We start from the raw sequence: 57,178 nt of genomic DNA on the forward strand, positions 1-57,178 counted from the left end.
GCAGTGCGAGCAGCGTCTCGGTCTCGGCGCGCGGCCCGAGCAGCCGCTCGATCTCGGCCGGTTCGCTCCACAGCCGTGCAGCCTCCACGACGAGCGAAGGATCCGCCGCGGTGTGCAGTTGCAGGGCAGCCCGGAACTGTCGACGCCGTCCCTCGGGTACGTCGACGCGCAGCGAGACACCGACCTCGGCGGTGAACGCGGCGGTGGTCTCCTCGGCCCATTCACGCAGCGCGGGCACCGCACGCGTCTCGTGCCAGGCGTACGGCAGTGCTCCCATGGCGAGCGGCGCGGCCGGAGTACGGACCAGGTCGTCGGCGACCGCGTCGCAGAACTGGCGTACCAGCGCGGCCGGTTCGGCGATCCGCAGCGGTACCGGGCCGGGCTCGGGCAGGCAGTGGGCGTGGGGCGGGAAGGCGGCGGCGAGGGCGTCCAGCGTCTGACGCTGGGCGGCAGTGAACGGGCCGGCCTGCCAGGTGTCGTAACCGGCCGGGGTGAGGGCCGGGTGGAGGCGGCCGTCGGCGAGCAGCCGCAGCGCGAAGCGGGCGGCGGCCTGCCAGGCGGCAGCCGACGGGTGCAGTGGCGGTGCCCCGGCCAGGGCGGACACCGCGAGGGCGACGGGCAGGGCGTAACCCTCGACCCTGCGCCGCCGGACCGAGCGGCCGTGCGGCAGCACCAGCTCCACCGCATCGGTCTCGATGCCTGCGGGTGCCACGCCGATCCCGGCAGCCGCGTCGGCGGGCTGCCACAGCAGCAGCCGGCCCAGGCGGGCGGGCTCACCGGGCAGGAACACCGCCGCCCAGCCGCCATCGAGCAGCTCCCTCGCGAAGGCACCCGCCTCCGGCGCGGCCAGCGGCGGTGCGCTCCGCGCGCCCGTACTCGGCACCCGTACGACGACCTGTGCCACTCTCGACCGCCTCATTGTTTTCGGGGGGCTTCCTCCGTGGCCCACCCACCACCGAACTTCATCAAGCGCTGTCACCCACTGGCAAGTTCGGGCCTGGCCTTCACTACCGGAAGCGGACCTTGAGCTCAGGAGCTTCTGCCCCTGCGACACGGCGCTACGGTGAGGCCATGAGCACCTTTGACCCAGCCACGCTGGAGGCGTTGATCGCAGAGGCCACCGTGGACGCCTACGGCGAGGATGAGCAGCTCACCGGCCTCTTCACGATGATCGAGGAGAACCTCGCCGTACCGTTCACCACCACTGTGCTCGGTGTCGAGGTGAACGTGATCGGCGTTGATCTGACCGAGGACGGACGCGTGGTCGTCCGCTGTGCTCGGGGAGCGGTTCGGCAGAACATCGGAGTTCTGGACCTGCCGCTGCCCGACCCTGCCCCGGAGGGCTCGCACTGGATCGAGGCATACCGCTACTGGGCCCGCTGAACTGGCGCATCGTGCAGTCGCCCAGCAATAGCCTGCACTCGAAGGCGCATACCGCAGTATGCTTGCTGTCATGGCTGACACCACGCGCATCACGGTGACGCTCCCCACGGAGCAGGTAGCGGAGCTGAGGAAACTCACGGACAACGTCTCCGGCTATGTGGCCGAGGCAGTGGCCCGACAGATCCGGCACCAGCTTCTCGGGGCCGACCTGCGCAGCCACACAGACGAGCACGGGGCCTTCACCGAGGAGGAGCTGAACGAGGCCCGAACACGGATCTTCGGCGCGACGCAGGCCGCACACGACACAAGTGCCGCGTGAGCGGGCACATCGAGACCGTGGTCCTGGACCGTGAGGGGCTGTCGGCCTGGGTTGCCCGGGACCGGAAGATTCTGGCGATGTTCCAGGTGTTCCACGACATGGGCGCAGACCTCGTCGTCAGTGCCAACACCATCGTGGAGGTGAGCCACGCCCGGGTGAACATGCCCCGGCTGCGATGGGCGCTCTCCCGGGTCAAGGTGGAGCCGGTCACGGAGGCAGCGGCCAAGGCGGCTGCACAACTGCTCAAAGCCACCGGTCTGCACGGGCACAAGTACGCGATCGACGCCACAGTCGCGGAAGCGGCCCTGCGCCAGCCCGGCCCGGTAGCGATCCTCACGTCTGACGTCGATGACATGACCCGACTGTGCGGCAACAAGGTCCGGGTCGTCGGGCTTTGACCGCAACACCGTCCCGCTGGCGAGCGCAGACCCATGCGCGCAACCGCCGAGAACCAGAAGCGCCGCAGGTCAGGCCGCGATAGGCGAAAAAGGCTTGACTGAGGTGACGAGGGTGCCCAGGCGAAGACGGGAGGTCGCGGCCGCGGCCGCGGTCAGCGTGGGGACGGCGCCGAACCAGGTCGTGTCGCGAAAGGTCCGCCAGGAGAGGTGGTCGTAGGTGTACGCGGCGTGGAACCCCAGCTCCTCGGCACGCTGCCAGACCTCCCGTCCGCCTTCGGACCAACGACGGACGGGAAGGATCAAGGTACTCAGTCGCATGCCCCCGAGCGTACGGGGCTCATGGCATCCCCTCCGGGCCCAGCCCCACACCATCCAGGCCCTCCCGGAGCCCTGGCACGTCCAGGTCCCGCCCAGCCAGGCACGTCCAGGCCCGGCCCCACCAGGCCACGTTCAGGTCCCGCCGGCCCCTATTCCATCCGGACCCCGTCCCGGCACCGTTCAGATCCCACCCGTCCCGGCACCGTCCGGATGCCACTTAAGCCAACCCACCACCTAAGCCAACCCAGATAGAACGTATATATCGAATAAAACTTATATATCGGACTAAGCCTCCCGCAATGGAGCGCACCCGCCCCGACTCATACGCGCAACCCAGCGCACGTCTGTGCACTGCGGTGCGCGAAGATGGCCCTGTGACTGATGCCCCCGCCACTCCACCCCAGGCACCCGAGCCGGACGTTGCGCCCCGGCTGATCGCCACCGATCTCGACGGCACCCTGCTGCACGACGACAAAACGGTCTCCGACCGGACGATCGCCGCACTCGCCGCCGCGGAGGAGGCCGGCATCGTGGTGTTCTTCGTCACCGGGCGCCCGGCCCGCTGGATGGACGTGGTCAGCGACCATGTGCACGGCCACGGCCTGGCCATCTGCGCGAACGGTGCGGCCGTCGTAGACCTGCACCGCGGCGGGCGCATCGTCGAGGTCAGCCCCCTGGAGAGCGCGGTCGCGCTCACCGTCGTGGACATGCTGCGCAGCGCCGCGCCCGGCACCTCGTTCGCGGTCGAGCGGACCGGCGGCTTCCACTACGAGCCCGAATACCCGCCCTTCCAAGCCGACCCGACGGCGATCGTCGCCCCGGCGGAGAAGCTGCTCGCCGAAGACTTCGCGCCGCCGGTGGCGGCCGGTCCGGACGCGGCCGCGGGTGCGAGGGCCGACACCGCCGCAGATCCCGTCAGCACCATCAGCCCCATCAGTCCCGGCAGCAGTCCCATCAGTCCCGGCAGCCCTGTCGGTCCGATCGGTTCTTCCATCAGTCCTGGCAGTCGCGTCGGCCCCACCAACGTCCCCACTGACGTCGACGGACCTGTGCTCAAGCTGCTCGCGCACCACCCCGACCTGGACCCGGACGCCTTCCTCGCCCTGGCCCGTAGCGCCGCGGGCGGCCTCGCGTCCTTCACCCGGTCCAGTCCCACCGCCCTCCTGGAGATCAGCGGGCTCGGCGTCAGCAAGGCGGGCACCCTCGCCCGCTGCTGCGCGGAGCGCGGTATCGCACCGGAGGAGGTCGTGGCCTTCGGGGACATGCCCAACGACATAGAAATGCTCAGCTGGGCCGGCACCTCGTACGCCATGGCCAACGCCCACCCGGAGGTGCTTGCCGCGACCACACGCCACAGCGCATCCAACAACGACGACGGCGTCGCGGCAGTTATCGAGGAGATCCTTCAGCGGCGTTAGCGCTACCCCACCTTTCAGGAACGTGAGCGGTGTGCCGCGCGGGACATCGCGGGATGCTCCGCAATCTTGCGGGCCTTGCGCCTCCTTGTCCTTGCCTTGCCCAGCCTGCGCCTCCTTGTCCCTGCCGCCTAGCCTCCTCGCCTTGTCTCTAGCCGCCTTGCCTCCTTGGCCGCGCCCTGCCTCCTTAGCCTTGCCTCGCCGCCTTGCCTCCTTCCTCTTCCGGCAACGCTCACGGAGCGTGATTCGTTCCTCACTTCGTTACATTCTGTGACGGGAGACGTCGTCCACGTGCCCCGTCACAACCGCACGCCCCTGTTCACACCCTCACGCCCCGTTTCCGCAGCCATGCCACGGGGTCGACGCTCGACCCCCGTGAGGGCTTTCGCCGCACCTCGAAGTGGAGATGCGGACCGGTGGAGTTGCCGGTGTCGCCCGAGAGCGCGATCCGTTCGCCGGCGCCCACCCGCTCTCCGGGGACCGCCAGCGCCGCGGACAGATGCGCGTACTGCGAGTACCAACCGCGCCGATGCCGTACGACCATGCTGATCCCGAAGCCGTCGCCGCAGGTCAGGCTGACGATGCGGCCCGAGCCGATGGAGCGTACGGGCGTGCCGACCGGCACCGCGAAGTCCTGGCCCGTGTGACCGTCGGCCCAGTGGCCGCCCGCGCCCCCGAAGGGTGCGGTGAGTCGATAGTGCTCCACCGGGCGGGTCCATTTCCCGCGCGGGACGGGTGCCGGGGCGGCCTCCACGGCCGCCCTGGACGCCGCGCGGGGCAGCCCACCGCAGGAACCGCTCCGGGCCGCCGTGGCCGCCAGTTTCCGCAGTTCGCCGCGGGCCGCTCTCAGCCCGCGCTTGACCCGTGTCCGTGCCGTCTTGAGATGGTCGCGGCGTTCGGCGAGTACCGCCGCGCGGGCAGCCGCCGTCGCGCTCGCGCCTGCCAGCGCGCGGCTCGCCTGGCCTGCCGAATGCGCCCGCGCGGCCAGCGCGCGCTCCCTCCGATCCGCCTCCTCATGCGCTCTGGCCAGCGACTTTCCCGAGCCGGGCCCCGCCGTGCGCAGTGTGTACGCCACGATGCTGCCGGTGCGGTACTGCGCGCTGGCGATGGAACCTGCCGCACGGCGCAGCGCGGCGGCCATGCGGCGCTCGCGGTGCAGGGCCGTACGCAGCCGGTCGCGCTCGATGCGCTGCGCCCGCGCCTCGCGGCGCTCCTGGGCGTACGACCGGCTCATGCGGTGCGCCGCCTCACCCAGCCTGATCACCGCCAAGCTCACATCGGCGAGTTGTTGAGCGGCACTGCGCGGGCCACGGAGCGGAGCCTCAACCTGCCGGTTCTGGGAGCCCGCGGCCCGCCGGAGCGCGGCATCGTACACAGCAGGCCGACCAGAGACGAGCCGCTCAGAGACGAGCCGGCCAGCGGCGGACTGTCCCACCCTCCCGGCGAGCGACGAACCCACCCCCGCGAATGGCGACCCGATAGCGAATGGCGCCCCCGTCCCCAGCGCAAGCGAAACAATCAGGCCAATCACACACACCCCGGAAACCACAGAGGGCATGCCCACCCCATGCGCACCTGTCTGCCTCGCCCACCCCCTTCGCCACCCCCGTCTCCGTCGGCACACAGATGGACATGGACACATGGGCTGATAATCGCCCCGGAGGGGTCGAAATCGCCGGAACTCAAGCCTCTTCGGCCATTCAACGCCCCGAACGGCCCAGCTCGGCTCCCGCCCTGAGGCCGGCCCGGGTGCCCCTGGACCGCCTTACAACGGCGCCTCCCAGGTCACCACCGTCCCGGTGCCGTCCTCGCCCAGTCCGGGGCCGTAGGTGCTCGAACCGCCGAGGGACTCCGCCCGCTTCGCGAGGTTCTTCAGGCCGCTGCGGCGGCCGCCCTCGGGGATGCCGGTGCCGTCGTCCGCGACGGTCAGCCGTACGCCCTCGGTTCCGTCCGGCAAGGTGATGGTCGAGTCGACGACGACCTCGATCCGGGATGCCCGGGCGTGCCGGAAGGCGTTCGACAGCGCCTCCCGCAGCGCGGCGATCAGGTTCTTGCCGGTCAGCTCGCCGACGCGGGAGTCGACCGGGCCGATGAAGTTCGCCGAGGGCTGGAAGCCGAGCGGTACGGCGGCCGTACCGATCTCCCGCAGCACCCGGGTCCGCAGCCCGGACGGCACCTCGGACGGCCCCTGTTGGAGCGCGAAGATCGCGGTCCGGATCTCCTGGATGGTGATGTCCAGTTCGTCGACGGCCTTGCCGACGCCCTGATTCACCTCCGGTACGACGGCCCTGCGCTGCGCGCTCTCCAGCATCATTCCGGTGGCGAACAGCCGCTGGATGACGAGATCGTGCAGGTCACGGGCGATCCGGTCGCGGTCCTCCAGCACCGCGAGCCGCTCCCGGTCGCGCTGGGCGTCGGCCAGTACCAGGGCCAGCGCGGCCTGTGCCGCGAACTGGGTGGCCAGTGTCCGCTCGGCGCCGGTGAACGGGCGCGCGCCGCGGACGCGTGGCGTGGCGAGCGTGCCCAGCACTCGGCCGCCGCTCTTGAGCGGCAGCATCATGCTCGGGCCGAAGCGCGGCGCGATGGCCGTGACCATGCGCGGGTCGGTGGCGGAATCGTCGACGAACACCGGCTCCCCGGCGAGGAGTTGCTCCGCCACCGGGCTGTCGGGCGGGATGCGGGTGCCCATGATCCCGGTGGGGTCGTCCGCCGAGACCGCGACGATCTCCAGGCCGCCTTCGTCATCGGGCCGCAGCACGATGCCGGCCGCCGACTCCGCCAGCTTCCGTGCCTGCTCGGCGACGACCGCGAGCGCTTCGTCGACGTCGCTGCCCGCGAGGAGTTCGGTGGTCACCGCGACCGAGCCGTCGATCCAGCGTTCCCGCTGCCGGGTGGCCGCGTACAGACGGGCGTTGCCGATCGCGATTCCGGCCTCGGTGGCGAGCACCCGCACCATCTGCAGGTCCTCCTCGCTGAACTCCCCGCCGCTGCGTTTCTCCGTCAGGTAGAGATTGCCGAAGATCTGGCCCTGGACTTGGATCGGCACCCCGAGGAACGTCCGCATCGGCGGGTGGCCCGGGGGGAATCCGGCCGAGCGCGGATCCTGGGAGAGGTCGGCGAGCCGCAGCGCCTTCGGGTCCGCGATGAGCGCGCCGAGCAGGCCCTTGTGACCGTCGGGGAGCGCACCGATCCGTTCGTGGTCCTGCCCGGTGACGCCGTACGTCACGAAGTCCGCCAGCCCCTCGCGGGCGTCGTCGATGATCCCTATCGCGGCATAGCGGGCGTCGGCGAGTTCGGCGGCCGTCTGCACGATCCGGTCCAGGGTGATGTGCAGATCCAGCCCGGCGCCGACCGTGCGCATCGCCTCCAGCAGCTGCGGTACCCGTGCGGTCAGCTCGGCGGAGAGGCCCTGGAGGCTGCGAGTGGCTTCGGTGGCGGCGGCCATGGGGTCGCGGCGGGTGCCGTCGCCCTCATGGCCGGCGCCCGCGCCGGAGCTTTCCGCGTCCATGGGGTACGAGGGTCCTGCCGTGGCTGCCATGCCATGAGCCTAATACGGCCCATTTCCGAAGAAAGTCCGGTTAAGCGGGGAGGGCCGGAACGCGGTCGGGGGCCTGCACCGGCAGGCCGGGGTGTACGTCCGGACCGCCGTACGCCGCGTCCACCGCGCGCTCGCGCTCCAGCATCCGCCGGAACGGGCCGTCGGCCGCCGCCAGCTCCGCGTATCCGCCGTGCTGTACGGTCCGGCCACGGTCCAGGACCAGGACCTCGTCGACCGCGTCGAGACCGGTGAGCCGGTGGGTGATCAGGACCGTCGTACGGCCCTCGGTCGCGGCCAGCAGATCGGTGGTCAGCGCGTCGGCGGTGGCCAGATCGAGGTGTTCGGCGGGCTCGTCCAGGACGAGCACCGGGAAGTCCGCGAGCAGCGCCCGTGCCAGGGCCAGCCGCTGCCGCTGGCCGCCGGACAGCCGCGCGCCGTGCTCCCCGACCATGGTGTCCAGCCCGTCGGGGAGCCCACGCACCCAGTCCGCCAGCCGCGCCCGCCCGAGCGCGTCCCACAGATCGTGATCGTCGGTTCCCGCCGGGGCCGGGGCGTCGCCGTCCGCCGCGTCCCGGCGGTCCCGACGCGCGAGTCTGAGATTCTCCCGCAGCGAGCTGTCGAAGATGTGCGCGTCCTGCGCGCACAGCCCCACCAGTCGCCGGACCGCGTCACCGTCCAGCGCCCGGGCGTCCGTCCCGTCCAGCGTGTACGTCCCCGCCTCCTGGTCCAGGAAGCGCAGCAGTACCTGGCCGAGCGTGGTCTTGCCGGAACCGGACGGGCCGACGACGGCGAGCCGCCGGCCCGCCGTCAGAGTGAGGCCGACGCCGTCCAGCGCCGGCTCGGACTGTCCGGCGTGGCGTGCCGTCAGGTCCCTTACGACCAGCGGGAACGGCGCGGCCGGCGGGGTGGTCGGCGCGGCCGGTTCGGCTACCGGCGCCGGGGAGTCCAGCACGTCGAAGACCCGCTCGGCGGCGCGCCGGGTGCGCTGGCGGTACTGCACGGCGAGCGGCAGGCCCGTGACGGCCTCGAACGCGGCGAGCGGTGTGAGGACGACGACGGCCAGCGTCACGCCGTCCAGCCGTCCGTCGTGCACCGCCTGCACGCCGGCCACCGCCGCCGCGGCGACGGTCAGCCCGCACAGCAGTGCCGAGAGTCCGGCGCCGGCCCCGGCCGCGGCGGCCGAGCGGGACGCGATCCGGGTCAGCTCACGGTCCGCGCGCCGTGCGGCGTCGGTACGGGCCGTGAGGGCACCGGCGACCGTCAACTCGGCCGTACCGGTGAGCAGATCGACGATCCGGGTGGAGAGCACCCCGCGGGCCGGGGCCAGCTGCCGCTCCGCCCGCCGGGCCAGCGCGCCCGAGAGCATCGGCACCCCCACTCCCGCCAGTAGCAGCCCGGCCGCGAGGATCGCGCCGGCCTCCGGCAGCAGCCATCCGGTGAAACCGACGGCGCCCGCGCCGACGAGCACCGCGGCCCCGACGGGCAGCAGCCAGCGCAGGAAGTAGTCCTGCACCGCATCGACATCCGCCACCAGCCGCGACAGCAGATCGCCGCGGCTGCGTTCCTTCAGCCCGGCCGGTGCGAGCCGCTCCAGCCGCCGGAAGACGGCGACGCGTATGTCGGCGAGCATCCGGAACACCGCATCGTGCGCGACCAGCCGCTCGGCGTACCGGAAGACGGCGCGCCCGATGCCGAACGCCCTGGTCGCGGTGACCGCCACCATCAGATACAGCACCGGTGGCTGCTGTGCCGCCCGCGAGATCAGCCAGCCGGAGGTCGCCATCAGGCCCACCGCGCTGCCCAGCGCGAGGCTCCCGAGCAGCAGTGCCAGCGCGAAGCGGGCACGGCGGGCACGGGCCGTGCGGCGCAGCCGGGTGAGGGCCGAAGCAGGGGTGGGAACGACGGTCTCGCCCTCACCGGACGCCGGACGTACATCGCTGGAGGCTGCGCGGGGGCCCTCATCAGCCGCGACGTTCCCGGCATGCCCCTGACCCGGCACGAACGGCGCGGACGGTCCCGCGGTGGTTTCACGTGAAACCGGCGAGGACGGCCCTGTGACGGTTTCACGTGAAACCACCAGCGGCTCCGGCAGCCGCACCACCCGGTCCGCCACCGCCAGCAGCGCCGGCCGGTGGACGACCAGCAGAACCGTACGGCCCACCGCGAGCCGCCGTACGGCCGCCACGATCGCCTCCTCGGTCTCCCCGTCCAGATTCGCGGTCGGCTCGTCCAGGAGCAGGACCGGGCGGTCGGCGAGGAACGCGCGGGCGAGCGCGATGCGCTGGCGCTGGCCGGCGGAGAGTCCGGCGCCCGCTTCGCCGAGGCGGGTCGCCATGCCGTCGGGGAGCGCGTCGACGAAGTCCCGGGTCCCGGCGTCCTCCAGGGCCCTGCGCACGGCGGCGTCATCCGCGTCCGGTCGCGCCAGTCGTACGTTCTCGGCGATGGTGCCGGCGAAGAGGCAGGGATGCTGCGGTACCCAGGCGATCCGCTGCCGCCAGCTCTCGGGGGAGAGGGATGCGAGGTCCTGGCCGTCGACGACGACACGCCCCTCGGACGGTTCGGTGAAGCCGAGCAGCACGCTCAGCAGCGTGGACTTGCCGGCGCCGGACGGGCCGGTCAAGGCGACCGTCTCACCGGGCCCGACCTCGAAAGACGTCGTGGGAAGGGAGTCGGCGGCACGTCCGGGGTGGCGCACCGCCAGCCCTTCGACGGCCAGCGCGGTGCCCGCCGGCGCGGGTGCCGTGCCCGGCGTCCGCAACGGCGTCTCCAGCACCGCGAAGATCTCCTCAGCGGCCGAGAGCCCCTCGGCGGCGGCGTGGTACTGGGCGCCCACCTGCCGCAGCGGCAGATACGCCTCGGGCGCCAGGACCAGCACCATCAGGCCGGTGTAGAGGTCGAGTTCGCCGTGCACCAGGCGCATGCCGATGCCGACCGCGACCAGCGCGACGGAGATCGTGGCGAGAAGTTCGAGTGCGAAGGAGGAGAGGAAGGCGATCCGCAGGGTGCGCAGTGTCGCCCGGCGGTACTCGCCGGTGATGGCACGGATGGACGCGGCCTGGGCCTTGGCCCGGCCGAAGACCTTCAATGTGGGCAGCCCGGCGACCACATCCAGGAAATGCCCGGACAGACGCGCCAGCAGCTTCCACTGACGGTCCATCCGGGACTGGGTGGCCCAGCCGATCAGGACCATGAACAGGGGGATGAGCGGCAGTGTGACGACGATCGTCGCGGCCGAGATCCAGTCACCGGTGACGATCCGGGCCAGGACGGCGACGGGTACGACGACCGCCAGGCCCAGTTGCGGCAGATAGCGTGCGAAGTAGTCGTCCAGGGCGTCGATACCGCGGGTGGCGAGGGTGGCGAGCTCACCGGTGCGCTGCGTACCGAGCCAGGAGGGTCCCAGTGCGGTGGCCCGATCCAACAGCCTGGTACGGAGTTCGGACTTGACCGCCGCACTCGCCCGGTGTGCGGCCAGTTCCGTGAGCCAGGAGATCAGACCGCGGCCGACGGAGACCAGTGCGAGCAGCAGCACCGGTGTGCTCAGGTCGCCCAGGCCGCGTTGGTGCTGGAAGGCGCCGACCACGACCTCGGCGATCAGCATCGCCTGACCGATGACCAGCCCCGCTCCGGCCAGCCCGAGCACCACCACCGCGGCGAGGAAGACGCGGGTGGCGCGGGCGTACCGGAGCAGGCGCGGGTCGACCGGTTTCACGTGAAACATTCCTCCTGGCGAGTGCGACGGAGCGGCCTCGGTCAGTGCGCATCGGCGATGTGCTGGGTGCCGATCCGCTTGCGGAACACCCAGTACGTCCACCCCTGGTAGAGCAGCACGATCGGGGTGGCGATACCGGCACACCAGGTCATGATCTTCAGGGTGTACGGGCTGGAGGAGGCATTGGTGACCGTGAGGTTCCAGTTCTCGTTCAGCGAGGACGGCATGACGTTCGGGAACAGCGTCAGGAACAGCATCGCGACCGCGGCGGCGACGGTGATCCCGGAGAACGCGAACGCCCACCCCTCGCGCCCGAGCTGATTGGCCCCGAGCGCCGCGAGCAGCGCGACCACCGCGACGATCATGGCGACCAGGCTGCTGCCGTCCCCCTTGTCGGCCTGGGTCCAGCCCAGGAAGCCGAGCGTGAGCACGGCCGTGATCAGCCCGAGGACGGTCGCCGTCCGGCGCGCCCGTTCCCGGATGTCACCCAGCGTCTTGAGCGAGGCGAACACCGCGCCGTGGAAGGTGAACAGCGTCAGGGTGACCAGGCCGCCGAGGATCGCGTACGGGTTCAGCAGGTCGAGGAGGCCGCCGACGTACTCCTTGTGCGCGTCGATCTTCACGCCGCGCACGATGTTGCCGAATGCGACGCCCCACAGCACCGCGGGGATCAGCGAGGTCCAGAAGATCGCCGTTTCCCAGTTCCGTTGCCAGCTCTCCTCGCTCCGCTTGGCGCGGTATTCGAAGGCGACCCCGCGCACGATGAGGCAGACGAGGATGAGCAGCAGGGGCAGATAGAAACCGGAGAAGAGGGTGGCGTACCACTCGGGGAAGGCGGCGAAGGTCGCTCCGCCCGCGCTGAGCAGCCAGACCTCGTTGCCGTCCCAGACCGGGCCGATGGTGTTGATCAGTACGCGCTTCTCGCGCCGGTCCCGGGCGAGGAGCTTGGTGAGCACGCCGATGCCGAAGTCGAAGCCTTCGAGGAAGAAGTACCCGACCCAGAGGACGGCGATAAGGACGAACCAGATGTCGTGGAGTTGCACGGTCGCCTCCTAGTACGAGAAGGCCATCGGCCGGTCGGCGTCCTTGGGGTCGCCGCCGATCTTGGTGGGCGGGTTGAGGTCGGACTCGGAGAGCTCCGGGGGCCCGGCCTTGACGTACTTCACCAGCAGCCTGACCTCGACCACGGCGAGCAGTGCGTAGAGGGTGGTGAAGACGATCATCGAGGTGAGCACCTCGCCCTGCGAGACACCCGGCGACACCGCGTCGGAGGTGCGCAGCACGCCGTAGACGACCCAGGGCTGGCGGCCCATCTCGGTGAATATCCAGCCCCAGGAGTTCGCGATGAGCGGGAATCCGAGGGTGACGAAGGCCAGCGACCAGTACCACTTGGTCAGGCGGGCACCGAGTTGCTTGTTCTTGGTGAGCGCGAGACGGGGTGGTTCCTCGTCCCCCGTCCGCAGTTCCGGCGCGAGCCAGAATTTCCGGCGGGTGAGCCAGAGCCCGGCCAGGCCGACGGCGAACGACGTCATACCGAAGCCGATCATCCAGCGGAATCCCCAGTAGGCGACGGGAATGTTGGGCCGGTAGTCACCAGGCCCGAACTGCTCCTGCTCGGCCTTGTTGACGTCGTTGATCCCGGGGACCGGCGAGCTGAAGTCGTTGTGGGCGAGGAAGGAGAGCAGTCCGGGTATCTCGATGGCGACCTTGTTGTGGCCCTTGTCGACATCGCCGTACGCGAAGACCGAGAACGGCGCCGGCTGTTCCGTCTCCCACAGCGCCTCGGCGGCGGCCATCTTCATCGGCTGCTGCTTGAACATCACCTTGCCGAGCGCGTCACCGCTGACCGCGGTCAGGATGCCGGCGATGACCAGGGTGACCAGCCCGAGCCGGAGCGAGGTCCGCATGACCGTGACGTGCTTCTTGCGTATCAGGTGGTACGCGGATATGCCGACCATGAACGCGGCGCCGGTCAGGAAGGCGGCGGTCAGCGTGTGGAAGACGACGACCAGGGTGGTGTCCTGGGTGAGTACCTGCCAGAAGTCCGTGAGTTCGGCGCGGCCGTTGGCGGCGTTGTACCGGTAGCCGACCGGGTGCTGCATCCAGGAGTTGGCCGCGAGGATGAAGTAGGCGGACAGGATCGTGCCGATCGAGACCATCCACATGCAGAAGCAGTGGAGCTTCTTGGGCAGCTTGTCCCAACCGAAGATCCACAGGCCGATGAAGGTGGACTCGAAGAAGAACGCGATGAGCGCCTCGAAGGCGAGCGGGGCACCGAAGACGTCACCGACGAATCGCGAGTAGTCGGACCAGTTCATGCCGAACTGGAACTCCTGGACGATGCCGGTGACGACACCCATCGCGATGTTGATCAGAAACAGCTTGCCCCAGAACTTGGTGGCCTTGAGGTACTTCTGCTTGCCCGTGCGCACCCATGCGGTCTCAAGTCCGGCCACCAGGGCGGCGAGGGAGATCGTCAGGGGGACGAACAGGTAGTGGTAGACGGTCGTGATGCCGAATTGCCATCGCGCCAGAGTCTCTGGCGCCAACGCCAGTTCCACGTCGTGCTCTCCTTACGTCGCCGTTGGACTACGGCAGGTGTCCCGTTCGCACCCCACAGAGCGGTATGCGCGGCACAAACGGAACGGCGCTTGTGAACGCGTTCACATTCACAAGCAATTATCTCCCATGCCTCTTCGATCATTTCTGCGGGGGTACGTGATCGCGGTCACGCCGGTTCCGTGGCGCGCGCCCCCTTCCCCACGGCTTCAACATATTGTTGAATTCGGCGCCATGAAGATACGGCTCTCATGGCCCGCAGGGCAGCTGACCGCCACCCTCGACGACACCCCGACCGCCGCGGCGCTCACCGCCGCGCTCCCGCTCGGCAGCACCGCCCACACCTGGGGCGAGGAGATCTACTTCGACACCGGGCTGACGCCCGCGCTGGAGGCCGACGCCCGTCAGGTCGTCGACCCCGGCACGGTCGCCTTCTGGACCGAGGGCAACGCGCTCGCGCTCCCCTACGGCCCCACCCCGATCTCCCGGGAGGACGAGTCGCGGCTCGTCTCCCCCTGCAATGTGCTGGGCCGCGTCGACGGCGACCCGCGCCTGCTCGCCACCGTCCGCAGCGGCGACCCGATCCGCGTCGAAAAAGCCTGAGGCCGCAGGTCAACGACCCGCGGCCGCAGGAAGAACGCCGCCTCAGAGCGCCTTACGGAACGCCTCCGCGGCCTCCAGGAACAGATCCATCGCCGCACGCTCCCCGATCGTCACCCGCACCCCCTCGCCGGGGAACGGCCGCACCACCACCCCGGCCCGTTCGCACGCCGCCGCGAAGTCCGACGTACGGTCCCCCAGCCGCAGCCACACAAAGTTGGCCTGCGACTCGGGGACCGTCCACCCCTGGCCGACCAGCGCCTCATACACCCGGGCCCGCTCGGCGACCAGCGCGTCGACCCGCTCCAGCAGCGCCGCCTCGCTGCGCAGCGACGCCACCGCCGCCTCCTGCGCCAGCTGACTCACCCCGAACGGCACCGCCGTCTTGCGCAGCGCCGCGGCCACCGGCTCGCGCGCCACCGCGAAGCCGACCCGCAGCCCCGCCAGGCCGTACGCCTTGGAGAAGGTCCGCAGCACGCACACATTGGGGCGGTCGCGGTAGATCTCGATCCCGTCGGGGACGTCGGCATCACGGATGAACTCGCGATACGCCTCATCGAGCACGACGAGCACATCCCTCGGCACCCGGTCCAGGAAAGCCTCCAGCTCGGCACGGCGTACGACGGTGCCGGTGGGGTTGTTGGGGTTGCAGACAAAGATCAGCCGCGTCCGGTCGGTGACCGCGGCGAGCATCGCGTCCAGGTCGTGCACCTCGCCGGAGGTCAGCGGCACCCTGACGGAGGCGGCCCCGGAGATCTGGGTGATGATCGGGTACGCCTCGAACGACCGCCAGGCGTAGATCACTTCATCTCCGGGCCCGGCCGTCGACTGGATCAGCTGCTGGGCCACCCCCACCGATCCGGTGCCCGTCGCCAGGTGCGCCAGCGGCACCGAGAAGTGCTCGGACAGCTCCGCCATCAGGCCCGTACAGGCCATGTCGGGGTAGCGGTTGAAGGATCCGGCAGCGGTCACCACGCTGTCCAGGACGCCCGGCAGCGGCGGGTAGGGGTTCTCGTTGGAGGACAGCTTGTACGTGGCGGGGCCGTCGGCCGCGGGCCGGCCCGGCTTATAGGTGGGGATACCATCCAGCGCAGCACGCAGCTTCGGGGTCTTCTCGCTCACCGCAGGTCCTCCTCGACCGTCCCGCTCGACTCGAATACTGCACACCTTATGAGGATTGCCCCGTCCGGCGTCAGCCCCTGCCCGGCAACCGGTCCCCGACGCACCGGGCCACGGCGCACACGGACCCCGACCGCTCCCCGAACCCCGCGCGGACTACCGGGGGAGCGCCCTTCGTCATGGCACGCGCCGGTGGCGGGCGCCGTGGCGCGCATCCCTCGTGAAGGTGACTTGAGACCTCTTCGAGACCTGGCCGCATCGCCAGGCGAAGGCAATCGGCCTCCCACCGAACGATCAGATCGAACCATAACTTCCTTCAATTCCACGGGAACTGATGGCAGATCACCATGCAGAAACGTGCCTTTTGACAGGTCCCGAAGGGCCCCCGCGAATGGCCCCGCCGAGCCCTACTATCGGCTCGCCATGACAGCAGCAGGGAAGCACCAGGTGAGCCGGTCGACGGGTCGCCGGCTGGGGCGGGCGGGCATCCGGGACGTGGCCGCCGCAGCCGGTGTATCGATCACGACTGTCTCCGACGCGCTCAACGGCAAGGGCCGGCTTCCGGACGCCACCCGTAGCCATGTCCGCGAGGTGGCCGACCGGCTGGGCTACCGCCCGTCCGCAGCCGCCCGCACGCTCCGTACCGGCAAGTCAGGACTCATCGGTCTGACCGTGACCACGTACGGGGATGAACCTTTCACCTTCACCGAATTCGCGTACTTCGCCGAGATGGCCAGAGCCGCCACCTCCGCGGCACTGGCCCGCGGGTATGCGCTGGTCATCCTGCCCGCGACCTCCCGCCACGACGTGTGGTCCAACGTCGCGCTGGACGGCACCGTCGTCATCGACCCCGCCGACGGCGATCCCGTGGTGACCGAACTGGTCCGGCACGGCATCCCCGTCGTCTCCGACGGCCGGCCGGGCGGCACCCTCCCGGTCACCGGCTGGGTCGACAACGACCACGAAGCGGCCGTCCTCGGTCTGCTCGACCACCTCGCCGACGCCGGCGCCCGCCGTATCGGGCTGCTCACCGGCACCACCACCGACACCTACACCCGGCTGTCGACCACCGCCTATCTGCGGTGGTGCGACCGGGTCGGCCAGGATCCGGTGTACGAGTCCTACCCGGCACACGACCCGTGCGCGGGCGCCATCGCCGCCGACCGGCTGCTGGCCCGGCCCGACCGGCCGGACGCCGTCTACGGACTCTTCGACCCCAACGGCACCGATCTGCTCGCCGCCGCCCGGCGCTACGGCCTGCGCGTTCCCGAGGATCTGCTGCTGGTCTGCTGCAGCGAGTCGACCGGCTACGCCACCACCGAGCCGCCCATCACCACCCTGTCCCTCAAACCGCGCCGCATCGGCACCGCCGTCGTGCAGATCCTCATCGACGCCATCGAGGGACTCGACAACGGCCGGCCCATCGAACAGGTGATACCGACCGATCTGATCGTCCGGACCTCGTCCCAGCGACGTTCCCCACGGACGACGATCAGCCCGCCGCGGAGACCCGCGGGCGACTGAACGTGCCCCACGGGCACGGGACCGGCCGCACCAACTGCGGCCTGGCGGTCCCCTGACGCCGGGAAAATACAGGGTGATCCCGGGAGAAATCAGCCGCGAACGCCGGGCTCCGTGTGATTGACCACCCCCGGGTGCGTCACAACCCGCGAGCGGCATTCCTATGATGGGCGCACGACACCGCGGACCGCCGTCGACCAGGCAAAGGTCCGAGAGGTGCACGGCGGCGCGACGGTGGAGGGGTCGATGACTCAGGGGGCCAGTCAGGGATCCATGGTGTGGACCATGGCGGGACCAACTCCGGCGTCTCCTCCTCCGTCCGGACCGCACGCGGGCACGCCCGCCGGTCCGCCCCCGATGCCGCCCGCCGGCCCACCGGTCCACCTGCCCGCGGGCCCCCCGGCCGCGCCGCCCGCCGCGCCCCCTGTGGTGCCGCCGCCCGCCCCGCCGGTCGAACTGCCCGAGGAGTACACGCCGACCGCACGCGACCTCCCGGTCATCGGCGCGGGCCATACGGACACCCTCATCGACCGTCCGGCCGCCGACTTCGCGCCGGCGCCCGAGACCGACTCCGACGCGCCCGAAGGCATGGGCCCGTTGTACGTCGTCGGCGATGTGCACGGCTATTACGACGAGCTGCGCGAAGCACTCGCGGCCGAAGGGCTGATCGACGCCGACGGCAACTGGGCGGCCGGCAACACCCGGCTGTGGTTCCTCGGCGACTTCACCGACCGCGGCCCCGACGGCATCGGCGTCATCGATCTCGTCATGCAGCTCTCCGCACAGGCCGCGGCGGCCGGCGGCTACTGCAAGGCCCTGATGGGCAACCACGAACTGCTGCTGCTGGGCGCCAAGCGGTTCGGCGACACCCCCGTCCAGTCCGGCGCCGGCACCGCCTCGTTCCAGGCGGCGTGGCTGCTCAACGGCGGCCAGAAGTCCGATATGGACCGCCTGGAGGACCACCACCTGCAGTGGATGGCCCGCCTTGACGCCGTGATGGAGGAGGACGGGCATCTGCTCCTGCACTCCGACACCACCGCCTACCTCGACTACGGCAACTCCATCGAGGCCGTCAACGACACCGTCCACGACGTCCTCACCCGCAGCGACGCCGATGAAGTCTGGGATCTTTTCCGCAAGTTCACCAAACGCTTCGCCTTCCGTGACGAGTCCGGCTCGCAGGCCGTGCGCGGACTCCTGGCCGCTTACGGCGGAGAGCGCATCGTGCACGGCCACAGCCCGATCCCGTATCTGCTGGGCGAGGTCGGCACGGAGGACGGCGAGGGCGACGGTATCGCCGTCGACGGTCCGCATGTCTACGCCGACGGTCTCGCCATCGCGATGGACGGCGGGATCACCATGGCCGGAAAGCTGCTGGTCGTTCAACTTCCGCTGAGTGGCTGAGCATTCCGAGGGCAGGGGTACGCCAGACCGGCGGGCGGGCGGGCGGTGGGCCGTCGGCCGGGACGGTTTCCGGTCACGGCAGGACTCAAATTCCGTAAACTCCCTGTCACCCCCGACCGGAGGCGCTCTACCATCAGGCTATCCGTAGCAGGCTCTCCTCCGTTTCCGCCCACCGCCCGGCCACTGCCGGCCGTACGGCCCTACGGAGCATCGGGGGATGCACATGAACAGCGCTCCGCACCTGCTGAACGAGGACCGTGAGGAATTCACGCGGATCCTTGATGAGGCACTGCGAACCGCCGCACACCGTCCGGACGGACTCGGTTCCGGCGCGGGGAAGCACCTGAGCACCGAGCAACTGCGCACCATGGCCCTCAGCGCCACCACCGCGATCGCCGCGTGCGCGACGGCCGAATACGAACGCTATGTGCGGCTCCGTACCGAACTGCGTGCGCCGGCGTCCGCGTCGTACGGCGCCGGCGCGGGCGGCGCGGAGCAGGACCCGGCATCCGGCGATAGCCCGGGACCGGCCACGGCCGTGGGGGAGGTGACGGAGGCGACCGGTGCCGGACTGGCCGCCATGATCACCGTCCTGGCCCCGGTCCTGGCCGGCATCGCCGCCGTCCTCTTCCTCCTCATCGGCTACGTCCTGCGCGCCATCAGCCCCGAACAGACCGTCGCCCGGCCGCTGATCAGCGTCGGCTGGCTGTTCGCCGTCCTGATGGCCGCGGGTGCCCTCGTGGCCATGGCCGGCCTGGTCATCACCGCGCTGCGCAACGGCTCGTCCGCCCGGTCCGCCAGAGCGGACGAACTGGCCGAGGCCCTCGACCGCGCCCACGACGCCTGGCGGAACGCCCTGCTGGAGCGCGGTCTGCTCCCGTTCCTCCGCGAGGCCCTCGCCGACGACGCGTCCCCGGCGGACGACGATCCGGTCCGCTATGTCCCTCGACGAGGCGCCCCCGCTCCAGCCCCCGAAAACCGCATCCCCACCCTCGGCTACACCCGCCCCGAGTTCACCAGCCCCGACACCGGCCCCTCGGCCGCCCGGCCGCGCTACTCCAGCCCGGACTTCACCAGCCCGGATTACGGTGGGCCGGATCACGGGGCGGAGTAGCGGGGTTGAGCGCTTCCGCGGGGGTGCCGGGGTGGCGGACCGGACTACAGGCCGGCCAGGTCGTCGGCCAGGTCGTCAAGGCCGAAGGACCCTTGGGCGAGTGCCTTCATATGCCAGGTCTTGAGGTCGAACGCGGCACCGTACCGGCGCCGGGCCGCCGCGCGGCCCTGTAGCCAGGCGCGTTCGCCGAGTTTGTAGCCGATGGCCTGGCCGGGCCAGCCGAGGTAGCGGCACCCTGGCGGGCACGGAGCCGGGGCGTGCGCGGTGCAGCGCTCACCCGCGGCGGGCGCGGCTGCCCCGGAACGACCCGTCCCGGGACAGCGCCGTGCGGGCCCGGATCAGTCGGCCAGCGGCAGATACACCCGGTTCCCGCTCGCCGCGAACTCCTTGGACTTCTCCAGCATTCCGGCCTCGATCTCCTCGTCGCTGACCGGGCCGGCCAGGTCGGGGGCGAACTGTTCGGTGATGCTCCGGCTGATCTTCATCGAACAGAACTTCGGGCCGCACATGGAGCAGAAGTGTGCCGTCTTCGCCGGTTCTGCCGGCAGCGTCTCGTCGTGGAAGGCGCGGGCGGTGTCCGGGTCGAGGGCCAGATTGAACTGGTCCTCCCAGCGGAACTCGAAACGGGCGTCGGAGAGTGCGTCGTCCCACTCCTGTGCGCCCGGGTGCCCCTTGGCCACGTCCGCCGCATGGGCCGCGATCTTGTAGGTGATGACGCCGGTCTTGACGTCGTCGCGGTCCGGCAGGCCCAGATGCTCCTTGGGCGTGACGTAGCAGAGCATCGCGGTGCCCCACCAGGCGATCATCGCGGCGCCGATGCCGGAGGTGATGTGGTCGTAGGCGGGCGCGATGTCGGTGGTGAGCGGGCCGAGGGTGTAGAACGGGGCCTCTTCGCAGATCTCCTGCTGGAGGTCGATGTTCTCCTTGATCTTGTGCATCGGGACGTGTCCCGGGCCCTCGATCATCGTCTGGACGCCATGCCGCTTGGCGATGGTGTTCAGCTCGCCGAGTGTGCGCAGCTCCGCGAACTGCGCCTCGTCGTTGGCGTCCGCGATGGAGCCGGGGCGCAGGCCGTCGCCGAGGGAGTAGGTGACGTCGTACGCGGCGAGGATCTCGCAGAGCTCCTCGAAGTGCGTGTAGAGGAACGACTCCTTGTGGTGGGCGAGGCACCAGGCGGCCATGATCGAGCCACCGCGCGAGACGATGCCGGTCTTGCGGCGGGCCGTGAGCGGGACATAGCGGAGCAGCACGCCGGCGTGCACCGTCATGTAGTCGACGCCCTGTTCGGCCTGCTCGATGACCGTGTCCTTGTAGATCTCCCAGGTCAGTTCCTCGGCCTTGCCGTCGACCTTCTCCAGCGCCTGGTAGAGGGGGACGGTGCCGATGGGGACGGGGGAGTTGCGCAGCACCCACTCGCGGGTGGTGTGGATGTTGCGGCCGGTCGAGAGGTCCATGACCGTGTCGGCGCCCCAGCGGGTCGCCCAGGTCATCTTCTCCACCTCTTCCTCGATGGAGGAAGTGACCGCCGAATTACCGATGTTGGCGTTCACCTTCACCAGGAAGTTCTTGCCGATGATCATCGGCTCGATCTCCGGGTGGTTGACGTTGGCGGGCAGCACTGCGCGCCCGGCCGCGATCTCGTCGCGGACGAACTCGGGCGTGACGTTCTCGCGGATGGCCACGTACTCCATCTCCGCGGTGATCTCGCCGCGCCGGGCGTAGGCGAGCTGGGTGACCGCGGCGCCGTTCCGGCCGCGGCGCGGCTGTCGGGGGCGGCCGGGGAAGACCGCGTCGAGGTTCTTGAGGCCGCCGCGCGGCGCGGTGTGCTTGATGCCGTCGTCCTCAGGACGCATCGGGCGGCCCGCGTACTCCTCGGTGTCCCCCCGGGCGATGATCCAGTTCTCACGCAGCGGGGCGAGACCGCGGCGGACGTCGGTTTCGATCTGGGGGTCGGTGTACGGCCCTGACGTGTCGTAGAGCGTGACGTCGTTGCCATTGGTGAGGTGCACCCTCCGGACGGGGACCCGGAGATCGGGGCGCGATCCGGAGACATAGCCCTTGTGCCAGCCGATCCGCGGCTCGGTGCCGTCGGCGGCCTTGTTTTCGGGCGTGCGTGCATCCTGCAGAGTCATAGGACCCAACTCCCTACGCCGGCATTACCCGGTAACAGGTTCGGCGGTCGACGCAGCGGCTTCCATCCTCGGTGTTTCACGTGAAACACCCCCAAGATGGAGGTCAGCGCCCTCTCAGCCCGGTGCTCCGAGCTCCCGCGATTGCAAAGGTGCCACCACGGTAGCGGCCGTCCTGGCGCGGTGAACAGGGGGCCCCACGACTTCTTGCGATGATCGGGCGGTGAGCAGTTCCGAGCCCCAGAAGCATCCGCATCCGCACTCTCACGCGCACGGCCATGGGCCCGCCGCGCCGGTATCCCGGCATCTGCGCAAGGTCATCGCGGCGGTGCTGATTCCCTTCGCCGCCGCGGTGGTGGTCGGTCTGGCCGTGCTGTGGCCAGGCGGCGCGCCCACGCACAAGCCGTCGGGCGTCGGCTTCGACCAGCCCACCGAACGCGCCACCGTGACCAAGGTGGAGCAGGTCAACTGCGCCGATGTGCATGCCGGACAACCGCCACAACAGCAGACGCCGCCTCAGGGACAGCCGCCGGCCGGGGGATCGGCACAGGGCGAGGACTGCCAACGGGCGACGGTCAAAGTCACCACCGGCAAGGACGCCGGACGGACCTTCCAGACCGTGGTGACCCCCGACGCCACGCGGCACTACACGAGCGGGCAGGACGTGGTGGTCGCGTACTCCCCCAAGGCCCCGAAAGAGCTCCAGTACTCGGTCATCGATGTGGACCGGACCGTCCCGATGTGGGTGCTGGCCGCGCTCTTCGCCTTCGCGGTGGTGATCGTGGGGCGGCTGCGCGGGGTGCTCGCGCTGGTGTCGCTGGCGGCGAGCTTCGTGGTACTGACGCTGTTCATCCTCCCGGCGATCCTGCAGGGCGCCAATCCGCTGGTCGTGGCGGTGGTCGGAGGCAGCGCGATCATGCTGATCGCGCTCTATCTGTGCCACGGTCTGACGGCCCGGACCTCGGTGGCGGTGCTCGGCACACTCGCATCGCTGCTGCTGATCGGCCTGCTCGGCTCGGTGTTCATCGGCTGGGCGCTGCTGACCGGCAATATCGACGACACGACGGCGCTGGTGCACGGCCTGTATCCGGACATCGAGATCCGCGGCCTGCTGCTGGCGAGCATCATCATCGGTTCGCTCGGCGTGCTCGACGATGTGACGGTGACTCAGGCCGCCGCCGTGTGGGAGCTGAAGGAGGCGGATCCGTCGGCGAGTTGGCGCAAGTTGTACGGCGCGGCGATGCGCATCGGACGGGACCACATCGCTTCGGTGGTGAACACCCTCGTACTGGCCTACGCGGGCGCGGCGTTGCCCTTGCTGTTGCTCTTCACGATTGCACAGAGCAGCGTCGGCACGGTCGCCTCCAGCGAGGTGGTCGCGACGGAGATCGTGCGCACGCTGGTGGGCAGCATCGGGCTGGTCGCCTCGGTGCCGCTGACGACGCTGCTCGCGGCGCTGGTCGTCTCGGCGGACCATAAGGGGCAGGGCGCGGCCGCCGGGCCGGGGTCGCCCGAGGGCGCCCGGCCGGCCGGCGGGTCAGGGCGGCGCGGGTCTCGCGGCAAACGCCGTAAGCGGTGAGTAACCAAAAGGGGTCATGGTCAGCCGGCCGGCGCCTCCGTCAGGATCCGGTCCAGCACGGCCTCCAGGGTGTCGCAGACCTCTTCCTCGCCGAGCGGAACGAGGCGGTCCGTACGGTCCAGGAAGGCGACCAGGGGCGGCGCGCTGACCCGGAACAGGGCCCGCTCGGCGCCCACTTGGAGACTGATGAAGACATCACTGAGATGCTCGGGGAAGGACGGCGCGATGCGCACATCGCCCTCACCCGAGGGCCGGCTCAGCCCGTCGAGGAGCAATTCACGGCTGAATGCCCAGGTCACGGGCGTATCGCCGGGGAGATTGAAGGTAAGGCGGACGGCGTACGGATCGGCGCTGTCGAAGTCCAGCTGCACCGGGATCCGGAACGCGAGCTCCTCCGAGACGAGGAAGCTCATGATCACTTCTGCCTGAACTGTGTCGGTCATCAACCACTACCCCGCGCTTGATCGGAGATGGCCGGGAATCGTCCCCCGCAGCCTTATCGCGCCATCGTCTGTCATGTGCAAACAGATCACAAGGAGTGAGTTTTCAGATACTGATAGAGAAGGCGAGTGTCGTTAACGCCGCCTCCGCCATTGTGCGTAGTCGATCCGTAACGGCGTGCAATCGGTACAGCTCCTCGGAGGGGAAGCGATACCGCCAGCGTCGCCGCCGCCGAGCTTACGTGGACAGGAAACGCGGAACACACCGTGCCCAAGGCATATTCCTGTTGCTCATACGCGACGTGACCGCGACGCACCGTATCCAGGCGGCGCAGCAGATCGCCCTCCGACCGCACGGAGAACGGGGTGATGGACTGCACGGGATAGCGCGCCAGATGCTCCTTGCGCGACGCCTCGTCCAGCTGCGCCAGCAGACACTGCCCGATCGCGTGAGCATGTGCGGAGCTACGGAAGTCCACCCACTCCTCAACCGGTGGCCGGTCCGGATCGTCCGTCACCGCGAGCACATCAACCTCACCCTCACGGTAGACGGCGAAGTAGACGGCAGCCCCCAACTCCCGTCCCGCCAGGGCCAGCACCGCGTCGAGGTGAGCGCGCTGCCGTCTTCGCGCGCCGGCCCGGCCGAGGAGCTCGGCGGCCTCTCCGAAGACGAAGACGCCGTTCTCCCGGCGCAGATAGCCCTCGTGCGTCAAGGTCCGCAGCAGGTGGTAGGTCGTGGCGAGCGGCAGTCCGGTCTCTCTTGCGAGTTGTTTGGCGGGTGCGCCGTCGGTGTGCGCCGCCACCGCCTCCAGCAGACGGAGTGCGCGCTGCACCGATCCGATCAGGGTGGGATGAGAAACGGATTCGCCGTTCGCCACTGCCAACGCCTTCCCCCAGCTCCGACGCCATGGGACACAAGGCCCCGGTCGCGGGATCCGTTCCCGCGCCGCGCACATCTCCCAGGGCCCCTCGACGACGTCCACCCTGACGCCGCCGGACGTGATGCTGCCCGGAACGTCAGCATCCGGAAGACGCCTGCGGTGCGCACTCTAGACCCGCCGACAGGGGCGGCAGGCCGAATGATCTGAGTTAACTCACTCGGCACACACCCTGACCGGACATGACCGTACGGAGTGCCTCGTACGCACTAGGTGAACGCCCCACACCCCCCGCAGGGAACGCCGAACGCCCACTGTAGAGAACACCCGATCGCCGCCCCTCCGAACCCCCACTCCCACCAGCGTGAACACCGAACGCCCCGCTCCAGGCGTGCGAAGCGGGGCGTCGTCGGATACCGGTCGGACCTGCGTGCTGTGCGGCCTACCACTCGCCCTTCGACGAGCCCGACGAGGATCCGGTGAACCTGCGCACGAGATAGATGACCCCGGCGATCAGCGCTGCCGCGATGAGGACCTTGAACAGCAAGCCGACCAGGAAGCCGACCGCGCTGGCGATCAGTCCGCCGAAGACCACGATCAGGATGACGGGCACCACGACCCAGGTGACCCACCACGGAAGTCCTGCGAGTATCCCCTTACCAGCCACTGCTCCGCCCTGCTTTCTCTCGTCTCGCTGTCGCGTCGATGGCATTGTCCACGTCTGCGCGTCTGCCGCGTCACGTCTCCGGTTCCCCTTTCACCGTCGATGCTAGGGCGCCGGAGGCCGCTGTGGGGGCCTGGCAGCCCTGGTCCGACCCTGATCCTTACCCCTAAGGGTCTCAGGGTTCGGCCTCCGCCTTCGGGCGGAGGCAACCGGCTCGGGCACCTCACCCCTCAGGGGGAGAGAAGACCACCATCACCCGCAGGTCCTCGCTGATGTGGTGGAACTTGTGGGGCACTCCGGCGGGCACATAGACCACGCTCCCGCGCGCCACCGGCTGCGTCTCCGTCCCCACCGTCATCGACGCCCGGCCGCTGACCACGAAGTACACCTCGTCCTGGCCGTGCGGCCGCTGCGGATCGATACTGCCGGCGTCCAGCGCGTACAGGCCGACCGACATATTGCGCTCCCGGAGGAACTGCAGATACGCGCCGTCGTTCGCGGCCCGTTCCGCTTCCAGTTCGTCCAGCCTGAAGGCTTTCACGCCGTCCGCACCTCTCGCTCATTCAGCGTCTTCTGCGACGATCTCACCATGAAGCATTTTGTGGTCAAGACGATCGCCAATGCCGCGGCGCTTGCCGTGGCCATCTGGCTGCTGAAGGACATCACTCTCACCGGCGACAGCACCGGCCGCCAGATTCTGACCCTGGTGCTGGTCGCGCTGATCTTCGGGCTGGTCAACTCTGTCGTCAAGCCCGTGGTGAAGCTGCTGTCGTTTCCCCTGTTCGTGCTGACGCTCGGACTGATCACGCTGGTCGTCAACGCGCTGATGCTGCTGCTGACGTCCTTCCTCGCCGGCAAGCTCAACCTGGCCTTCCATGTCGAGGGCTTCTGGACGGCGGTGCTCGGCGGCGTGATCATCTCGGTCGTCTCCTGGGCGATGAACATGCTCCTGCCCGACAAGGACTGATCCCGAGAACCGACCCCAGGACCGATCCGGGGACCGGCCTGAGGACGACCCGGGAACCAACCGAGGACCGACCACGTGAAAGCGCCTTTCCGCGTCTGCTTCGTCTGCACCGGCAATATCTGCCGGTCGCCGATGGCCGCCTCCGTCTTCCGCGCCCGTATCGCGGAAGCGGGGCTCGGCGGCCTGGTCGAGGTCGACAGTGCGGGCATCGGCGGCTGGTTCGAGGGCGACGGAGCCGACCCCCGCACGGTCGCCGTGCTGCGCGCGGGCGGCTATGAGCACACGCACACCGCCCGGCAGTTCCGCCCCTCCTGGTTCCCCCGTCTCGACCTGGTGATCGCGCTCGATTCCGGCCATCTGCGCGAACTGCGCCGGCTGGCGCCGACCGCGCGGGACGCCGCCAAGGTCCGTCTGCTGCGGTCGTACGCGGCGGACGCGGCGGACGGCGGCGCTTCCGGCCACGGCAGCGGCCGCGATACCGGCCCGGACCCGGAGAGCGGGCCCGGGGACCTTGACGTCCCGGACCCGTACTACGGCGGGTCCGCCGGCTTCGAGGAATGCCTGGAGATCGTCGAGGCGGCGAGCGACGGCCTCCTGGAAGCGGTACGCGCCGCGATCACGACGGACCCGCCCGGACACGACCACCCCGAGGAGAATGGAGAGCGCATGACGGGCGACGGAACCCGCGTGGTACGAGCCGGGCTCCCAAAGCCCGAACCCTTCAAGCCCACCCTCCCCGGGCCCGAATTCGCGGCCCACTTCCACCTTCCCGGCGACGCCGTCGGCCCGTATACGTACGGTCGCGACGGCAACCCCACCTGGGCCCGTCTGGAACAGGCCATCGGCGAGCTCGAATCGCCGGACGAACGCGCATACACCGTCGCCTTCGCCTCCGGTATGGCGGCGATCACCGCCGTCCTCTTCTCCCAACTGCGCGCCGGGGACGCGGTGGTGCTCCCCAACGACGGCTATCAGCTGCTGCCGACCGTCCGCACCTGCCTGGAGAGCTACGGCATAACGGTCCGTACCGCACCGACCACACATGACGCCCAGCTCGATGTGCTGGACGGCGCCCGGCTGTTGTGGATCGAGACCCCCTCCAACCCTGGCCTGGACGTCTGCGACATCCGGCGGCTGGCCGACGCCGCACACCGCCACGGCGCTCTGGTAGCCGTCGACAACACCCTCGCCACTCCACTCGGCCAGCGGCCGCTGGACCTCGGCGCCGACTTCTCCGTGGCCAGCGGCACCAAAGCGCTCACCGGCCACGGAGACATTTTGCTGGGGTACGTCACCACCCGCGACGCCACCCTGGCCGATGCCGTACGGCTGTGGCGCAAGACGGCCGGCGCGATCCCCGGCCCCATGGAGAGCTGGCTGGCGCACCGCTCGCTCGCCACCCTGGACCTCCGCGTCCGCCAACAGGCGGCCGGTGCGCTGGCGCTGGCCGAGGCGCTGCGCGACCGCCCGGAGGTCACCGGTCTGCGCCACCCCGGCCTGCCGTCCGACCCGTCCCACACACTCGCCGTACGGCAGATGCGCCCCGGCCGCTTCGGCTGTGTGGTGTCCTTCACGCTGCCCGACAAGGCGTACGCGGAACGCTTCCTGGCCGCACTGTCCTTGGTGGACGACGCCACCAGCTTCGGCGGTGTACGGTCCACCGCCGAGCGGCGGGCCCGCTGGGGCGGCGACGCCGTTCCGGACGGCTTCATCCGCTTCTCGGTGGGTGTCGAGGAGCCGGAGGACCTGGTCGCGGATGTGCTGCGCGCGCTGAATACAGCAGCAAGAGGCGCCTGAGCCACGCGAGCCGGTCACCGAATACCGGCCGGCAGGGTATCCCCCCTCGTCACCCTGCCGGCCACGGTCCACGTGTTTCACGTGAAACAACCGAAGCGTTTCACGTGAAAACGAACCGTTGAAACAAGGCTAGTTGACTCAGCGTCAGTGTCCAATCACGCTAGCGACACAGTCCTATCGACAAATTTATAGTTGGCCCGCGACCAGGCTTCCGAGGGCGCAGGAGGTACGCAATGGATCTGGCTCTGCTGCGTACCTTCGTCACGGTGCACCGGGCCGGCTCCTTCACTCGCGCCGCGGCGCTGCTCGGCCTCTCCCAACCCGCGGTGACCAGCCAGATCCGCGTCCTGGAACGCCAGTTGGGCCGCCCGCTCTTCCTGCGCAACGCACGCGGCGTCACCCCCACCACCATCGGCGACGAACTGGCCCACAAAGTGGCGCCCCACCTCGACGCGCTCACCGAGATCACCGAAGCCGACCTGGACCAGGAGTCCACCACCCGCACCCTCCATCTCGCCGGCCCACCGGAGTTCACCGCCGAGCGCGCACTTCCCGCACTGACCCCGCTCATCGCCCAGGGCCTGTCCATACGCACCGCCTTCGGCCCGGCGGAGGAACTGCTGACCGGTCTGGCCGCCGGCCACCACGATCTGACCGTCACCACCGCCCGGCCGCGCGGCGGCCTGCTCACCGCAACCCCGCTCTGCGACGAGGAACATGTGCTGATCGCCGCCCCGCGCTGGGCGGCCCGGCTGGGCGGGCCAGCGATCGTGCAGGCCCGGGGGGTGCGCGCGCTGGACCCCGTACCGCTCGTCGAGGTCCACGAAAGCCTGCCGCTGATCGCCCGCTACTGGTCCGCGGTGTTCGACGCCAAACCCGCGGCCTCCGCCGCCGTCATCGCCGCCGACCTCCGGGCGGTGCTGGCCTGCGTCGTGGCGGGCGCGGGGCTCGCCGTACTGCCCCGCTACCTGTGCGCCGCCGCGCTGGACAGCGGCGAGGTCGTGGCCCTGCTCGACCCGCCGGTGCCCCCGCTGCGCACCTACTTCCTGGCCGCACGGACCGGGACACTCGGCTTACCGCATATCGCGCGGGCGCATGAGTGGCTGCTGCGGACGGCCGTGGACTGGTGAGCGCGCAGCCACCTTGCCGGGAGCACTGTGGTCCGCCGGGGTTTCCGGGGGGAGATCTGTGGCACGTGGGAGCCGCGACCGAGCAGGGGAGTGCGGAGCGTCGTGTGGCGTGGGTTTCACCACGCCGTGACTGCGGCATCTGTCCCACATGACCGTACGGCCAGTCGTGAAACGCACCGCCCGCGCGATTCTGCTCGACGGTGAGGATCTTCTCCTGATCAAGCGCACCAAGCCGGGCCGGGCTCCGTACTGGATCACTCCGGGCGGCGGCGTGGAGCCCGAGGACGCCACCGTCGTCGACGCCCTCCACCGTGAACTGGACGAAGAGCTGGGCGCCAAGATCAAGGACGTGGTGCCGGTCTTCGTCGACACCGTCGAGCACTTCAGCGACGGCGGCGTGGACGGGGTGAAGGTGCAGCACTTCTTCGTCTGCCGGTTGGAATCGATGGACCCCGCACGCCGGCACGGCCCCGAGGTCGAGGAGCCCCGCGGGGAGTACGAGATCGTGCGGGTGCCGTTCACCCGCGTCGGCATCGCGTCCGTCGAGGTCGTACCGCTCTCCCTGCGGCACTACCTGGACGGCAATATCGAGGGCGTACGGGCCATGCACGCCCCCGACCTGGGCTGAGCGCGTCGGGCGGGCGCGACCGGGCAACGGGCCGGCTCGGCCTGGCCCCGGCACGTGTCTCCGTCTCAGGCGCATGTCTCCGCCCCTGCCTGAGACGACTGTCTCCTCAGGCGAACCATCCGCGGAACTCGGGATCATCCTCCACAGGCCGCCGCGGCTGGGCACGCGCGAGCACCCGCTCGACCTTGTCGAGGAACTCCTCGCTCAGCTCCCTCCCGGGGCCTTCCGTCGGGACGCCCCGCCGTACGGAGCCCTTCCCCGCGGAATCGACTCCGCCCGCGTCCGGCACGCCCATGTCCGCGTCCACGTTCACATTCACGTCCATGTGCACGTTCTCGTTCTTGCGCTCCGCGCGCCGGAAGGGCGGGCGCCGGTCCGCCTCGGCCGCCGCTCCGAAGAAATCACCGCCCTTGCGCTTGACGTCGTCCGTGCCCCAGGCCCGCGCCCCGCGCTGTGCCGCGGGGACCTTCTGCAGATGCGGGATGTGCTTGGCACAGTGGATATACGCCTCTTCGACGTGGAGCATGACCCACAGCTGGGCGCGCCGCCCGGGTACCGGGTCGACCGGCAGGCCGGGGTGGGCGGCCCGCATCTCCTCGTCCAGCACCACGCGTGCCCGCCCGTTGATATGCAGCCCGATGCGGTCCCGGGTGAAATCGATCATCAGCAGGCCCAGACGCGGGTTCTCCGAGATATTGCCGACGGACGCCATGACACCGTTGCCGCGGTATTCCGGGTACGCCAGCGTCCGCTCGTCCAGCACCTGGACGAATCCGGACGGTCCGGCGCGGAAGCTGGAATCGCATTCGCCGTGCCGGTCGGCCGTGGCCAGGAAGAACATCTCCTGGCGGGCCACGAACTCCCGCATGCGGTCGTTGAGATGGTTCAGGACCTGGTCCGCGTAGAAACGGTCGGCGCGCGCGGTCGTGCCGAGCCTCTGCTGCACCACGTGCTCACCATCGCTCCCGGGGCGCTCGGCTCGCCGAATCCCCTGGCCGTTTCGTGTCCGACCGTATTCACCCTGTGCTGCCAAGACCTCAATCCCCTGCCGAGACCAGCTCTTCTACGGAGTCGTGCCGTATGCGGTCGGACGGTATGCCGACACCCACCAATGCGTCCACGCCGCTGCGGATCAGTCCGGGCGGACCGGACAGGTATGCGTCGTACTCCCGCCACGGTCCGTATCGCCGTACCGCGTCCGGGAGTTGACCGCTTACGCAGTTCGTCCGGCCGGGGGCCGGTCCCGTGGCGACGACCGGGCGGACCGACAGCCAGGGGTGGTCGTGCTCCAGGCGCAGCATGGTGTCCAGATCGTAGAGATCGTGGTCGCTGCGCGCGCCGTAGAAGATCTCGACGGGTCGCCGGGCGCCGCGGTCCGCGACATCTTCGACCAAGGCCTTGATGGGCGCGATGCCGGTGCCGCCGCCCACGCACAGCAGGCCGTTGCTGGTGGTGTGGTCGACGGTCATCGAGCCGCTGGGGGCGCCGAGGCGGATGACGTCACCGGGGCGGGCCCGGTGGACCATCGCGTTGGAGACCCAGCCGGCCGGAACCGCCTTGATGTGGAACGAGAGCAGGCCGTCGGAGCGCGGCGCCGAGGCGAAGGAGTAGTGCCGCCAGACCAGCGGCCACCAGGGGGTTTCCAGGCTGGTGTACTGGCCGGCGAGGAAAGGGTAGGGCTGGTCGGGCCGCACCGTCACCACGGCGATGTCAGGCGTCCGCAGTTCGTGCGAGACGACCTCGGCCTGCCACCAGGCGGGGGCGACCGCTTCGTCCTCGGCCGCCGCGTCGATCATGATCTGCGAGATCGCGGTGTACGCGCGCACCCACGCGGCCTCGGTCTCCGCGTCCCAGCTGGACGTCGCATAGCGGGAGAGCGCGCCGAGCAGGCATTCACCGACCGCCGGGTAATGGTCGGGCTGCGTGCCGTATTTACGGTGTCCGCGGCCGAGATGCGAGAGGTACTCGGTGAGCACATCGGCGTCGTCGACGTGCTTGGCGGCGGTGAGCAGCGCCTTGAACAGCCGGTCACGCTGGGTGTCCATCGAAGCGGGGAACAGCGCCCGCAGATCGGGGTGCTGGACGAAGAGCAGCGCGTAGAAGTACGAGGTGACCTTGTCGGCGATGGGCTCGATTTCGGCCATGGTGCGACGGATGAGAATCGCGTCGGGTGAGGCGGGAGTTGCGGCGGAGGCAGAGGCTTCGACGGCTTCCAGCGTGAGCTCTGCGGCCGAAGAACGCGGTGCGACGGCGGGCCGTTCCAGGGGCGTGAAGACGGAAGGGGCAGGGGGCGCTGAAGAGGTGGGAAACGCCGATGGGGCTGGGGCGGCGGGTGCGGTACCAGTGGCCGCGGTTCCGGTAGGGCCTCCTGTTGCGCGCGCCGGCTGATGTACGGGTTCGGGCTCGCACACGGGTTCCGTTTCGCGTACGGGTTCAGGGGCTGGTGCGGGCTCCGGCGCACGGCCGGGGGCGCGGTCCCAGGGGAGCTCGGCTTCGCGGGACGGTGCGGCGGGTCCGGAGGGGGCGGCCTGCTCGGCGTACGAGGGGCCGCTGGGCGACGGCCGGGCAAACGCGGGGGCACCGGCCTGACGGCCCGTCTCACCCCGTGACTGCGGGTCCTGCCGAGGGGCCTGCCGCGGCTGCTCCCGCCGTGGCTCCAGGACACGCTCGCGCTCGGCGGCGGTGCCTACCGGACGGATCGGATTGACCGGCCGACTGGGTATCCGTTCCCGGTCGTTCCGGTCATAGCGTTGATTCCCGGCTTTTTGAGGATTCCCATCCCTTTGCTGGTTCCCGTCATTCCGTTCGCCCTGGCCACCCTGGTCTTGCGGGCCGTCCTGGCCGTTCTGTCGCTCCTGCTGTTCCGCGGAGGACTTCTTCGACGGAGGAGTGAACCAGCCCCAAGCGCCACTGTTGCCGTCAGAAGAGCCGTTATCGGCCGACGTGGTGGTGGGAGCGTCCATGGTCTGCCTCGCCTCGAACGTCTTCGGTCGTCTTCACAGTTCCGCAGATCGGAACTGCCCGGAATTCCCCTTGTCCGCCCCGGAATTCTTAATCGACTCAAGATACTCCGGCAACCCGCCCAAAGCGGACACAACTCACGCTTCTGCGGTAACGGGAGCAGATGCCGACTCAAGAGACTGCCACCCCCCGCGTATCGCAATGGACAAAGTGCCGGAAGTCCGGGTGTCGCGGGCCGCTTCGCCGCTAGGCTGACAGGTTTTGACGCCTCTCGCGGGCCCGCGGAAACCCTCACCCCGCCGAACCGGACTCGACCTTACCGGGAGTAGTTGAATCCACAAGCCCTGATCCCGGAACACTCCGTGCGGTCCCTGTGATATCCGGGATCCTCCCCGCAGAGCGGATTTTCCGCACAGAGAGCGGGCGAATCCGCCGTGGAAAGCTTTAATTACTCGCCGGTACGCACCAGTTCGTAAGCCTCGCGCAGATCACGCCCCGCATACGCATATGAGGCCAGATCACTGACATGGTGATCCGCATTCACGGCGATCGATGCCGGAACGGCCCCGAACAAATCGACGTCTGACATGGAGTCGCCGTACGCGACGCAATCGTCGCGGGTCAGCCCGAACTCCGCACACAGTTCGTCGGCGATACGTACCTTCGCCGACGACGAAAGGATGCCGGCCGGCTCCACCGGCTCACGGATCGGCACCGAGGGCCAGCGCGAACCGCGCGCGGCATCGGCGCCCCACCCCAGCAACCGTTCGACGAAGAAGCCCGGCGACAGCGAAATCACCGCGCACCGTTCGCCCCGCGCACGAATGTCCCCCCAAACCTCCTGAATCCCGGCCAGCCACGGCGCACTCTCGAAGGCCGCCGCCACCTGCGCCTCCGTCAGCTCGGCGGCCCAGAGGTCGCATGCCAGCTGCGCGAACCGCGGAGGCGTCAGCTCCCCCGCCGCGAACGCGCGCTCCAGCTCGGCGATCTCCCGGTCCAGACCGAGCTGTCGGGAGATCTCTATAGCGGCGGCGGACCCGTAGAGCAGGGTCCCGTCCATATCGAAGAGATGCAGCTTGCCCATGGGCCGGAGCCTAGGCGGTGCCGTCGAACTCCTGTCGTCCGCCTGCGGGACGGGGCGCACACGACCTCGGTGCGGGCGGGGCAGCGAGTGGCGTGGCGAGGACGGTGGGGCGGGTGTCGCCACCGGCGGCCGCGGCCGTACTCAACCCCATGTACGCGCGGATACTCCCGCCGTCAGATGTACCGCGCGGCCCTGCCCGGCACCGTGGATGCCATGCCACAGCTCAGCCGCCCCACACGCCGGGCCATCCTCGTCATCCATGTCGCCGTGTCCGTCGGCTGGCTCGGGCTCACCCTCGGGCTGCTGACCCTCAGCATCACCGGCTACACCGCCGGATCTCCGGAAATGGCAGCGGTCGCCTACCGCGCGATGAAGATCTTCGGCGACTGGCTGGTCCTCCCCGTCGCCCTGGTCGCGCTGTTCAGCGGGCTGGTGCTGTCCCTGGGCACTTCCTGGGGCCTGGCCAGGCACCGCTGGATCTACATCAAGTTCTGGCTGACCGTCGTCACCGTGTTGCTGTCGGTCTTCTCGCTCCGGCCGGGCATCAACCACCTCGCCGCCGAGGCCGCCGCGGGCAACCCGGCCCCCGACCTCAACCTCGTCGTCGCCCCCTCGGTCGCCACGGCCACCTACCTCTTCATCACCGCCATCTCCGTTCTCAAGCCCTGGGGACTGACCAAACGCGGCAGCCGGCTACGCGAGGCACAGTCGGCCCAGGCCCGCGCAATCCGGAGACGGAGCAGGGTCGGGAGCGTTGGCTGAGGCGTGTCCGATGGGTCAGGCCGGCAGGACCGCGGCGGCTGTAGCCGCCCAGGACGTCCGCGGCCCGACGGCGTCCGCGCGACTCGGCCATCCGTCGACGCCCCCGGGCACGCGGCGAGCGCCGGTCGCAGCCCCGTCGTCAGACGAGTTCCGCCTCCGCTATCGCCGCGGTGACGATGCGGTGGTCCTGCTCCGGGGCTCCGCCACCGAAGCCGATCGCGCCGGTCAGTCGGCCGTCCCGATGGAGCGGCGTGGTCTAGGGGCGGTTCGCTGGTTCTGGGGTGGCTTGATGGCACGGTGACGCAGGTGACGCCGTGCACGTGATGCGGCTGATCGCTCCGTAGTGCGGGGCTCGGCCGCCCCGCACGGGGGCAGACCTCAGCTCTGCGTCGCCGGTATGGGTTCGTCGACCCTCGCGGTGGGGCCGCCTGCTGCCACCACCTGGCCACGCCCTCCGGAACGCCGCTCCAGAACGGAGGCCAGGACGGCCACACCGAGCGCCGCCACGGTCATCAGCGCACCGACCCAGTTGGGCGCGGTGAAGCCGAGCCCGGCCGAGATGACGATTCCGCCGAGCCAAGCGGCCAGTGCGTTGCCGAAGTTGAAGGCCGCGATATTGCCCGCCGAGGCGAGGGTGGGCGCCGAGGCGGCCTGGTCCATCACCCGCTTCTGGAGCGGCGGCACGGTCGCGAAGCCGAAGAAGCCGATGAGCACGATGGTGATGGTCGCCGCGGTCTTGTTGTGCGCGGTGAAGGTGAACGCGGCGAGGACGAACGCCAGTCCGGTCAGCGACACATAGAGCATCGGCATCATGGCGCGGTCGGTGAAACGGCCGGAGATCAGGTTTCCGCCGACCATGCCGAGCCCGAACACGGCCGTCAGCCAGATGACGGACGACGGGGCGAAGCCGGTGACCTCGGTCGTCATCGAGGCGAGGTAGGTGACGGCCGCGAACACGCCGCCGAAGCCGAGGATCGTCATCAGCATCGCGAGGCCGACCTGTGGGTTGCGGAAGACCGCGAGCTCGCTGCCTATGGGAGCGGCGGCCTTCGCCCGCTGCGCGGGGACGAGCTTGACGACGCCCAGCAGGGCGATCACGCCGAGCGCGACGATCGCATAGAAGGTCGTGCGCCATCCGAACTGCTGTCCGAGCATGGTGCCGGTCGGTACGCCGACGACATTGGCGACGGTCAGACCACTGAACATCAGCGAGATGGCGGTGGCCCGCTTCTGCGGCGCGACGAGATCGGCGGCCACCAGGGCGCCGATGCCGAAGAACGCGCCGTGCGTGAATGCGGCGACGATCCGGCCGGCCAGCAGGACTTCGAAGTCGGGCGCCAGCCCCGTGAGCAGGTTGCCCACGATGAACAGGCCCATCAGCAGCGTCAGCATCTGCTTGCGGGTGAACCGCGTGCCGAGCGCGGTCATCAGCGGCGCTCCGACGACCACACCCAGGGCGTAGAGAGTCGTCGCGTAACCGGCGAGCGGGATGGAGACATCGAAGTCGGCCGCCATGTCGGGCAACAGGCCCATGACCGCGAACTCGGTCGTTCCGATCCCGAAGGCGCCAATGGCGAGCGCCAGGAGTGCCAGAGGCATGACGGATCCCTTCACATGATTACGTCCGTTGCAACACGCGTCCACAATAATTGCAGACGCTTTTAATTGCAAGCGCTGGCTATTTCGAATGTGTCCTATCCTGGTTCGTACGACCCATGAGGAGGTCTTCGATGACGCCGCAGAAGCACGAGACGCCGCAGGTGGCAGCCGCGACTGCCGCCCAGGCAAGGCTTGACATCAAGGCGGATCCCGGCTTCATGGCGGAGCCGGGCTGCCCGCCGTCGCGGTCGGCGCCCGCCCGGGGGCTCGCCCAGGGCTGGTGCGCGCTCTCCGCCCTGCACGGCCGGATCGAGTCACACATCGAGCGCGCGCTGCAGGCCGGGCACGGCCTCAGCGTCCGCGAATTCTCCGTCCTCAATGTGCTCAGCGAGCAGCACGACGGTCCCGGCGGCCATCTGCGGATGCACCAGGTCGCGGACTCGGTCGTCCTCAGCCAGAGCGCCACCACGCGCCTGGTCACCCGCCTTGAGGAGCGCGGCCTGCTCTCGCGCTACCTGTGCCCCGACGACCGGCGCGGCATCTACACCGATGTCACGCCCGACGGGCTGACCCTTCTCGAAGAGGCGCGTCCCACCCATGACACCGCGTTGCGCGAGGCGCTCCAGGACGCCGCGAAACGCCCCGAGCTGGCGCCGCTGGTGACCGCCGTCGAGACGCTCGTGCCCTCGACGTAACGCGGCCATACGGGAGCAGGCGTTCGAACCTGGGGGCGTAGGGCCTGCCGGCCCGTTGGATCCACCGGTGTACGGGCCTACGCTCCCGCCCGGCAGCCGCATAGGGTCGCGCCCATGAGCGACATCGAAATACGCCGCGCCACCGGGGACGACCTGCCCGCCATCGTCGCGATGCTGGCCGACGACCTGCTGGGCGCCACCCGCGAATCGCCGGACGACCTGACCCCGTACCGCGCCGCGTACGAGGCCATCGCCGCCGATCCGCAGCAGCATCTGATCGTCGCGGTCCGCGCGGGACGTACGGTCGGCACCCTGCAGCTCACGGTCATCCCCGGGCTCTCGCGGCGTGGCGCCACCCGCTCGATCATCGAGGGCGTCCGGGTCCACACCGACGAGCGGGGCAGCGGCCTGGGCACCCAGCTCATCGCATGGGCGGTCGCCGAATCCCGCGCACTCGGCTGCCAGTTGGTACAGCTGACCTCCGACGCGACCCGTATCGACGCGCACCGTTTCTATGAGCGCCTCGGTTTCGCGGCCTCCCACCTGGGCTTCAAGCTCCAGCTCTGACGCCCCCGGCTCAGCGACCGGTCCCCGGCCCCCCGCTGCGCGCACGCCCCCGTGACCGTGCCCGGTACGCCTTCTGCCGGCAGGCCCCACCGCAGTACCGCGCGGGCCGGCCGGTAGCGGCAGGCACAACCGACCCGCCGCACATTTCACATCGCGTTTCGTTACGATCCGCCGCTCCGCCCGGAAGTTTCGTTACGGTCCGGTTCGGCCGAAGCCCCTCGCACATCAACGCCGTCATCCGACCCGGCGCCCCCGCCGCATCCGCCCGGCGCCGCTCCAGCGACATACAGCCGACCAGCAACGCCTGGACATCGTCGAGGGCGACGTCCTTCCTTACCGCGCCCACCGCTTGAGCCCGTGCGAGCAGGACGCCCAGCGCCTCTCCGAAGTCCCTCTCGGGTCCCGGCTGCGCCTCGCCACCCGATACGCCGGCCGCCTCCAGCGCATCGCACAGTCCCTTGTCGCGAGCGGCCAGCCGGACCACCGACGCCAGGAAGCGGAAGAACACCCCACCCGGGTCCTCGGCATCGGCCAAGTCCGTTGCGGTATCGGTGAAGAGCCGGACCCGATCCACGACCGATGCCCTGAACAGGGCTTTCTTGGAAGGGAAATGGCGATACACGGTCCCGGCGCCGACTCCCGCGCGCCGCGCGATCTCACCGAGCGGAGCCCCCAACCCCTGTTCCTCAAAGGCAGATCGAGCCGCCTGAAGCACCAGTGCCCGGTTGCGCCGCGCATCCGCACGCGAGGGAACAGCCCGGCCGTCCGACACCTGCAAGCCTCCCGAAACCCACCGTCGCCACCGCGGAAATCGGCCCGAAAATAACCGGGCCGCTCATTCCGATTCTACGGGAAGCATGAAACATGAGTGCGGATAGCCACGACCGGCCGATCCGGCACAGCGAATAGCCACGACCGGCCGATCCGGCACAGCGAGTAGCCACGACTGGTCGATCCGGCCTACCGGATGACCACGACCGACCGATAGAGCTCATCCGACCCATCCGGCCCATCCGGCCGCCGGTCGCAATGCCCTGACAGCGGAACGGTTCCGTCGAGCAGTCGCGAACCCTGGCGACGTGACCCCACGGTCACCCGTATCGCCGCGCCCCTCCCCAACCGCATTCACTTCACAGCACCCAAGTGGTCTACAAAGTAAGGAACTTGGAGATCAACAGGAAGAGCGCATACCGTCCCGCTCAGCCTCGTTCCGCACCCACCGTCGACAACCCAGCGCCCACCATCCGGACCGTTTCACGTGAAACATCACCTCGTCGTTTCACGTGAAACAACGCCCGGCCTACGCGCCATGAGGCCGCCTAGCCCTCTCCAGGTCAGGACGCCAGCGCAAAGGGGTGGGGTCATGTTTTACGTGAAACATGACCCCACCCCGCGGCCTACGCAGGCAACGCCACTCAGCGCATGGCGACTACCTCATCCCACGCCAAGCCCGCCGCCCCGGCCGCCGCGTCCTCGTCCACCTCCCTGCCCAGCGCCTTCAGGCCGTCGGCCAGCGCCGCCAGCGAGGCCAGTACCACAGCGCGGTCGGCGGCGCGACCGTAGTGGTTCACACGGATCATCTCCTTGGCCAGCGCACCCGCAGCGGCCTGCACCGGCACCGCACCATCGGCGGCGAGCGCGGCGGACACCACTTCGCGGGCATCCAGGTCCGTCGGAGCACGCAGCGTCGTCGCCGCCGGTGCCGCGTCCTCGTCCCTGACGACATACGGCACCGGTCCGCCCAGCGCCTGTACACCCGCACGGACCGCCGCGGCTGCCGCACGGTGCCGCCTGATGACGGCGTCCAGCCCCTCGGCCTCGATACGGTTCATGGCCTGCTCCAGGGCGAGCATCTCCAGCTGCGCCGGAGCGTGCGGCAGGGCGGTACGCCCGGCGTTGATCCAGCGCTCCTTCCAGTCCAGCAGCGAGAGGTACGAGCGCCGCGGAGCCCGCTCGTTGGCTGCGATCCGCTCCCAGGCACGAGAACTGACCGACACCGCGGAAACACCGGCCGGTCCGGCGAGTGCCTTCTGCCCGCCGATCACACACAGATCCACGCCCCACTCATCGGTGAGCAGCGGCTCGGCCCCGACCGAAGCGACCGCGTCCAGCATCAGCAGAGCACCGTGCTCACGTACCACGGCGCCGATCTCGGCGACCGGGTTGGTGTTGCCGGTCGCCGCCTCGGCGTGCACCAGACTCACAAATGCGGTCTCGGGGTGCTTCCGCAGAGCGTCCGCCACCTGCTGCGGGCTCACCGCACCGGTGAACGGCGCGGAGACGGTGACGACCTCGGCGCCGCAGGAGCGCAGCCAGCCGCCGAACGTCTCGCCGTACGGGCCGGTGATGATGTTGAGCGCGGTGCTCCCGGGCCATACCGCCGAGCGGATAGCTGCCTCCAGTGGCAGCAGCGCCTCGCCCTGCATGGCCACCACATCGCAGCGGGTGCGCAGCAGCGCGGCGACCTTGTCCTCGATCCGCGCGAAGTGGGCCGCGTCGAGCGGCGGCAGGTCAAGCAGAACCGGGGCGTCGGAGTTCGCGGTCTCGACAGTCACAGTGGCCTTCCAGCGGTAGCGAGCCGCCCACCGGGGGCGGCTCCTGACAACTCGCTCGACTGTACGTCCGCCCACGAGCGCGCACGCTGCGCGCTCCGCTCCCGCCACCCGACAGGCCCCGGGGATTGAGGAGCCCGTCCACCACCCTGCCCCGCCGCTCCCTGCCCTGCCCTGCTCAGACCCGCCAACCCTCCGCGTCCACCCCGCCCGGCACCGGCCCGGTGGGCTCGTACGGTCCGCGGGTGAAGACAAAAGTCCCCAGATCCAGATGGCTGACCGAGCCGTCCTCGGCGCGCACCACCCGCAGCGTCTCCCCTGCGTAGTAGCCATCGAGCCCGGTCCAGGAGCCGTCCGGCTCCGCCCGGAACCGCGAGGCACGCCCCGCACCCGACAGCGGCAGCAGCTCCAGCCCGCGCTCGGGCTTCAACCGCAGGACGAACGAACTCGCGCCCCAGTACCAGGGCCCGGTCAGCGCCAGCAGTTCCGGGTCGAGCGGGCCGGGCAGCGGGCGCCATGGCTCCGGAATCCTCGGTTCGCGGTCGGCCACGGTCTCCAGAAGGTCGGCGGCCACGGCACTGACGGCGGGCCCCGAGGTGCAGTTGGCCAGCGCGATCCCGGCGACGTCCTCCTCGACGTCGATCCACAGCGCCGCCAGGAACCCCGGCATCGAGCCGGTGTGCCCCGCCAGCCGCCGCCCGCTCCGCCGTACGAGCTGCAGCCCCAGGCCGTAGCCCGCCTCCCAGCCGTCGCCTTCCGGCGGCACCGCCGGCGTCCGCATCTCGACGACGCTCGACCCGGCCAGCACCCGCTCATCGCCCCGCGACAGGAACGCCGCCCAGCGGCACAGGTCGTCCAGGGTGGACCACAACTGGCCCGCCGGGCCCATCAGTCCGGTGTCATGTGCCGGTTCGGGCAGCAGCGCATCGGCCCATGGGTGTACCGCCCAGCCGCCCGCGTGCGGCATCCGCGGCCGCAGCGTCGTACGGTCCATGCCCAGCGGCTCCAGCACCTCACGCCGCAGTACCTCGCCCCACGCCGTGCCACCCCGCAGCCGCTCGACGAGCGCGCCCAGCAGGGCATAGCCGGGGTTGGAGTAGTGATGCCGTCGTCCCGCAGGCAGGCGCACCGGCCGCTCACCGAAGAGGTCGTCCTGACCGGACCGCAGCTCGCCCGGCGTCCGCTCCCACCACGGCCCCCGTGCCTCCGCCGCCAACCCCGAACTGTGCGCGAGCAGTTGAGCGATGGTGGCCTCCGGAACCGGAGTGCCGTCCAGATACTTGCCGATCGGGTCCGCCAGCCGCAGCAATCCTTCGTCCCGCAGCCGCAGCACCATCACCGCCACAAACGTCTTGGTGAGCGAGCCGATGCGGTACTGCACATCGCCGTGCGGCACCTCACCCTCCACCGAGCTCCGGGCGCCCGTCCACACCGCTCGCCCACCACGGACGACCGCCCCCATCATCGAGGGCGCCCGCCCTTCGGCCTGGCCGATCGCGAGTCGTCGCAGCAGGGCCCGCCGCGTCTCAGGCATCAGCTCCACAAAGGCGTCGGGAGTATCGGCCGTCCCCGCCCACCCGTCGGCGGGCGGCCGCGCCGACTCCCCGGCATCGGGTGCTTCGGCCGCCCGGACGTCCGACCCCCTGGCACTCCGGGCATCGGATGACGCGGCTTCGCGCGGCTCGAGCTCGTGGGAATCCGCGGACGGTGCGATGGTCATGGCGCTCCTGAACGGCCGATCCAACTCATCGGTGGGCGTTCCCACCACGGATCACCCTCTCCCGACCACCGCGCCCGACGCCAGCGCCACCGCGCCAGGGGCGCCCGCCTCACGCCCGCCGGCGCGTCGTCACCGCAGCGCAAGCGCCCCGATCACCGCACCCAGTTCCGTCTGCTCGTCGGCCGGCGGCCGGCGCGCCGCATGCACCGAGTGCGGCGCGGTCACCAGCCGCATTCGGTCCCCGTCGGTAACCAGGTAGCCGAGGTAGGCCGGCAGCGTCAGACCGAGCGCCTTGAGATCGGCCCGGGCGCACCACCGTGCCGGCAGCTCCCGCATAGGCTCGTCGGCGCTCTCGTCGACGGCCCGCCGCGCGCCGGCGTCGCCCACTTCCCCGGAATCCGTGGCCGCCGCTGCCGTATCCCGCAAGCCCTCCGCGATCGCGAACCGGTTCCAGTCGTCGTACTGCCCCTGAGGCGCCTCGTGTACGCAACTCCACTGCCCACACGAAATACGCATGCGCCAGGGCAAATTGGCCGAGCTCGCGGTGGGCCTGCCCCATGTTGACGTACAGCGACGGGTAGAAGCTCCGCACCCGCTCGCCGCCCACCAGATCGGCCCGGTCCAAGCACTGCTGGTTCCAGCGGAGCGTGTCTTCGGGCGTGCTCTGGTGCCGCGCGGCATAGTGCGCGGCGATGCACGCCTCGTAGTCGTCAGCGGCGATGCCCCAGGCCCGTTGGGAGAGGACGAGTGCCGCCTCGGGCCGTCCCTCCGCCTCGGCCTGCATGCCCTCAACGCACAGCCGTACAACGGGCAGTTCCGGATCCATCTGCCCGCCCCTCCCGTCAGCCATCAGTCGTCCTCCCTGCCCTCTCCGCACGCGCAGCCCCGCCACGACCGCGACCTGCGTCACGGTCCGTGGCCACCAACAGCACCTCGCCGTCAACGAGTTCGAGCAGTACACAGCCCAGCACCGGAAATTCCACCCGTGTCGCCCCGACCGCCACCGCGGGCCCCACCTGCCGTACCGCGCCAGCGAGTTCGGCACCGCCCACCCGGCCCACGCCTGGACCCCCGGTATCCCGCGTCCGACTCGACCTCGCACGAACCCCCTCGCCCATCGCCTGCGCCTCGTCCGGCGTCCGCCGCGTCCGCTCCAGATGCGCCCGCAGCACACCACGGGCCGCCTCCCGGCTCCCGTCCAGGACGATCGAGACATCCACCAACGGCAGCCCCGCCTCCCGCAACCGGCGAAGCCGCACAGCACGGGCCGCCTGCCCCGCCGCGTAGTACCGGTACCCCGTCACGGCATCCACCCGGGCCGGCGGCAGCACCCCGCAGTCGTCGTAGAACCGCAGCGCACTAGGCGTCAGACCCGCCCGCCGCGCAAACGCGCCGATGCTCACCAACTCTTCGGTCTCATCGTCCATGAACGGGGTTGTCGGGCTTCAACCAACCTGACGGTCAACGCGACGCCCCTCGGAGCCGCCGGGCGGGGCGGCCCTGGTTCCCCCGCCCGGCGGTTCGATGTCAGGGCTGCGGACCCGCTATCTGCTTGGTGGTGACATTGGTGGTTGAAAAGGTCGGTGATGCTGATGGCCAGGGTGGGATGTCAGCGACGCGATGAACTGGGCCTTGTCAGGCTGTCTCACGCCGTGGCGCCTGCCTGCAGTCTCAGATGCGTGGCATTTCCTCGGGTGAGCCGTTGCGCCGTCCTCAACTTCTCAGACCTCGTCCGGCGGGTCTGTTGCGTGGGGAAGCAAGGGGAACAGCCGGGTGATCAGGGCCACCGGTCGGGCGCCGTCAGGCCGGGCCAGGGGGCGCTGTTCGCGGTCTTGGTAGGGCACGAGCGCCCGTCGGAGGACGTCCGCGACCTGGCCCATCTCTTCGGGCGTCAGGTAGGCGACGGCGCTGAAGGCTTCGTCGTGCCGCCATTCGGTCGGCGCTTGGTCGCGTTGGGCGAGCCATCGCTGCCAGCTTTCGTCCTCCAGCCCTCGAGCCAAGTCGCCGAAATGTTCCTCCACGGGTGCACCGACGGCGGGATTGTGCTGCCTCAGGCGCCAAGGGCGTGCGCGACCCCCGCGGTGAGGGGCCTCCTCGATATGGCCGTGGCGTGCGAGCTGCCGAAGGTGGAACGAGCAAAGCCCAGAGCTGTAGCCCAGTCTGGCGGCGGCTTCGGTCGCAGTGACGGTGCCGACTTCAGCCAGCAGGTCCAGTAGGGCCGTGCGGACCTCGTGCACGCGCAGTTCGTCACCGGTGTCCGGTTTCTGGTCGGGCTGGGAGTAGAGGTCATCTTCAGTCACTTTGCAAAGTCTGCTACTTTGCAAAGACCTTGGCAAGCGGTTCTTGCTCGGAGGCATCAGGCCGCGGTGACGACCGTGGCGTATGTGGCGTGCGCAGAAGGGGAGACAGCGATGTCTGTTCGTCACGACCGGTCCCGTCCCGTAGACCGGCGAGTCCGTGTGCAGGGCCGCCCCGTCGACTCGTATCCAGTGCTGCCGCCGGAGGCGGAACGGGGTTCGGTTCGGCGGGTCGCGGTGGTGGGTGAGGAGATCCTGAGCCATCCGTGCCAGGTGGTGACCGAATTCGGCTCTCCCGAGTTGTCGGCGTTAATCGACGACATGTTCCTGACGATGCATGTGGCCGACGGTGCCGGACTCGCGGCCAACCAGGTAGGGGTCGGCCTGCGGCTGTTCGTGTATGACTGCCCGGACGACTATGGGATCCGGCATGTCGGCCACATCATCAACCCGGTTCTTGGCCTGCCCGATCCGGGTAGCCGCCGACTCGTTGACGAATTCGAGGGCTGCCTGTCCGTGCCCGGTGCCGCCATGGCGGTTCCTCGCACCGACCGTGCCGTCGCTCGCGGGTTCGACAAGGACGGCAACCCTCTCGTCATCGAGGGGATGGGTTACTTCGCCCGGTGCCTGCAGCACGAGGCCGACCACCTCGTCGGCCACACGTATCTCGACCGGCTCTCCAAGCGGGACCGCAAGAACGCGTTGCGGCAGATGGAAGACCGGCGTGAGGACGTCTTCGTGCAACGCGCGGTCAAGGCCGCCCGTCTGGGCCGGTGAGACGCTTGGTGGCAGCGGCCACCTTCCTGCCGAAGGGGGTGGGCCGCGTCCCGCGGCCCCGTTCCCGAAAGGGTGAAAGCTCCGGCCCAAGCCTCACGTCTGCGCCATATCCACGAACCGCGAGTAGTGCCCCTGGAACGCCACGGTGATCGTCGCCGTCGGGCCGTTACGGTGCTTCGCCACGATCAGGTCGGCCTCGCCCGCGCGTGGGGACTCCTTCTCGTAGGCGTCCTCGCGGTGCAGCAGGATGACCATGTCGGCGTCCTGTTCGATGGAACCGGACTCACGCAGGTCGGAGACCATCGGCTTCTTGTCCGTACGCTGCTCCGGACCGCGGTTCAGCTGGGAGAGCGCGATCACCGGGAGCTCCAGCTCCTTCGCCAGAAGCTTGAGATTTCGGGACATATCCGAAACCTCCTGCTGCCGGCTCTCGGCACGCTTCGAACCACCGGACTGCATCAGCTGCAGATAGTCGATGACCACCAGCTTCAGCTCATTGCGCTGCTTGAGCCGGCGGCACTTCGCGCGGATCTCCATCATCGACAGGTTCGGCGAGTCGTCGATGTAGAGCGGTGCGGCCGAGACATCCGGCATGCGGCGCGCCAGCCGCGTCCAGTCCTCGTCCGTCATGCTGCCGGACCGCATGTGATGCAGCGCCACCCGGGCCTCCGCGGACAGCAGGCGCATCGCGATCTCATTGCGCCCCATCTCCAGCGAGAAGATCACGCTCGGCAGATTGCTCCTGATCGAGCAGGCGCGCGCGAAGTCCAGGGCCAGAGTGGAGTTGTGTGTAGGTACCATCGACCGAGTGGCCAAGTACATGTGATCCGGATTGTCCACCTGGACACAGCGGACCGGGACGCTCGCAATCTCCCGGACATCGGCGATGAAGCGATGTCGCAGCTTCGGGGTGCCAGGGCGCCTGCGCTCTTCGTGCACACGCCGCTTCCGCTCCGACGCGAATACGTCATCGGTCGGTGTGAAAGTGACGAGGTACGCGGTGGACGACTCCTCGGAGCGGCCCTTGACCGGCTTCGCCCTCATGCCGCACCGATAGCCGAGGCTGACGACCAGCTCACGAAAACCTTCGGCCAGCGCCCTGTTGGTGACAGCGAACTGCACTGACCCGGTGTTCGTGACGGTTCCGTCAGTGTCCAAAAGCCCGGCGAGCAGTTCCCTCCGCTGGGCGATGGAGCTCCGAAGGTACTCCTGAGGGATGTGCTTGTTCCCCAGGACGCCCATGTCCCGCAGCAGAACTTGCAGGCTGCCGTGGCTTCTGGCGCAAGTGGCACAACGGGGCTTCGAGAAGGGAGAAAAGCACACCTCCCCACAGTCGACACATGTGGCGTGAGGAACCGGAGCGGAAACGGATCTCGCTCCGCCCCCACACGGCTTTCCACAGCTTCGCACATGGGCGAGCTTGGGTACGAAGATCTTCCCGCAAACGACGCAGGACCGCTCGAGCAGCTCCGGATCCTCGACAGAGAACCGGACGCCGTAGGTGATCGACGAACCTGCGCGGCGAACCTCGAAGCCCTCTTCCGCGATGCGCTGTACGACCGCCGGGTCCGCCGAGGTGATCCTTGAAGCATCGCTGTGACCGTCCCCGAGCCATGCGCCCAGCGTGTACGGAGGAACGGGCAGATCCCGGTGAGGAAGGTCCAGCGCGGCCACGTTCCTCACAGTGTGGTTCTTGCGCCGGTCGTCTGTGGTGCAGTGCAGCGTCGCAGCGATTTCCTTGGTGGTCTTGACGGAGGCGAAGGTGCGCTGGGTGCGGTAGCCGTTGTGCCCAGCTGCCGCGGCCTGGGCAGTCCTGCGCGAAGCCCGGGTGTCGGTGAGCCATTGGTGATCCGCATCCGCGATGACGCGCGTGCCGTCGTCGAAAGCCACCTCGTAGCAGGGTCGCCCGGTCATGACGTCGGTGGCAGCGACCACACGTGTCGGCTGCCCCGTTGCGTCGAGGAGATAATCACCGGGCTTGACCTCGCCCATCGTGGTCCACCCGGTAGGGGTGGGCAGGGGAGTGTCGAGAGCGAGGGCCTTACCCATGGCGGGACGGGCCGCGATAACGACCATCTGGCCCGGGTGCAGGCCGTTCGTCAGCGAATCCAGGTCCGTGAAGCCGGTGGGTACGCCGGTCATCTGGCCCTGGCGCGAGCCGATCGCCTCGATCTCGTCGAGGGCGCCCTCCATGATGTCGCCGAGCGGCAGATAGTCCTCGCTGGTCCGCTGCTCGGTGACGGCGTAGATCTCCGCCTGGGCGCTGTTGACGATCTCGTCGACGTCGCCGTCCGCGGCGTATCCCATCTGCGTGATCCGGGTACCGGCCTCGACGAGGCGGCGCAGCACGGCCCGTTCGTGGACGATCTCGGCGTAGTACTCGGCGTTCGCGGCCGTCGGCACGGACTGGACGAGCGTGTGCAGATACGAGGCGCCGCCGACCCGCCCGATCTCCCCGCGTTTGGTCAGCTCCGCGGCGATGGTGATCGGGTCGGCCGGCTCGCCCTTGGCGTACAGATCGAGGATCGCCTGGTAGACCAGCTCATGGGCCGGTCTGTAGAAGTCTTCGCCCTTGAGGACCTCGACGACGTCCGCGATGGCGTCCTTGGACAGCAGCATGCCGCCGAGCACCGACTGCTCGGCGTCCAGATCCTGCGGGGGCACCCGCTCGAAGCTGCCGGCCCAGGAACCGCCGCCGTCGTCGCGGTCCGGCCGGTCGCCGCGGCCCTTGCCGTCGCCTCGGCGGGAGCGGGGGGCCGGCAGCCGGTCGCCCGGACCGGAGTCCGCCCAGGGGTCTTCCATGGGCTCGGGCACGCTCACCCCGGCACCTCCTCCCGTCCGCGACGCGGACCTTGCTGTGCTCTTCTTTCTTACGGCACAGCTCTGACAATCGAGACGCCCGACTCCGGTTACGGCGCGTCGAGTTCGGACGCTTTCTCGGGCCGGATCGGGCGGCGGGCGCCGGACCACGGTAGGCCCGGCGGCACCGTCCGCCAATCTGGTTATCCACAGGCCATGTGGATGACCGGCCCATAGCTGTGGAGAAGTCCCCGGATCCTGTGCACGGCGCGGGGGAAACTTCTGTGGACAAGCACACAATCAGCCCGTCCACACCCCTCTGACCTGCGGTTTCCTCATTCAGAGCCTGTGGGGGAGAAAAACTTCGGCAACCTGTTCAAGATCGCGACAAACAGCACGCAGGAGGTAACTCCACACAGCGGAGAGTAAGGACCACAAGCGTATTGCGTCTATTACCTGTGGAAGATTAGATTGACCGCATGACACTGGCTCCCGCGGCACCACGGCGCACCGCCCGCCGCCACGACCGCGAGATCCTCGCTCTCGCCCTGCCGGCGTTCGGCTCCCTTGTGGCCGAACCCCTCTTCGTCATGGTCGACAGCGCCGTCATCGGCCACCTCGGCACCCCTCAGCTCGCCGGCCTGGGCGTCGCGGCCGCGCTCCTGACCACCGCCGTGTCCGTCTTCGTCTTCCTCGCCTACGCCACCACCGCCGCGGTCGCCCGCAGAGTCGGCGCCGGCGATCTCCCCGCCGCCATCCGCCAGGGCATGGACGGCATCTGGCTCGCCCTCCTCCTCGGCGTCGCCGTCGTCGCGGCCGTGCTGCCCACCGCCCCGTGGCTCGTCGAAGCCTTCGGCGCCTCCGGCACCGCGGCCCCGCATGCGACGACCTACCTGCGCATCAGCGCCCTCGGCATCCCCGCGATGCTCGTCGTGCTCGCCGCCACCGGCGTCCTCCGCGGTCTCCAGGACACCCGGACCCCGCTCTACGTCGCCATCGGCGGATTCTCCGCCAACGCCGCGCTGAACGCCGGCCTGGTCTACGGTGCCGGCCTCGGCATCGCGGGCTCCGCCTGGGGCACCGTCATCGCCCAGTCCGCCATGGCCGCCGCCTACCTCGCCGTCGTGGTCCGCGGCGCGCGGCGGCACGGTGCCTCGCTGCGCCCCGACGCGGCCGGGATCCGCGCCTGTGCACAGGCCGGCGCCCCGCTGCTGGTCCGCACCCTCTCGCTGCGCGCGGTGCTGATGATCGCCACCGCCGTGGCCGCCCGGCTCGGCGACGCCGAGGTCGCCGCCCACCAGATCGTGCTCACCCTCTGGTCGCTGCTGGCCTTCGCCCTGGACTCCATAGCCATCGCCGGGCAGGCCATCATAGGCCGCTATCTCGGGGCGGGGGACCGGGACGGCGCCAAGGCCGCCTGCCGCCGCATGGTGCAGTGGGGCATCGCTTCCGGTCTGGTCCTCGGCGTACTTGTCGCGCTCGCCCGACCGCTGTTCATCCCCTTGTTCACCACCGACCCCGACGTACAGGGCCCGCTGCTCACCACACTTCTGGTGGTGGCGGTCAGCCAGCCGGTCTCCGGCATCGTCTTCATCCTCGACGGCGTCCTGATGGGCGCGGGGGACGGGCCGTATCTCGCCTGGGCGATGGTCGTGACGCTCGCCCTGTTCGTACCCGTCGCACTGGCCGTCCCCGCCCTCGGCGGCGGACTGGTCGCCCTCTGGTGGGCCATGGCGCTGATGATGACGGTGCGCATGCTGACGCTGTGGCTGCGCACCCGATCGGGCCGGTGGATTGTGACCGGGGCCTCTCGTTGAACCGCCCCGTAACAGCGAATCGCCTGTCGATAATGACCATGTGCGCTGCCTGGCCAGGAAATCCGTGCTGCCCATGACGTTGGTCGTCATCGGGGCCGTTGTCATGGTGGGCTCCGTCTCGGGGGACGCCGGTACGGTCAGCGGCGGCCGCAGCAGCTTCGGCAAGTCCGGCGAGCCCGGCCAGGATCCCGAGGACCAGGACCCCGCCGCGACCGCCCCGGCCGGCGACGGCGACGCGTACACCCCACGCAGAACCGAGCAGAACGCCCGGGTCGGCGCGGTCTTCGCGAAGAACGACTCCGGCGACCACTTCTGCACCGCCAGCGTGGTGCAGAGCCCCGGCCGGAACATGCTCATCACCGCGGCCCACTGCGCCTACGACAGCGACGCCAAGGCCCCTGTGAACGATCTGGTCTTCGCTCCCGACTACCGCGACGGCGAGGAGCCCACCGGCCTGTGGAAGGTGAAGAAGGTGATCGTCGACAACCGCTGGGCCAAGTCGAGCGACGAGGATCTCGACGTCGCGTTCCTCATACTCGACAAGAAGGACGGCGAGCAGATACAGGACGTGCTGGGCGCCAACACCCTGGGCATAGACCGCGGCTTCGACAACGAAGTCAAGATCACCGGCTATCCCACCAGCCGCGACACCCCGATCTCCTGCCAGAACCGCACCACGAAGTTCAGCAACACCCAACTGCGCATCCGGTGCACCGACTTCGAGGGCGGTACGAGCGGCAGCCCCTGGCTCGCCGACTACGACCCCAAGAGCCACACCGGCACGGTCATCGGTGTTCTCGGCGGCTATGAGGGCGGCGGCGACGAGGACGACGTCTCCTACGCCGCGTACTTCGACGACGACGTCGCCGCGCTCTACAAGCACGCCCAGGACGAGGACTGAGACCGGGCTTCCGGAGACCTGCACACGGCGAAGGGCCGCACCCCGTCAGCGGAGTGCGGCCCTTCGGCGTTGTGCTGCGATTACGCGGCGACGACCTCGACACCGAGCTTCGCGGTGACCTCGGCGTGCAGACGCACGGAGACCTGGTGCGCGCCCAGGGTCTTGATCGGCGTACCGAGCTCCACACGGCGCTTGTCGACGTCCGGACCACCGGCGGCCTTGATCGCGGAGGCGACGTCGGCCGGGGTGACGGAGCCGAACAGGCGGCCGGCCTCGCCGGCGCGCACGGCCAGCGTCACCTTGACGCCCTCAAGCCGGCCCTTGACCTCGTTGGCCTGCTCGATCGTGGCGATCTCGCGGATCTTGCGACCGCGACGGATCTGCTCGACGTCCTTCTCGCCACCCTTGGTCCAGCGGATCGCGAAACCACGCGGGACCAGGTAGTTACGGGCGTAACCGTCCTTGACGTCAACGACGTCGCCGGCGGTGCCGAGGCCGGAGACCTCGTGGGTGAGGATGATCTTCATGTGTCGGTCACCCTTCCCTTATCGCGCGGTGGAGGTGTAGGGCAGCAGCGCCATCTCACGGCTGTTCTTCACGGCCGTGGCGACGTCACGCTGGTGCTGGGTGCAGTTGCCGGTAACCCGGCGGGCACGGATCTTGCCGCGGTCGGAGATGAACTTCCGCAGCAGGTTCGTGTCCTTGTAGTCGACGTAGGAGATCTTCTCCTTGCAGAACACGCAAACCTTCTTCTTAGGCTTGCGAGCAGGCGGCTTCGCCATTGTCTCTCTCCAGTGAGTTCAAGAAGTTTGGTGCTGACGCCCTCAAGGCCGCGGCCGTTCCGCCGCGTTGTTTCACGTGAAACAACGCGGAGACGAGCCGGTTTCACGGACCTAGAAGGGCGGCTCGTCCGAGTAGCCACCGCCGGAGCTACCGCCCCAGCCACCGCCGCCACCCTGCTGGCCACCGCCGGCCGGCGCGTTGGTCGCCCACGGGTCGTCGGCGGGAGCACCGCCGCCGCCCTGCTGGCCGCCACCGGGGCCGCCGCCCCAGCCGCCGCCACCCTGCTGGCCACCGCCGAAGCCGCCGCCCTGGCCACCGCGACCGCTGGTCTTGGTGATCTTGGCCGTGGCGTTCCTGAGGCTCGCGCCGACTTCATCGACGTCGAGCTCGTAGACCGTGCGCTTCACGCCCTCGCGGTCCTCGTACGACCGCTGCTTGAGACGGCCCTGGACGACCACGCGGGTGCCCCGCGTGAGGGACTCGGCGACGTTCTCCGCCGCCTGACGCCACACCGAGCAGGTCAGGAACAGGCTCTCGCCGTCCTTCCACTCATTGGTCTGGCGGTCGAAGGTGCGGGGAGTGGACGCGACGCGGAACTTCGCGACCGCCGCACCGGACGGGGTGAAGCGCAGCTCGGGGTCGTCGACAAGATTGCCGACGACCGTGATGACGGTCTCGCCTGCCATTAGGGGAACCTCTCGGCGGGTGTGCTGCTGGCTGCTGGTGTTGCTGCTACTCGGACCCGGCTACCGCTGAACGCTGACGCGGTCAGTGGGTCTCGGGACGGAGGACCTTGGTCCGGAGGACCGACTCATTCAGGTTCATCTGACGGTCGAGCTCCTTGACGACCGCAGGCTCGGCCTGCAGGTCGATGACCGAGTAGATGCCCTCGGGCTTCTTGTTGATCTCGTACGAGAGACGACGACGGCCCCAGGTGTCGACCTTCTCGACCTTTCCGTTGCCCTCACGGACGACGGAGAGGAAGTTCTCGATCAGCGGGGAGACAGCGCGCTCCTCAAGATCGGGGTCGAGGATGACCATCACCTCGTAGTGACGCATGTAGAACCCACCTCCTTTGGACTCAGCGGCCACGGTCGTTCCGTGGCAGGAGGGTCATGATGCGTCCGCGCCGAATCCGCCCGGCTCATCCGGACAGACATGGGCGCAGACCGTACAGAGTACCCGCCTCGGGGCTTCCGGTTGAAATCCGGGCCCTGCACCCCTCAATCTGGAACGCAATGGGTGTGAGCGGCGTTACAGTGCGCCGCCCGGTCAGTCGGAGGTGCCGCATGGCACAGGCAGCACGGACCCCGCGCAATCTGCTCTCGCTTCTCAACAGCGACGGCAAGGAACACCCCGTCGAGAACACCTTCGCCATCGTGACGGTGGTACTCGGGGCAATCGCCGTCTTCACCACTCTCTCTCCCAGCCTGCACCTGGTCAGTTCCTGGGTCGGCCTGGTCGGCATCGGCACCGGTCTCTGGGGCCAGTTCATCTCGTCGACGACGGGTGAACGCTTCCTGGTGATCATCGGGCTCGGGGCGTCGGGTCTCGGCTTCTACATCGGTCTGGCCCACGGCGGCCTGTGGGGCGGCGTCCTCGGCTGACACGAACGAGGCCCTATTCGAACCCAAGGTCGTACGACTCAGACGGGGCGCTCCCCGCTCACAGTAGGCTTCGGCGCGAGAGCCGGAGCCCCGACCATGGGGACACACCTGCCGAGGAGCGCCCCGCATGAGCCTGACCCTGAGGACCATCAGCCGCAAGGAGCATCTGGCATACATCCAGAGCCTGCCCGCGGCCAGCCACATGCAGGTCCCCGCCTGGGCCGACGTCAAGGCCGAGTGGCGCTCGGAGAGCCTGGGCTGGTTCGACGCCGCCGGCGAGCTGGTCGGTGCCGGCCTGGTCCTCTACCGCCAGGTCCCCAAGGTCAAGCGGTACCTCGCGTACCTCCCCGAGGGACCGGTCATCAACTGGCACTCGCCCCATCTGGAGGACTGGCTGCAGCCGATGCTCACGCATCTCAAGCAGCAGGGCGCCTTCACCGTGAAGATGGGACCGCCGGTCGTCATCCGGCGCTGGGACGCCCCGGCGATCAAGGCCGGTATCCAGAACCCGGACGTCAAGCGGCTGCGGGACGTCGAGGCGACCCATATCGAACCGCGCGCCTTCGAGGTGGCCGACAAGCTCCGCCGCATGGGCTGGCAGCAGGGCGAGGACGGCGGCGCCGGCTTCGCCGACGTCCAGCCCCGCTATGTCTTCCAGGTACCGCTGGCCGATCGCTCCCTCGAGGACGTCCACAAGGGCTTCAACCAGCTGTGGCGCCGGAACATCAAGAAGGCCGAGAAGGCCGGCGTCGAGGTCGTCCAGGGCGGCTACGACGAGCTGGACGAGTGGCAGCGGCTCTACGAGGTCACCGCGGAGCGCGACCGCTTCCGGCCGCGCCCGATCGGCTACTTCCAGCGCATGTGGAAGGCCCTCAACGCCGAGGACCCCAACCGCATGCGGCTGTACTTCGCCCGTCACGAGGGGGAGAACATCGCGGCCGCCACGATGCTGATCGTCGGTGGCCACGTCTGGTACTCCTACGGTGCCTCCGCCAACCACAAGCGCGAGGTCCGGCCGTCCAACGCGATGCAGTGGCGGATGCTGCGCGACGCCTATGCGCTCGGCGCCACGGTCTACGACCTCCGCGGCATCAGCGACTCCCTCGACGAGAACGACCACCTTTTCGGCCTGATCCAGTTCAAGGTCGGCACGGGTGGGCAGGCAGCGGAGTATCTCGGTGAGTGGGACTTCCCGCTCAACAAGCTTCTGCACAAGGCGTTCGACATGTATATGGCGCGTCGCTGACCGCGCCGCCGCACCGTTCGTACCTCTGACACACCCCAGCCACGAGAAAGGTTCCGGGCCCGGCCATGGCGCTCACCCTCTACGTCGACACCGCGCGCTGGCGGGCGCATCAGCAGAGCGTTCTCCAGCAGTTTCCCGGGCTGGTCCCGGTATGCAAGGGCAACGGCTACGGCTTCGGCCATGAGCGCCTCGCCGAAGAGGCCACCCTCCTCGGTGCCGACATCCTCGCGGTCGGTACGACCTACGAGGCGGCCCGCATCAAGGACTTCTTCAGCGGCGATCTGCTCGTTCTGACCCCGTTCCGGCACGGCGAGGAGCCGGTGCCACTGCCCGACCGGGCGATCCGCTCGGTCTCGTCGGTCGAAGGCGTGGGAGGTCTGGTCGGCGCCCGGGTCGTCATCGAGGTCATGAGCAGCATGAGGCGGCACGGTGTCGCGCCGGAGGACCTGCCGAAGCTGGCCGCGGCCATCGAGGACATCCGGCTGGAAGGGTTCGCGATCCATCTGCCGCTGGACCGCACCGACGGGTCCGACGCGGTCGAAGAGGTCATCGGCTGGATGGACCGGCTCCGCGCCGCCCGCCTGCCGCTGCACACCATGTTCGTCAGCCATCTCAAGGCCGACGAGCTCGCCCGTCTCCAGCAGCAGTTCCCGCAGACCCGCTTCCGCGCGCGTATCGGCACCCGGCTGTGGCTCGGTGACCACGAGGCCACCGAGTACCGCGGCTCGGTGCTCGACGTCACGCGCGTGGCGAAGGGGGACCGCTTCGGCTACCGCCAGCAAAAGGCCGCTTCCGACGGCTACCTGGTGGTGGTCGCCGGCGGCACCTCGCACGGCGTCGGCCTGGAATCTCCCAAGGCCCTGCACGGTGTGATGCCCCGTGCCAAGGGCGTGGCCCGCGCCGGCCTGGCAACCGTCAACCGCAATCTGGCGCCGTATGTGTGGGCCGGGAAGCAGCGCTGGTTCGCGGAGCCCCCGCACATGCAGGTGTCGATCCTGTTCGTGCCGACGGATGCCCCCGCGCCGCAGGTGGGCGAGGAGCTGGTGGCCCATCTGCGGCACACCACCACGCAGTACGACCGCCTCGTGGACCGCTGAGCCGCGCGAGCCGGCACTCTCAAGAGCACCACGGGCCTGGTGCCGCAGACATGCGCTGCGGCACCAGGCCCGTGCCGTTCCGCCAGGCCGTTGGCGGCTCAGTCCCGTACGACGCCCCAGCGCACCCGTGGCTGTCCCTCGAAGTGCAGCGCGTGCCGCGGCTCATGGTAAGGCCGTCCGAACACGAAAACGTCCGGTCTCCGGTCCAGGACACCGCCCGACGGATCGTCGTCCCCGTCCCTGCGGACGACATCGCGCTCCGGCATCAGGATGTCCCGTACGACCACGGCGCACAGGTAGAGGGTGCCCAAGAGGTGGAGGGCGATGGCCAGTTGGTAGCCCTCCGTCGGCAGTCCCTGATGCTTGTCGCCGCTCCCCGTGTAGGCGAGGTACATCCAGATCCCCAGGAAGTACATGACCTCACATGCCTGCCAGATCAGGAAGTCCCGCCAGCGAGGCCGGGCCAGCGCGGCAAGCGGGGTCAGCCAGAGGACGTACTGTGGCGAGTAGACCTTGTTGGTGAGGATGAAGAGCGCGACGACAAGGAAGGCGAGCTGAGCGAAGCGTGGCCGCCGCGGCGCGTAGAGCGTCAGCAGTGCGATGGCGCCACAACCCAGAAGCATCAGCAAGGTGGCGTAGGTGTTGGCGTTCTCCAGAGGGTTCCCGGCGCGCTGCGAGATCAGGAGCCAGATCGATCCGAAGTCGACGGGCCGCTCCTGGCTGAAGGTGTAGAACTTCGCCCAGCCCTCCCGGATGTGGAATCCGGCCGCATCGTGCGTGATCATCACCGGCAGGTTGACCACGAGCCACGACACCGTGGCACCCGCCACGGCTTTCCCGTACGCACGCCAGGCTCCCGCCCGCCAGCACAGCACCAGCAGGGGGCCCAGTAGGAGCACCGGGTACAGCTTCGCCGCGGTCGCCAGCCCGATCAGGACACCGGCCGCCAGGGGTCGGCTCCGTGACCACATCAGCATCCCCGCGGCGGTCAGTGCGATCGCCAGCAGATCCCAGTTGATGGTGGCGGTGAGCGCGAAGGCCGGCGCCAGGGCGACGAGGAGCCCGTCCCAGGGGCGGCGACGGTGCGTCCGGGCCACGCACACAGCGATGACGGCGGCGCAGATCATCAGCATCCCGGCATTGACCAGCCAATAGATCTGTTCGCGCTGCTGGATGGACCCGCTGTGCGGGGTCATCCAGGACGCGACCTCCATGAAGGCACCGGTCAGCACCGGGTACTCCAGGTACTCCATATCGCCGGGCAGCCGGTCGAAATACGGGATCAGCCCATCGGCGAAGCCCCGTCCCGCATAGAGATGGGGGATGTCGGAGTAACAGGCATGGGTGTACTGGGCCGTGGCACCGAAGAACCACCCACCGTTGTAACAGGGCAGCTTCTGCACCATGCCGAGCGCGAACATGCCGATGGCGACCAGCGCGATGAGCCGCACCGGCGTCAGCCAGCTCGTCCCGAACAGCGCACGCCGCCCGATCGGGCCGCCGATCAGCTCGCTTCCGGCCGCCGCCACCTCGTCCCGCCTCGTCGGCCGTACGGACTCGTCCTGTCGCACCCTCGTCATGGCCCCATCCTGCCGTACCGCCCCTTGTCCGAACGCGGCGAAGCCCCCGCCCGGTCAAGCCGGGTCGGGGGCTTCGCCGGTCCATGTTTCACGTGAAACAGTCGCTCGGTTTCACGTGAAACATGCGGCGATCATCAGGAGCCGGAGGGACCGCCGAACAAGCCTCCTCCGCCGTCGTCACCACCAGGCTCCGGGTCGGGGGTCGGACTGGTCTCCCCTCCGGTCGTACCGCCCTGCCCGGTGCCATTGCCCCCACCGTTCGACTGCCCGCCGGGGTCCTGGCAGTCGATGTCCATGGGGGAGCAGGTCTCGGTCGGAGGGGCGCTCGGAATATCGGTCGGCGGTGCGGACTCGCTCGGTGTCCCGGACGGCGTCTCGGACGGATCCGGCGTCGGCGTGGGGGTCGGCTTCGGGGTCGGCATGCCTTCCTGGTCGACGCGCTTACCGATGAAATTGGCGGTGGGGAACGGCTCCGCGCCGACGTTCGCCTGCAGCATGTACTCGGTCCAGACCTCGGTCGGCAGTGCACCACCGTGGATCGAGTCGAAGCCGCCCACCCCGTTCATGGACAGCTGACGCGGGTTCTTCGGGTCCTCACGGAACATCGTGACGGCCGTCGAGAGCTTCGGGGTGTAGCCGACGAACCAGGCCGACTTGTTCTCGTCGGTGGTACCGGTCTTGCCCGCCGCCGGGATACCCAGCCGCTTCGCCTTCTGCGCCGT

51 protein-coding genes and 4 pseudogenes (2 of these 55 cut by a window edge) are annotated in these 57,178 nt (G+C 69.5%); 23 read left to right on the plus strand and 32 right to left on the minus strand.

The window, feature by feature from the left end:
- On the minus strand, positions 1-904 hold the beginning of the coding sequence (locus K9S39_RS22175) for a DEAD/DEAH box helicase (RefSeq protein WP_406707991.1). Its footprint begins 1,970 nt before the window's first position; 904 of the gene's 2,874 nt are visible here — the first part of the coding sequence; the start codon lies at positions 902-904; its stop codon lies off the left edge, out of view.
- A 167-nt stretch (positions 905-1,071) separates the two neighbouring features.
- On the opposite strand from K9S39_RS22175, the gene K9S39_RS22180 reads away from it, so the two are divergent.
- The 3 genes from K9S39_RS22180 (at position 1,072) to K9S39_RS22190 (ending at position 2,100) form a co-directional block, all read left to right on the plus strand.
- Positions 1,072-1,383 carry a calcium-binding protein gene (locus tag K9S39_RS22180; RefSeq protein WP_248865098.1) on the plus strand — a complete coding sequence of 104 codons (312 nt, stop codon included), beginning with the start codon at positions 1,072-1,074 and terminating at the stop codon, positions 1,381-1,383.
- Positions 1,384-1,453: 70 nt separating this feature from the next.
- A complete protein-coding gene (locus tag K9S39_RS22185) occupies positions 1,454-1,702 on the plus strand; it encodes a hypothetical protein (RefSeq protein WP_248865099.1) in 249 nt (82 codons plus the stop codon).
- On the plus strand, positions 1,699-2,100 hold the full coding sequence (locus K9S39_RS22190; protein ID WP_248865100.1) for a DNA-binding protein: 402 nt from the start codon (positions 1,699-1,701) through the stop codon (positions 2,098-2,100). The genes K9S39_RS22185 and K9S39_RS22190 overlap by 4 nt, the downstream gene beginning before the upstream one ends.
- A gap of 69 nt (positions 2,101-2,169) precedes the next feature.
- Here the strand turns inward: K9S39_RS22190 and K9S39_RS22195 are convergent, their stop codons facing one another.
- Entirely contained in the window at positions 2,170-2,418 is a 249-nt protein-coding gene (locus K9S39_RS22195) for an LLM class flavin-dependent oxidoreductase (RefSeq protein WP_248865101.1), read from the minus strand.
- Positions 2,419-2,792: 374 nt separating this feature from the next.
- Here K9S39_RS22195 and K9S39_RS22200 point away from each other — a divergent pair, with 374 nt between their 5' ends.
- Positions 2,793-3,836, plus strand: a complete 1,044-nt coding sequence (locus K9S39_RS22200) for an HAD hydrolase family protein (protein WP_248865102.1) — start codon at positions 2,793-2,795, stop codon at positions 3,834-3,836.
- Positions 3,837-4,152: 316 nt separating this feature from the next.
- On the opposite strand, the gene K9S39_RS22205 is transcribed toward K9S39_RS22200, so the two are convergent.
- From K9S39_RS22205 to K9S39_RS22225, 5 genes are all read right to left on the minus strand, one after another.
- Positions 4,153-5,067: a M23 family metallopeptidase gene (locus tag K9S39_RS22205; RefSeq protein ID WP_248865103.1), complete on the minus strand. Its 915-nt coding sequence runs from the start codon at positions 5,065-5,067 to the stop codon at positions 4,153-4,155.
- A gap of 531 nt (positions 5,068-5,598) precedes the next feature.
- Positions 5,599-7,278, minus strand: a complete 1,680-nt coding sequence (locus tag K9S39_RS22210) for a GAF domain-containing sensor histidine kinase (RefSeq protein ID WP_248868905.1) — start codon at positions 7,276-7,278, stop codon at positions 5,599-5,601.
- A 133-nt stretch (positions 7,279-7,411) separates the two neighbouring features.
- Positions 7,412-11,083: a thiol reductant ABC exporter subunit CydD gene (gene cydD, locus K9S39_RS22215; protein WP_248865104.1), complete on the minus strand. Its 3,672-nt coding sequence runs from the start codon at positions 11,081-11,083 to the stop codon at positions 7,412-7,414.
- Between the two features lie 41 nt (positions 11,084-11,124).
- On the minus strand, positions 11,125-12,126 hold the full coding sequence (gene cydB / locus K9S39_RS22220; protein WP_248865105.1) for a cytochrome d ubiquinol oxidase subunit II: 1,002 nt from the start codon (positions 12,124-12,126) through the stop codon (positions 11,125-11,127).
- Positions 12,127-12,135: 9 nt separating this feature from the next.
- The gene (locus tag K9S39_RS22225) at positions 12,136-13,644 is read right to left on the minus strand and encodes a cytochrome ubiquinol oxidase subunit I (RefSeq protein ID WP_248865106.1); all 1,509 of its coding nucleotides are present in this window, start codon (positions 13,642-13,644) and stop codon (positions 12,136-12,138) included.
- Positions 13,645-13,876: 232 nt separating this feature from the next.
- Between K9S39_RS22225 and K9S39_RS22230 the strand changes: the two genes are divergently transcribed.
- A complete protein-coding gene (locus tag K9S39_RS22230) occupies positions 13,877-14,245 on the plus strand; it encodes a cyclophilin-like fold protein (RefSeq protein ID WP_248865107.1) in 369 nt (122 codons plus the stop codon).
- Positions 14,246-14,287: 42 nt separating this feature from the next.
- On the opposite strand, the gene hisC is transcribed toward K9S39_RS22230, so the two are convergent.
- Positions 14,288-15,364, minus strand: a complete 1,077-nt coding sequence (hisC, locus tag K9S39_RS22235; RefSeq protein WP_248865108.1) for a histidinol-phosphate transaminase — start codon at positions 15,362-15,364, stop codon at positions 14,288-14,290.
- A gap of 420 nt (positions 15,365-15,784) precedes the next feature.
- Between hisC and K9S39_RS22240 the strand changes: the two genes are divergently transcribed.
- The 3 genes from K9S39_RS22240 to K9S39_RS22250 all read left to right on the plus strand — a co-directional run bounded on the left by K9S39_RS22240 (position 15,785) and on the right by K9S39_RS22250 (position 19,400).
- Positions 15,785-16,885: a LacI family DNA-binding transcriptional regulator gene (locus tag K9S39_RS22240; protein ID WP_248865109.1), complete on the plus strand. Its 1,101-nt coding sequence runs from the start codon at positions 15,785-15,787 to the stop codon at positions 16,883-16,885.
- Between the two features lie 243 nt (positions 16,886-17,128).
- On the plus strand, positions 17,129-18,286 hold the full coding sequence (locus K9S39_RS22245) for a metallophosphoesterase (protein ID WP_406707992.1): 1,158 nt from the start codon (positions 17,129-17,131) through the stop codon (positions 18,284-18,286).
- Positions 18,287-18,503: 217 nt separating this feature from the next.
- Positions 18,504-19,400, plus strand: a complete 897-nt coding sequence (locus K9S39_RS22250) for a hypothetical protein (RefSeq protein WP_248865111.1) — start codon at positions 18,504-18,506, stop codon at positions 19,398-19,400.
- Between the two features lie 44 nt (positions 19,401-19,444).
- Here K9S39_RS22250 and K9S39_RS22255 read toward each other — a convergent pair.
- Positions 19,445-19,630, minus strand: a pseudogene (locus tag K9S39_RS22255) (DUF885 family protein); the annotation flags it as partial.
- 108 nt (positions 19,631-19,738) lie between these two features.
- Positions 19,739-21,532 (minus strand): phosphomethylpyrimidine synthase ThiC, encoded by a 1,794-nt coding sequence (gene thiC, locus K9S39_RS22260; protein ID WP_248865112.1) that lies wholly within the window; start codon positions 21,530-21,532, stop codon positions 19,739-19,741.
- A 220-nt stretch (positions 21,533-21,752) separates the two neighbouring features.
- Here thiC and K9S39_RS22265 point away from each other — a divergent pair, with 220 nt between their 5' ends.
- Entirely contained in the window at positions 21,753-23,108 is a 1,356-nt protein-coding gene (locus K9S39_RS22265; protein WP_248865113.1) for a YibE/F family protein, read from the plus strand.
- 20 nt (positions 23,109-23,128) lie between these two features.
- On the opposite strand, the gene K9S39_RS22270 is transcribed toward K9S39_RS22265, so the two are convergent.
- From K9S39_RS22270 to K9S39_RS22285, 4 genes are all read right to left on the minus strand, one after another.
- Entirely contained in the window at positions 23,129-23,551 is a 423-nt protein-coding gene (locus tag K9S39_RS22270; protein WP_248865114.1) for an SsgA family sporulation/cell division regulator, read from the minus strand.
- Between the two features lie 86 nt (positions 23,552-23,637).
- A complete protein-coding gene (locus K9S39_RS22275; RefSeq protein WP_248865115.1) occupies positions 23,638-24,426 on the minus strand; it encodes an IclR family transcriptional regulator in 789 nt (262 codons plus the stop codon).
- 442 nt (positions 24,427-24,868) lie between these two features.
- Positions 24,869-25,093, minus strand: a complete 225-nt coding sequence (locus tag K9S39_RS22280; protein ID WP_248865116.1) for a DUF5326 family protein — start codon at positions 25,091-25,093, stop codon at positions 24,869-24,871.
- A 220-nt stretch (positions 25,094-25,313) separates the two neighbouring features.
- Positions 25,314-25,631, minus strand: coding sequence for a cupin domain-containing protein (locus tag K9S39_RS22285; protein WP_248865117.1), 318 nt, complete (start codon positions 25,629-25,631; stop codon positions 25,314-25,316).
- A 48-nt stretch (positions 25,632-25,679) separates the two neighbouring features.
- Between K9S39_RS22285 and K9S39_RS22290 the strand changes: the two genes are divergently transcribed.
- From K9S39_RS22290 to K9S39_RS22310, 5 genes and pseudogenes are all read left to right on the plus strand, one after another.
- Positions 25,680-26,057 (plus strand): phage holin family protein, encoded by a 378-nt coding sequence (locus tag K9S39_RS22290; protein WP_248865118.1) that lies wholly within the window; start codon positions 25,680-25,682, stop codon positions 26,055-26,057.
- 75 nt (positions 26,058-26,132) lie between these two features.
- A pseudogene (locus tag K9S39_RS22295) lies at positions 26,133-26,477 on the plus strand (low molecular weight protein-tyrosine-phosphatase); the annotation flags it as partial.
- Positions 26,478-26,723: 246 nt separating this feature from the next.
- On the plus strand, positions 26,724-27,854 hold the full coding sequence (locus K9S39_RS22300) for a cystathionine gamma-lyase (RefSeq protein ID WP_248868906.1): 1,131 nt from the start codon (positions 26,724-26,726) through the stop codon (positions 27,852-27,854).
- Between the two features lie 233 nt (positions 27,855-28,087).
- Entirely contained in the window at positions 28,088-28,984 is an 897-nt protein-coding gene (locus K9S39_RS22305; RefSeq protein ID WP_248865119.1) for a LysR family transcriptional regulator, read from the plus strand.
- Positions 28,985-29,132: 148 nt separating this feature from the next.
- Positions 29,133-29,612 carry an NUDIX domain-containing protein gene (locus K9S39_RS22310; RefSeq protein WP_248865120.1) on the plus strand — a complete coding sequence of 160 codons (480 nt, stop codon included), beginning with the start codon at positions 29,133-29,135 and terminating at the stop codon, positions 29,610-29,612.
- A gap of 106 nt (positions 29,613-29,718) precedes the next feature.
- On the opposite strand, the gene K9S39_RS22315 is transcribed toward K9S39_RS22310, so the two are convergent.
- The 3 genes from K9S39_RS22315 to K9S39_RS22325 form a co-directional block, all read right to left on the minus strand.
- Entirely contained in the window at positions 29,719-30,558 is an 840-nt protein-coding gene (locus K9S39_RS22315) for a pyridoxamine 5'-phosphate oxidase family protein (protein ID WP_248868907.1), read from the minus strand.
- A gap of 91 nt (positions 30,559-30,649) precedes the next feature.
- Positions 30,650-31,756, minus strand: coding sequence for a globin domain-containing protein (locus K9S39_RS43370; RefSeq protein WP_454895469.1), 1,107 nt, complete (start codon positions 31,754-31,756; stop codon positions 30,650-30,652).
- Between the two features lie 1,265 nt (positions 31,757-33,021).
- Positions 33,022-33,657 (minus strand): HAD family hydrolase, encoded by a 636-nt coding sequence (locus tag K9S39_RS22325; RefSeq protein WP_248865122.1) that lies wholly within the window; start codon positions 33,655-33,657, stop codon positions 33,022-33,024.
- A gap of 213 nt (positions 33,658-33,870) precedes the next feature.
- Here K9S39_RS22325 and K9S39_RS22330 point away from each other — a divergent pair, with 213 nt between their 5' ends.
- Positions 33,871-34,419, plus strand: coding sequence for a DUF2269 domain-containing protein (locus tag K9S39_RS22330; RefSeq protein ID WP_248865123.1), 549 nt, complete (start codon positions 33,871-33,873; stop codon positions 34,417-34,419).
- Positions 34,420-34,558: 139 nt separating this feature from the next.
- Here K9S39_RS22330 and K9S39_RS22335 read toward each other — a convergent pair.
- Both K9S39_RS22335 and K9S39_RS22340 read right to left on the minus strand, forming a co-directional pair.
- Positions 34,559-34,669: pseudogene (locus tag K9S39_RS22335) on the minus strand (heme-binding protein); the annotation flags it as partial.
- 128 nt (positions 34,670-34,797) lie between these two features.
- Positions 34,798-36,018, minus strand: coding sequence for an MFS transporter (locus K9S39_RS22340; protein WP_248865124.1), 1,221 nt, complete (start codon positions 36,016-36,018; stop codon positions 34,798-34,800).
- Positions 36,019-36,236: 218 nt separating this feature from the next.
- On the opposite strand from K9S39_RS22340, the gene K9S39_RS22345 reads away from it, so the two are divergent.
- Positions 36,237-36,713, plus strand: a complete 477-nt coding sequence (locus K9S39_RS22345) for a MarR family winged helix-turn-helix transcriptional regulator (RefSeq protein ID WP_248868908.1) — start codon at positions 36,237-36,239, stop codon at positions 36,711-36,713.
- 114 nt (positions 36,714-36,827) lie between these two features.
- Positions 36,828-37,280 (plus strand): GNAT family N-acetyltransferase, encoded by a 453-nt coding sequence (locus tag K9S39_RS22350; RefSeq protein ID WP_248865125.1) that lies wholly within the window; start codon positions 36,828-36,830, stop codon positions 37,278-37,280.
- Positions 37,281-37,290: 10 nt separating this feature from the next.
- Here the strand turns inward: K9S39_RS22350 and K9S39_RS22355 are convergent, their stop codons facing one another.
- The 6 genes and pseudogenes from K9S39_RS22355 to K9S39_RS22380 all read right to left on the minus strand — a co-directional run bounded on the left by K9S39_RS22355 (position 37,291) and on the right by K9S39_RS22380 (position 43,852).
- Complete coding sequence (locus K9S39_RS22355; protein WP_248865126.1) at positions 37,291-38,052, minus strand: TetR/AcrR family transcriptional regulator; 762 nt, start codon at positions 38,050-38,052, stop codon at positions 37,291-37,293.
- 643 nt (positions 38,053-38,695) lie between these two features.
- Positions 38,696-39,835, minus strand: coding sequence for a pyridoxal-phosphate-dependent aminotransferase family protein (locus tag K9S39_RS22360; RefSeq protein WP_248865127.1), 1,140 nt, complete (start codon positions 39,833-39,835; stop codon positions 38,696-38,698).
- Between the two features lie 175 nt (positions 39,836-40,010).
- Positions 40,011-41,366 (minus strand): serine hydrolase domain-containing protein, encoded by a 1,356-nt coding sequence (locus K9S39_RS22365; protein ID WP_248868909.1) that lies wholly within the window; start codon positions 41,364-41,366, stop codon positions 40,011-40,013.
- A 315-nt stretch (positions 41,367-41,681) separates the two neighbouring features.
- A complete protein-coding gene (locus K9S39_RS22370) occupies positions 41,682-42,068 on the minus strand; it encodes a hypothetical protein (RefSeq protein ID WP_248865128.1) in 387 nt (128 codons plus the stop codon).
- A gap of 392 nt (positions 42,069-42,460) precedes the next feature.
- Positions 42,461-42,979: pseudogene (locus tag K9S39_RS22375) on the minus strand (MerR family transcriptional regulator); the annotation flags it as partial.
- A gap of 294 nt (positions 42,980-43,273) precedes the next feature.
- Positions 43,274-43,852: an ArsR/SmtB family transcription factor gene (locus K9S39_RS22380; protein WP_248865129.1), complete on the minus strand. Its 579-nt coding sequence runs from the start codon at positions 43,850-43,852 to the stop codon at positions 43,274-43,276.
- Positions 43,853-43,963: 111 nt separating this feature from the next.
- Here K9S39_RS22380 and def point away from each other — a divergent pair, with 111 nt between their 5' ends.
- The gene (gene def, locus K9S39_RS22385) at positions 43,964-44,626 is read left to right on the plus strand and encodes a peptide deformylase (RefSeq protein WP_248868910.1); all 663 of its coding nucleotides are present in this window, start codon (positions 43,964-43,966) and stop codon (positions 44,624-44,626) included.
- A 93-nt stretch (positions 44,627-44,719) separates the two neighbouring features.
- Here def and dnaB read toward each other — a convergent pair whose 3' ends face one another.
- On the minus strand, positions 44,720-47,428 hold the full coding sequence (gene dnaB / locus K9S39_RS22390; protein WP_283113530.1) for a replicative DNA helicase: 2,709 nt from the start codon (positions 47,426-47,428) through the stop codon (positions 44,720-44,722).
- A 476-nt stretch (positions 47,429-47,904) separates the two neighbouring features.
- On the opposite strand from dnaB, the gene K9S39_RS22395 reads away from it, so the two are divergent.
- Positions 47,905-49,242 (plus strand): MATE family efflux transporter, encoded by a 1,338-nt coding sequence (locus K9S39_RS22395; protein ID WP_248865130.1) that lies wholly within the window; start codon positions 47,905-47,907, stop codon positions 49,240-49,242.
- Between the two features lie 73 nt (positions 49,243-49,315).
- Positions 49,316-50,143, plus strand: a complete 828-nt coding sequence (locus K9S39_RS22400) for a trypsin-like serine peptidase (RefSeq protein WP_248865131.1) — start codon at positions 49,316-49,318, stop codon at positions 50,141-50,143.
- Between the two features lie 80 nt (positions 50,144-50,223).
- Here the strand turns inward: K9S39_RS22400 and rplI are convergent, their stop codons facing one another.
- From rplI to rpsF, 4 genes are all read right to left on the minus strand, one after another.
- Complete coding sequence (gene rplI, locus K9S39_RS22405) at positions 50,224-50,670, minus strand: 50S ribosomal protein L9 (protein WP_248865132.1); 447 nt, start codon at positions 50,668-50,670, stop codon at positions 50,224-50,226.
- A gap of 18 nt (positions 50,671-50,688) precedes the next feature.
- Positions 50,689-50,925: a 30S ribosomal protein S18 gene (gene rpsR / locus K9S39_RS22410; protein ID WP_003978893.1), complete on the minus strand. Its 237-nt coding sequence runs from the start codon at positions 50,923-50,925 to the stop codon at positions 50,689-50,691.
- Between the two features lie 111 nt (positions 50,926-51,036).
- Positions 51,037-51,612: a single-stranded DNA-binding protein gene (locus tag K9S39_RS22415; RefSeq protein ID WP_248865133.1), complete on the minus strand. Its 576-nt coding sequence runs from the start codon at positions 51,610-51,612 to the stop codon at positions 51,037-51,039.
- A gap of 82 nt (positions 51,613-51,694) precedes the next feature.
- Complete coding sequence (gene rpsF, locus K9S39_RS22420) at positions 51,695-51,985, minus strand: 30S ribosomal protein S6 (RefSeq protein ID WP_003978891.1); 291 nt, start codon at positions 51,983-51,985, stop codon at positions 51,695-51,697.
- A gap of 230 nt (positions 51,986-52,215) precedes the next feature.
- On the opposite strand from rpsF, the gene K9S39_RS22425 reads away from it, so the two are divergent.
- The 3 genes from K9S39_RS22425 (at position 52,216) to K9S39_RS22435 (ending at position 54,876) form a co-directional block, all read left to right on the plus strand.
- Positions 52,216-52,533 carry a hypothetical protein gene (locus tag K9S39_RS22425; protein ID WP_248865134.1) on the plus strand — a complete coding sequence of 106 codons (318 nt, stop codon included), beginning with the start codon at positions 52,216-52,218 and terminating at the stop codon, positions 52,531-52,533.
- Between the two features lie 127 nt (positions 52,534-52,660).
- Positions 52,661-53,779 (plus strand): lipid II:glycine glycyltransferase FemX, encoded by a 1,119-nt coding sequence (locus K9S39_RS22430; protein ID WP_248865135.1) that lies wholly within the window; start codon positions 52,661-52,663, stop codon positions 53,777-53,779.
- A gap of 65 nt (positions 53,780-53,844) precedes the next feature.
- A complete protein-coding gene (locus tag K9S39_RS22435; RefSeq protein ID WP_248865136.1) occupies positions 53,845-54,876 on the plus strand; it encodes an alanine racemase in 1,032 nt (343 codons plus the stop codon).
- A 98-nt stretch (positions 54,877-54,974) separates the two neighbouring features.
- Here K9S39_RS22435 and K9S39_RS22440 read toward each other — a convergent pair whose 3' ends face one another.
- On the minus strand, positions 54,975-56,456 hold the full coding sequence (locus K9S39_RS22440) for a glycosyltransferase family 87 protein (RefSeq protein ID WP_248865137.1): 1,482 nt from the start codon (positions 56,454-56,456) through the stop codon (positions 54,975-54,977).
- A gap of 134 nt (positions 56,457-56,590) precedes the next feature.
- Positions 56,591-57,178, minus strand: partial view of a transglycosylase domain-containing protein gene (locus K9S39_RS22445; RefSeq protein ID WP_248865138.1) — the 3' end only. 2,040 nt of this gene lie beyond the right edge of the window; 588 of the gene's 2,628 nt are visible here — the last part of the coding sequence; its start codon lies beyond the right edge, outside the window; the stop codon is at positions 56,591-56,593.

The organism is Streptomyces halobius (assembly GCF_023277745.1).
In the GTDB taxonomy this organism is placed as follows: Bacteria; Actinomycetota; Actinomycetes; order Streptomycetales; family Streptomycetaceae; genus Streptomyces; species Streptomyces halobius.

Bases quoted from the DNA above. Each gene is read 5' to 3' on its own strand.
- dnaB (WP_283113530.1), bottom strand. From the start codon at position 47,428: ATGGAAGACCCCTGGGCGGACTCCGGTCCGGGCGACCGGCTGCCGGCC.
- K9S39_RS22185 (WP_248865099.1), top strand. From the start codon at position 1,454: ATGGCTGACACCACGCGCATCACGGTGACGCTCCCCACGGAGCAGGTA.
- rplI (WP_248865132.1), bottom strand. From the start codon at position 50,670: ATGAAGATCATCCTCACCCACGAGGTCTCCGGCCTCGGCACCGCCGGC.
- K9S39_RS22365 (WP_248868909.1), bottom strand. From the start codon at position 41,366: ATGCCTGAGACGCGGCGGGCCCTGCTGCGACGACTCGCGATCGGCCAG.
- K9S39_RS22350 (WP_248865125.1), top strand. From the start codon at position 36,828: ATGAGCGACATCGAAATACGCCGCGCCACCGGGGACGACCTGCCCGCC.
- rpsF (WP_003978891.1), bottom strand. From the start codon at position 51,985: ATGCGTCACTACGAGGTGATGGTCATCCTCGACCCCGATCTTGAGGAG.
- K9S39_RS22205 (WP_248865103.1), bottom strand. From the start codon at position 5,067: ATGAGCCGGTCGTACGCCCAGGAGCGCCGCGAGGCGCGGGCGCAGCGC.
- K9S39_RS22240 (WP_248865109.1), top strand. From the start codon at position 15,785: ATGACAGCAGCAGGGAAGCACCAGGTGAGCCGGTCGACGGGTCGCCGG.
- K9S39_RS22415 (WP_248865133.1), bottom strand. From the start codon at position 51,612: ATGGCAGGCGAGACCGTCATCACGGTCGTCGGCAATCTTGTCGACGAC.
- K9S39_RS22250 (WP_248865111.1), top strand. From the start codon at position 18,504: ATGCACATGAACAGCGCTCCGCACCTGCTGAACGAGGACCGTGAGGAA.
- K9S39_RS22370 (WP_248865128.1), bottom strand. From the start codon at position 42,068: ATGCGTATTTCGTGTGGGCAGTGGAGTTGCGTACACGAGGCGCCTCAG.
- K9S39_RS22345 (WP_248868908.1), top strand. From the start codon at position 36,237: ATGGCGGAGCCGGGCTGCCCGCCGTCGCGGTCGGCGCCCGCCCGGGGG.
- K9S39_RS22395 (WP_248865130.1), top strand. From the start codon at position 47,905: ATGACACTGGCTCCCGCGGCACCACGGCGCACCGCCCGCCGCCACGAC.
- K9S39_RS43370 (WP_454895469.1), bottom strand. From the start codon at position 31,756: ATGGCCGAAATCGAGCCCATCGCCGACAAGGTCACCTCGTACTTCTAC.
- K9S39_RS22195 (WP_248865101.1), bottom strand. From the start codon at position 2,418: ATGCGACTGAGTACCTTGATCCTTCCCGTCCGTCGTTGGTCCGAAGGC.
- K9S39_RS22325 (WP_248865122.1), bottom strand. From the start codon at position 33,657: ATGGGCAAGCTGCATCTCTTCGATATGGACGGGACCCTGCTCTACGGG.
- rpsR (WP_003978893.1), bottom strand. From the start codon at position 50,925: ATGGCGAAGCCGCCTGCTCGCAAGCCTAAGAAGAAGGTTTGCGTGTTC.
- K9S39_RS22400 (WP_248865131.1), top strand. From the start codon at position 49,316: ATGACGTTGGTCGTCATCGGGGCCGTTGTCATGGTGGGCTCCGTCTCG.
- K9S39_RS22430 (WP_248865135.1), top strand. From the start codon at position 52,661: ATGAGCCTGACCCTGAGGACCATCAGCCGCAAGGAGCATCTGGCATAC.
- K9S39_RS22330 (WP_248865123.1), top strand. From the start codon at position 33,871: ATGCCACAGCTCAGCCGCCCCACACGCCGGGCCATCCTCGTCATCCAT.
- K9S39_RS22425 (WP_248865134.1), top strand. From the start codon at position 52,216: ATGGCACAGGCAGCACGGACCCCGCGCAATCTGCTCTCGCTTCTCAAC.
- K9S39_RS22290 (WP_248865118.1), top strand. From the start codon at position 25,680: ATGAAGCATTTTGTGGTCAAGACGATCGCCAATGCCGCGGCGCTTGCC.
- K9S39_RS22245 (WP_406707992.1), top strand. From the start codon at position 17,129: ATGACTCAGGGGGCCAGTCAGGGATCCATGGTGTGGACCATGGCGGGA.
- K9S39_RS22310 (WP_248865120.1), top strand. From the start codon at position 29,133: ATGACCGTACGGCCAGTCGTGAAACGCACCGCCCGCGCGATTCTGCTC.
- K9S39_RS22180 (WP_248865098.1), top strand. From the start codon at position 1,072: ATGAGCACCTTTGACCCAGCCACGCTGGAGGCGTTGATCGCAGAGGCC.
- K9S39_RS22435 (WP_248865136.1), top strand. From the start codon at position 53,845: ATGGCGCTCACCCTCTACGTCGACACCGCGCGCTGGCGGGCGCATCAG.
- K9S39_RS22440 (WP_248865137.1), bottom strand. From the start codon at position 56,456: ATGACGAGGGTGCGACAGGACGAGTCCGTACGGCCGACGAGGCGGGAC.
- K9S39_RS22300 (WP_248868906.1), top strand. From the start codon at position 26,724: ATGACGGGCGACGGAACCCGCGTGGTACGAGCCGGGCTCCCAAAGCCC.
- def (WP_248868910.1), top strand. From the start codon at position 43,964: ATGTCTGTTCGTCACGACCGGTCCCGTCCCGTAGACCGGCGAGTCCGT.
- K9S39_RS22305 (WP_248865119.1), top strand. From the start codon at position 28,088: ATGGATCTGGCTCTGCTGCGTACCTTCGTCACGGTGCACCGGGCCGGC.
- K9S39_RS22340 (WP_248865124.1), bottom strand. From the start codon at position 36,018: ATGCCTCTGGCACTCCTGGCGCTCGCCATTGGCGCCTTCGGGATCGGA.
- K9S39_RS22270 (WP_248865114.1), bottom strand. From the start codon at position 23,551: ATGACCGACACAGTTCAGGCAGAAGTGATCATGAGCTTCCTCGTCTCG.
- thiC (WP_248865112.1), bottom strand. From the start codon at position 21,532: ATGACTCTGCAGGATGCACGCACGCCCGAAAACAAGGCCGCCGACGGC.
- K9S39_RS22230 (WP_248865107.1), top strand. From the start codon at position 13,877: ATGAAGATACGGCTCTCATGGCCCGCAGGGCAGCTGACCGCCACCCTC.
- K9S39_RS22210 (WP_248868905.1), bottom strand. From the start codon at position 7,278: ATGGCCGCCGCCACCGAAGCCACTCGCAGCCTCCAGGGCCTCTCCGCC.